A 57,671-nucleotide genomic window follows, 5' to 3' on the forward strand; every position below is an offset into this window, starting at 1 on the left:
TGCTTTTGTAATTCAGCTTGCTTTTGTAATTCAGCTTGCTTTTGTAATTCAGCTTGCTTTTGTAATTCAGCTTGCTTTTGTAATTCAGCTTGCTTTTGTAATTCAGCTTGCTTTTGTAATTCAGCTTGCTTTTGTAGTTCAGCTTGTTTAGAAGTATTAGATTCTTCTAAATCATCCTCTTTATTAATATTGTTTAAGAGGATTTCTTTCTTTAATTGGTTGATTTTTTGCATTACAACTACAGGTGAAGCTAATTGTTGTAAATTTTGTAGTTTATTAATTGCCAATTCTAATTCAAATCTAGGGTTAATTGAATATTTAATCTCTTTATATAAGTTAATAAATAGTTCAAACCCTGCTTCTATTTGCTCTGTAGTATAAGAATTAATAATAATTTCAGGAATATCTTTTACTTGGGCTCCTAAAATATTTGGATCATTTATTCCTTGTTTTAGTAATAAAATAGTTCTAAAGTAAGATGCAAAATCTTTAATACATTGTTCGACAGAAATTCCACTTAGAAGCATATTATTTAAAGAATATACAACTTTATCCATATTTTTAGTTAATAGATTAGTAATTATTATGTTTATTTGATCAAACCCAACTAAGCCTAATTTATCTTTTATTTTTTCAAGAGTAATATGTTCATCGCTAAAAGATACTATTTGATCAAATAATGTATATGCATCTCTCATAGAGCCTGTAGCTTCTTTAGCTATCCAAAAGATAGCATCATCTTCAGCTTTAATATTAAGGTCTTTTGTTGCATCTTTTAAGCAATTGCTAATAGTCTCTATATTTATTAGTTGAAAGTGGAATTGTTGACATCTACTTCTAATTGTTGCAGGTACTTTTTGTGTTTCTGTAGTTGCAAAAATAAAAATTGTATAACTTGGTGGTTCTTCAATAGTTTTTAATAAAGCGTTAAAAGCGCTTTTAGATAGCATGTGTACTTCGTCTATAATATATATCTTATAACGGCCTTTTTGAGGGTGAAAACGTACTTCTTCTTTGATATTTCTTATATCATCGACACTATTGTTGCTAGCACCATCAATTTCAATAACATCACTGCAGTTACCTTTTGTAATTTCTTTACAAAGTTCACAAACACCACAAGGTGTAGGAGTAGGTCCTTTTTCACAATTTAATGCTTTAGCTAATAATCTAGCTGAAGAAGTTTTTCCAACGCCTCTTGGTCCACAAAAGAGATAAGCGTGAGCGATTCTATTGGATTTTATTGAATTTTTAATTGTTGAAACAACAAATTCTTGACCGACTAAATTATCAAAAGTTTGAGGTCTTTTCCTTGTCGCAGTAACTTCATAAGCCATGATTGTTTTCTCCTATAAAAATAATTATAGCATAAATCTATTGAAATTAAATATGAATATAAATAAAAAACAGCTGGTAAATCACCCATATCTCATGAAAAAATCACTTACCGCTGCTACCTTCCGGTCCTGACGGGGTTGGGCAATCATTCATAGTATGGAATCTACCAGCTGAAAAACGGAGAGAGAGGGATTCGAACCCTCGGTGCCTTTCGGGCACATACGCCTTCCAAGCGTACACCTTCGACCACTCGGACATCTCTCCATAAATGGGTCTAAGCTATTTCTTACTGAAAAGTGTAAAAAAATATCGGAGAGAGAGGGATTCGAACCCTCGGTAACGTGATACGCTACAACGGATTTCGAGTCCGTCTCCTTCGACCTCTCGGACATCTCTCCAGTAATATAACTGAATGCTTAATGACGAGACCTAGAGGATTCGAACCTCCGACCCTCAGTTCCGCAAACTGATGCTCTATCCAGCTGAGCTAAGGTCTCAATAATAAAAAACAAAAGGATAATAAGTTCTTTTACTTCCTTTATTTACGAAAGTCGACTATAGTCTTTTTTCTAAAATATGTCAAGTGGTAAAAACTTTAGATATTTTTTACTAACCTACATAATCGTAATGATTTAGAGTAGTGTAAATGAATTTTTATTGAAGTCTAATATTCCATCTTGTTTTAATTTCATAAGTTCTTTACTTAGTGCACTTCTATTTACAACAAGGAAATCTGCTAATTCTTGTCTATTAAAAGGTATTTCAAAGGTTTTGCTGTTTTTTTGAACTGATATAGTCTTTAAATATGAAAGAATTTTATCTTCTATTGTTCTTTTTGATAAAATTCCAATTTTTTTATTCATTGAACTAGCTTTTGTTGCAAATATTTGAAGCAAATTAATAATTAATGTTGTATGAAAGGTGCAAGCATAATGGCAAGGGTGAATGATTTTATTAAAATTTAAAAATAAGATTTTACTTGATGATGCTGAAATTATAGAAATTTCTAAAGGTTTTTTTTCAAAAGCATAAATTTCTCCAAACATGTCATTTTTAGTTAATTTTCGAAGTATGGAATTATTCCCCCAGAAGTCTACTCTTTCAACTTTCAAAGTGCCTTCTAATATTATTCCAACTTTTTCTATAGAATCTCCTTGGTGTAATATAATTTGCTCTTTAGAATAATTTTTAATAGTTGCATTCAAGCAGGGAAGTAATGCTTTTAAATTTTCTTCACTAATATTTTGAAAAAGTTTATTTTTGTTTATATCATTTATGTATTTATCGACATCCATTTATTTTCCTCTTTATATTTTGGATTGTAAAGGATAATTATAATTCTATCAAACTTTTTTTAAAGACAAAAAAAGTTCTTGAAAAAATCAAGAACCTTATTTCGGAGAAGGGGGGATTCGAACCCCCGGACCCGTTACCAGGTCAACTCCTTAGCAGGGAGCCCGATTCGGCCACTCTCGCACCTCTCCAAATTGCTAACCTATATAATAATGTTAGTAGCGGAGAGAAAGGGATTCGAACCCTTGGTGAGTTTCCCCACGGTAGTTTTCAAGACTACTGCCTTCGACCACTCGGCCATCTCTCCATTTTTGTATTGACAACTAATGTGTCAACAGAAACATAATATATCGGTACGGTTGAATTTAGTCAAGATATTTTTTAATTTATTTCCACATCATTAATAAAAAAATGGCAATTTCTATTTAAACAAATTAAAAACATGATTACAATATAAATGATTCAAAGTAAAAAAACGGAGATTGTGATTTTGATTAAGCTAAATAATTTTTTTAAAAAAGAGAAAAAAATAAAAGAAACTAGTTTGACAAAGCCAGATTTACATACTCATAGGAAATCTCCCTTAGAAGCTTTTAAAGCTATAAAACTTGCTGATGATGCAATTTCAGAAACAGATGAAATGATAAAAGATTTTGGTCCACGGTGTACAGGAAGTGATTCTTGTATTAATTGTGGTTCCGCTATTGAGAATAAATTAAAACAATTTTGTGATTTTACTTCAACTCAAAGTTTTAATCACAAAGGTTTATCTCATGGTTTATGGATTAAATTATTACCGTATGTTTATTTAACAACACTTCTTTTATTATTATTTGGGTTTTCAATTATTCCTTTACTCGTAAATATTAGTTTTATTTATTATGTTTATAGTGTTTTTATCATATATAAACCAATTTTTGAAAAAAATATAAAAGATACAAAAGGAAAAAATATACATGGTGTAATTGAACCAGATGGGAATGTAACTCAAACAATTATTTTTTCTGCACACCATGATAGCGCACAATTAATGAACAAAAATAGAGGAGAAAAGGGTTATTTTACTAAAGTTGAATTGCCTTTACTTTTATACGCATGCTCAATTATTTTAAATTTAATCGAGATATTCGTTGAAATATTTACAGGTAGATTATTAAAAATAGGTTTCCCTCAATTAACATCTTTATTAATAATAATTTTATTAATATGTGTTTTTCCAATTGTAATAAAGCTAAAATATTATTATTCAGATAAAGCGTCTCCTGGTGCTGGGGATAATTTAATTAGTACTAATATCTTAATACAACTAGCCAAATATTATGATTGGGCTAAAAAAAATAATAAAGGACTAAAAAATACAAGAATAATATTTATAAGTTTTGATGCAGAAGAAGTTGGATTAAGAGGATCAAAAGTTTGGTTTGAAAAGCATGAAGCTTTATTGAAGAATCCACTTCAATTGAATTTTGATTGTATATATAATTCTGATGATTTAGTATTTATTGATAGTGATATAAATGGATTAGTTTCATTAGATAAAGATATGGCCAATAAATGTGTAAAATTAGCAAATGATATGGGATATAGAGCAACTAGTCATCCTTTACCTTTTTTAAGCGGTGCTACTGATGCAGCTAATGGTATGATTAATGGCGTGAAAGCTGTAACTTTAATGGCTGTAGATTTGGAAAAAGGCTTAAAAAATACATACTTTCATACAGAAGAAGATACCGTTGATAAAATAGAGAATAAAGCAGTTGAAAAAGCTATTTCAATAGCAATAAAGTTATCAAAAGTAATAGATAATAATGAGTTTGATGATGAAAATATCATACAGGAAAAAGAAGATGAACCTGAAGAAGATCTTCTAGAAAAAATTAAATTTAATAAAATATCAAGACGTTAAAAATCTAATTTTGAAAAAGTTATAATATCTTTTGCATTAGAAAGTTCTATTATTTCTTTTTGTAATAACTCTTCCATAGAGTATGGAAGCGTTCCTTTAATGGTAACATGCGTTTCAAAATTTTCATCTAAAATTGAAGTTGAAAAATCTTTTAAAACTAATTTAATTTTTTCATATCTATCATATGATGTTTTAATTATAAATTCACTTTTTTTTATCAATTCTTCGCTTGTTATTTCAAGTAAAGCATTTTTAGTGCTTTCACCATATGCTTTTACAAGACCTCCTGTTCCTAACAAAGTCCCTCCAAAATATCTAATAATAAGTACTGCAATATTAGTTAACCCACTGCCCTTTAAAACTTCAAAAGCTGGTTTACCTGCTGTATTTTTTGGTTCTTTGTCATCACTAAAGCTATAGATAGTGCCTTGATTCCCTAATATAGCAGCATGGACAACATGTCTTGCATTAGGATGGTCCTTTCGGGTTTTATTAATTAGGAGTTTTAATTCATCGTAATTATTGATTCTTGTTGCAATAGTTATAAATTTAGATTTTTTAATTATTAATTCTGTAGTTACTTGGTTTGTTGGGACTCTTAGACTCATAAATAATATATTAATCAAGTGAAAAATAGTAATCAAGAAGTTTCTTTCTTTTTTTAATAGTTTTATGGTTTAATTTATTTTACTTTTAAGTTATTTTAAGACATTTAGTAAGTAAATATTATCTGATAAAAGAAGTATTTAAAATTTTAAATTGGTATTATATCAATAAATATATTAGGAAGTGTTTTATGAAATTTGATGATGGTTCAAAAAAAATATTTTTAAATGAGTTAAACAAACATAATAATAAAGCTGTTTACTTTTTTATTAAGAAAACATGTAGTTCAAGTACTATTAATGTTGATTTAACAGATGAAGGTGAAATTGAAATAGTAGATGACGTACCTGTGGTTTATGGAGAAGGAGCTAAAGAAGCGTTAGAGAACGCAAAATTTGTTTTAGATGAAAATGGGTTATCTTTATTAGATTTGAAGCCAGTTGCAAGCGAATCTTGCTCATGTGGTTCTGAATCAGATGAAGGCTGCTTTTGTGGTGATGATTGTAGTTGTCATTAATATTTTAGGGATTGTTAATTAACAATCCCTAAATTTTATTCAAAAGTAATATCATGTGAGAGCATTTTCTCTCCATCAAAGATAAAGTTTCCAACAAACTTTTCACCGTTTAGAGCTCTTTCTAACCAAAGTTTATCATCTTCCCACATTTTATCTAATGGAAGCTCATTGATAGGACACCAGAATGGAGTTGCCTCTTCATTATCTTTGAGTTCTCCCTCGGCATCTTCTCCGATGTATACATATCCTCTCATTGAAAGACCATCTTTAAATTGGAAATTTAGAGTACCAACATATTCAAGATTTTCAGTTGTATAACCTGTTTCTTCAGTAAACTCTCTATAAGCTGCTTCAATAGCTGTTTCTTCAAGTTCTATATGTCCTCCAGGTCCATTTATTAAGCCTTTGCCTATTCCTTGTTTTTTGTTAATCAATAAAACCTTGTTATCTTTTTTTACATAAGCTAATACGCATCTTTCTTCAGGATCCCAAGCATCCCAATCAAGTTCTTCTACAGTGTCAGGACAAACAAATTTGTTTTCTTCTTCTTCTTGTAAAAGTTTTTCTTCTTCTTGCTTTCTCTTTTTTTCTGCTTCTTCAGGATGCGCTTCTAACCAACAATCGTTGCATAAATTTTCATCTCCACCAATAATGTGATTAAAATCTAGTTTTTTATTACATGATTTGCAATGAAGTCTAAAAGGCCAAACTTTATCTCTGAAAATATAACCGATTGCTATTGGAATAATTATTGCGACATAACCTAAGTATGTAGGCAATTCTTTAATAATAACTAAAACTACTAGTATATTATATAAAAGTAATAATGCAGCAATATATATTGTTGCAAAACGTTTTTTTTCTGAGTGGTCTAGTTTTCTTTGAGAAATGTTTATTAATAAAACAAACATTAAAAACCACATAAAATTATCTGCGAATATTTGTAACATGAAGTAAGAGTATCGAGTAAAGGCTTTATTAGTCAATATTACTACTCTTTATTCTAAAAAACTAAATAAATTAATTATGTTATAAATTAATTTCTATTAGTTGCTTTAGATTATAGTATCGAGTAAAATAACTTAAGTAAATTAATCTTTTTTTATGGAGGAAGTTAAGTTTCTGACTTAACAAAATTAACTATGAATATTGCATCATATATAGATCATACTGTTTTAGCTGCAGATACATCAAAAGAAAAAATAAATACATTGTGTAATGAAGCTATTGAATATCATTTTGCTTCTGTTTGTATAAACAGTTGCCGTGTAAAAGAATGTGCTAAGAAATTAAAGAATACTGATGTTTCTGTTTGTACTGTTGTTGGATTTCCATTAGGTGCTATGAGTACTAAAGCAAAAGCTTTTGAAGCTGAAGAAGCTGTTAGAGATGGTGCTGATGAAATTGATATGGTAATTAATATCGGTTGGTTAAAAGATTCTAAAGATGATTTAGTTTTAAAAGATATCCAAAGCGTTAAAGAAGCTTGTGGAGATAAATTATTAAAAGTAATTATTGAAACTTGTCTACTTACTGATGAAGAAAAAGTTAAAGCTTGTGCCCTTTCAAAAAAGGCTGGGGCTGATTATGTTAAAACTTCAACAGGATTTTCAAAGGGTGGTGCTAAAGTTGAAGATATTGCACTAATGAGAAAAACAGTTGGAAAAGAGTTAGGAGTAAAAGCTAGTGGAGGAATCCATAGTTATGAAGAAGCTAAAGCTATGATTGATGCTGGAGCAACTAGAATTGGTGCTAGTTGTGGAGTAGCTATTGTAACTGGAGCAACTTCAGATGCTGAATATTAAAGAAAAAAAAGGGGAAACTTCAGACTTTTTGACAAGTTTGGGTTTTCCTTCTCTTACTGTTTTAGATACTTTTACTCATTTTGATTTTACTCTTCCTGGGCGTAGAGTTTTACTAATTGGTCCAATGGGGTCTGGTAAAACTGAATTTGCAGCTAGAGTTTGGAGAGATGCTAATGTAGCTCAAAAGAAAAGTGATATTGTAAAAAAAGCAACAAGTTATAAAAATATTGATAGACGTAATGTCTTTTTTATTAGATCTGAAGTAGATGGCGATAGATTTAAAGATTATCCTGAAGATGCATTAGCTTTTAGATCAGGTTACGTTAGGTGTGGAAATAATATAGCAAAAATAAAAGACTCTTTTGGTCTTGAGAAAGTTATTGAAGATAATCCAACTGTTGGTACCTATATTATTGATGAAGCTTCATTTTTTGATGAAAGATTAGCTTACGTTGTTAGAAATAATAGCCTTGAAAAAGGAATAATGTTTATTTTTCCAACACTAGTTTTGAATTTTAGAAGAGATTTATTTAATTCTACAGCTAGGTTAATGCTAGATGTAGCAACAGATGTAATCCCATTAACAGCTTATTGCGAACATCCAGATTGTCTAGAACATGCTTTCTTTACTTATAGATATTATAAAGTTGATGGAAAAGAATGTCCTGCTTTATATTTTGATCCTCTAATTATAGTTGGAGGAGATAGAGAAAAATCTTCATCATTAGAACCTGATTATGAGGCTAGATGTGATAAGCATCACTTTTTACCTGGTAAAGAATATACTTATTACCATTTAAAACCATTAGGAGAACTATCAGCAAGAGGTGAATCAGCGCCATTAATCAAGGAATTGAAAAATATAAAAGAAAATATAGAAGAATCATATCTATATAAAAATATATATAGTAGATATAAGGATTATGAAAATTCTGAGGTTTATTATAATTCTTTATTACCTGATAATATAAGTGAAAAGGCTTTATTATATTTATATTGTGAACAGAATTTAGTTTCAGAACAATTACTAATTAAGATAGCTAATGAATTAAAACTTGATAAAAATTATTTGAAAAAAGTTGCTTTTGATAATAGACATCCAATCAATTTTTAATTGAAATATCTAAATCTAAACTATAACAAAGCTTTTCAACTTCTTTTAAAAGCTTTGTTATTTTTATGGTTCTATTTATTTTTAAAGCATTTACTGTTTTGAGAAGATTTATAATTGTTTCAAAACGATATGTATTGTAAATACCTTTTTCAGCAATTTTATTTTTTAAGGAATTTATTTCATGTATAGCCATAAAATTGATTATAGCTAAACCATAGGATAGTTGTTCATCAATAATTGGTTTTTTAGAATTTTCTTTTAAATAAATAATATCATCTTCTAAATTTTTAAATGTTAGTAAATCAAGAAAATAAGTGTCGTAGGTAAAGTTCTTATTCATTATATGCTCATAATACTTTAATAAATTGTTACATTCTTCAATATTAAAAAAATTTTCTAAGACTTCTATTTTTTGTGATAGAAAAAGAATGGCTTTTTTAATTTCTTGAGTTTTGTTTGGAAGTTTACCAATTTTGTATTTTAAGAAAGAAACATCATATAAAATAGTAAAATCAAATAACGAACAATTTTCTTTTATCTTCATTAGAATTAATGCATATATAATCTTCCAATGTTCTCCATAGTATGTTTCTAAACGATCTCTTAATTCATGAGTGTATTTATAAAGGAAAATTGATGCCCCAAATTCAAAACAATTAATTGAGTTAATACTTTCCCTATCTTTTTTTAAAATAAGTCCATTTTCAGTAATAGTTCCAATTAGTTTTCCACTTTTCTTTTTTGCTTTTCCTTTTGTTGAATCCCAAACAGAACTTCTTTCATATAGATACCAATGGCCATTAATATATTTAATTTCTGTTCCTGTTGGCTTTTTAAAATTAAGAATCCATTCAGGTCTATTATGTTTAATTTCCATTTGTTACCTCATATGTTAACTTTATTTTATTGCTTTAAAAGCTTTATAGTCTAGAAAAACTATTTGTTATAAAGTGTTAAAATATAATTATTTACAGCTTATTATATAATATATCTTAGGATAAAAAAAGTTTGTTAATTATTATTTTTAATTTATTTTAATTAGAAGAAAAAAGATAAAACATTGTCAATTTCGGCTTTTCTATTGTAAAATGGCAGAAAAGGAGAAGAAATGAATATACTATGTATTTCGGATGAAAAAGATATGTTAGTTTATTCTCAACATATAAAAAGTCATTTTAAAGATATTGATTTAGTAATTGCTGCAGGAGATTTATCCCTAAGGTATTATGAGTTTATTATTTCTTCATTAAATAAACCTTTGTATTTTGTTTTTGGAAATCATAATTTAGAAGACTTTAATAAGTATATGAGCTCTTCTCAAGACCAAGAACAACATGATTTACATTCTAATTTGAATCATGCATATAGTGGAGAATGTATTGAGGGAAAAGTTATTAGAGATAAAAAGACGGGATTAATAATTGCAGGATTAGGCGGTTCTTATAAATATAACAAAGGTCAAAGTCAATATACTGAGTTAGAAATGAGAGCTCGTATCTTTAAAATGATTCCAAAACTAGTAGTAAATAAAATTAAATACGGAAGATATTTAGATATCTTAGTTACACATGCTTCTCCTTTAGGATATAATGATGATAAGGATCTTTGCCATAGAGGTTTTGCTAGCTTTTTGACATTTATGGACTTATTTAAACCTAAATATGTTTTGCATGGTCATATCCATTTGATTGATTCAAATGCTAGAAGAAGAGTTGTTTATAGACAAACTAACATAATTAATGTATATAAGTCGTATGTTCTTAAAGATGATAGAATAGGAGATACTAAATAATATTAGTAGGAAAAAAAATGAATGACTATAACTTAAATAATCAAACTGAAGAAAATTTTGAGAGAGCAAAGAATAGAGCAAAAATTCAGGTTTTATTATCAAAATTAAAATGGGAAAATTCTGATTTATTATCTTTGTATGAAGTTACCGAGTTAATTAAACCACGTAGCCAATCTTATATAGGATTAAAGTCTATCCCTATAAAAGATATTATAGGAAGTGAAGGTCGTGCAAGAGATTTTTCAAAAGCTTTTTATCCAAAAAGAGAGCTTCTAAAAGAAAGATGGAAAAGTATCGATAAAGCTCATTTGCAATATATTGATTTACCTGCAATTAGTGTTTATAAACTTGGCCAGTGGTATTTTGTAAGAGATGGAAATCATAGAGTTTCTGTTGCAAAAAGCCAAGGTTCAGAATTTATTGATGCAGATATAGTTGAATTAGATTCTCAAATACCTTTAAAACAAGGTATGACAATGCGTGATTTAAGAAAAAAAGTTGTTGATTTTGAAAGACAAGAGTTTTTAAATCAATATCATTTTGAGGATATTCTGCCTATAAATGAAATTGTTTTTTCTGCCTCTGGAATGTATCCTGAAGTTTTGAATCATATAAATGTTCATAAATATTATTTAAATGAAGATTCTGAAAAAGAAATACCTTATGAAAAAGCTGTAAAAAGTTGGTATAATACCGTTTATGCTCCAATAATTAAGGAAGTAAGAAAATTAAATTTATTATCTTCTTTTCCTGGTAATACTGAAGGTGATTTATATATATGGATTGTTCGACATTGGGAAGAATTAAAAAATATAAGTAATTCTCAAAAAGTGTCTATTGAAAGCGCTACTTTAGATTATAAAGTAAGATATTCTAAAGGATTTTGGGAAAGATTAATAAAACGTATATTAAATTTCTTTTTTAAAAAATAAAAAAAGGTCAGTTTTGAAATAGTTTTCAAGTACTGACCCTTTTTATCTATAAATAAAAATATATTATTCTTGAATATATGCAGCTAATATATCAGCATATGCTTCCATTACATGACCTAATTTTTGACTAGGTCTAATTAAGTTTTCTTTACCGGCAAGATGAACTAATCCCGCAACAGGTTGATTATCAGATTCAAAATCTGTATGTACTCCAAAAGGAATATGAAGCATTCCCATATTTTGAGCCCATAGCAACATTGAATCTATAGCATGTGCACCTTCGCATGTTGAATGCATACAACTTGTAAAACAAGCAAAAAACTTTGATTCTAAATCTCTTGTTTCAGAAAGAGAAAAAGTTGAATCTAAAAAAGCTTTCATTTCAGCGCTTACATTTCCAAATAAAGTGGGACAACCTAAAATAACCATTTCGCTTTTGTTTAATGTTGAAGTGTTTGCTATAGGTAGAGCTAAAATGTCTTCTAAAAAGTCATTTGCAGTTTCAAATTTATTTGCCCAAATATGTAAATCTTCATCAGTAACTCTGTAGAGTCTAGCATCGCAACTTCTTTCGATTAGTAATTCTTGCAAATACTGTCCCATTATATAACAGTTTCCATTTACACTATGTATAATGATTGAACATCTTTTCATGTGCAAACCTCCTATAAATTTTTACATAATTATATCATAATAATTGTAAATTATGTTAAATTAATTCAAAATATAAAGGAATTAAGAATATAAGGGATGATTATGAGTTATTTTGAAACATTGATTATTGCATTTGGTTTAGCAATGGATGCTTTTGCAGCATCTATTAGTAAAGGAATTTGTATAAAACAAATTTCTAAAAAGCAAAGTTTAGTTATTGCTATCTTTTTTGGTGGTTTTCAATTTCTTATGCCCTTTATAGGATATTATTTAGGGCTTAGTATGATTGATATTATAAGTCGTTTTGATTACATAGTTTCTTTTTTACTTTTAAACTTTATTGGATTGAAAATGATATTAGAATCTTTAAACAATAGAGAATCAGAAATAGAATGCTGCAAAATAAATCAATTTTCTCTAAAGGATATTTTAGTTTTAGCAATTGTAACAAGTTTGGATGCTCTAGCTGTTGGAGTTACTTTTTCATTAACAGATAATAATTTGTTTTCCTCTACACTAACTATAGGTATTGTTACTTTTGTTTTATCATATATTGGTATATATATTGGAAGAAGCTTTGGAAACAAATATGAGAAAAAGGCAGAAGTTTTAGGAGGGGTTGTACTAATGTTAATTGGTTTCAAAATGTTGATATCACATTATATATAAAAAAATTGCAACTTTATTGTTGCAATTTTAATAGATTGTCACATGTTTATAATTTTAAATCGTCAAATTTATCAGAGATATTTGTTAAGTTAACCAGAGTTAAAGCAACAGCTAAATCAGTTTGACCATTCTCTAATGCATCAACTAAATATCGATATTCATTAACTTTCTTTTTTTTCTCAACTAAGTTTTCTTTTATTCTGTCTAAAGCAGCATATAGTTGTGGAGAAAGATTTTCATATATAGATGTTAAAATTATATTGTCGTTTGATTTAATTAATGTTGTATGAAACTCAAAATCATTTTGTTTAAAATTTCTTAATGCATCAGTATCTTTTGGATTTTCTTCTAAAATAGGAATAGCATTTTCCATTTTATTAACACATCTTCCTAAAGATCTAACAATTAACATTCTTGATGGACTTCTAGATAATTCTCTTGTAGCAGAAACTTCCATAGTTGTTCTTACTTGCATTAAGTCGGTTAATAATTTTTTATCAGGAACTTGTTTTGATAACATTGAAAGTGATAATGATTCAACAAATTGGTCTAGATTATTACTTTTAACAAGAGCTCTTTTACCTTGGCTAACTTGAATAAGGCCTTTTGCTTCTAAATTTTTAAAAGCTTCTCTAACAGATCTACTTGAGGCAGAGAATTGTTGAGCTAGTTCATGTTGGCTTGGTAGTGTTTCCCCTGCTTTATATTCTTTGTTTAAAATCATTTCTTCAAGTTTGTTTGCTATTGTAGTTGATTTGGTTTCGTTTGTAATTGGTGGTAATAACATATTTATTCCTTTTGTTATATATTCTTCTTATCTTTGATTAATTATAACATATAACATTTGACAAATGTAAGGGGGTAAACTGAAAAAAGTATAAATTTTATTAACATTTACAAACTTATAACATTAATCATTTTATTGGTAAATTGTCGAAAATAATATTGTATTTTGCATATAATTAATGATTTATTATTATTATTGATAATAATTATAATATATAAATATAAGACATAAGGCTAACAGTATTATAGTTAATATGCTATTGAATAATTATTTTATTGCAGTTTATTTTATTACTAGAGATTCTTTTTTTGTTATTTTTACTGAATCTAATTTATCATAAAAATAAATAGGTTAAGTATCATTATATATTTCTAATAAACTTGATGTAAATTATGTTAAAAAAATGTAAAAAATGTTTTACATAATTAAAAAGCTATGCAATAATAATATTTGTCGTTGTTCATACCTATTGCGATTGACCCAGCGCATAGGTATTAAGATTCTATTTATTAGAATCAAATAGGAGGTTGCCGCTTTTCCCTTTGGTTTAGCGGTATTTTTTTTGTATTTTTTCTTGCCGATGTTTATTTTTTTTTGTATTTTTTCTTATGGTATTTATTAAATAATGAAGAAGACTTTCTTCTGGAGGAAAAAAGTGGAACAAAAAAAATTTAAAACTGAAGTTTCTCAATTGTTACAATTAATCATTCATTCTCTTTATTCTCATAAAGAAATTTTTTTAAGAGAATTAGTTTCTAATTCATCTGATGCAATTGATAAACTAAAATATCTATCACTAACTGATGAAAAATTAAAAAATTATGATTTCGACCCAAGAATTGATATTGAATTTGTAGAGGGCGAAGATGCTACTATTATTTTAAAAGATAATGGATTAGGTATGAGTCATGATGATTTAAATGATAACCTTGGAACTATTGCATCAAGTGGTACTAAAAAATTTTTAGCTGCTTTAAATGATGATTTAAAGAAAGATAACAATTTAATTGGACAATTTGGTGTTGGTTTTTATAGTGCCTTTATGGTAGCTAAAAGCGTTGATGTCATTACTAAGAAAGCTGGTGAAGATCAAGCCTATAAATGGAGTAGTACTGGGGAAGGTAGTTATTCAATAGAAGAAGCAACTAGAGATGAACAAGGAACTACTTTAGTTATTCATTTAAATGAAGAAGGTTTGATGTATGCTAATCGTTGGGAAATTCAGAATTTAATTAAGAAATATAGTGATCATATTGCATATCCTATATATTTATCTTATGACCAAGAAGAAGCTGATCCTGATGGAAAAAAAGATGATGAAGGCAATCCTATAAAAACTGTTGAACATAAAGTAGAACAAATTAATAGTTGTACTGCATTATGGAGAAAAAGTAAAAGTTCTTTAAAAGAAGAAGACTATAACGAATTCTATAAAAATAATTATAGTGATGGTGATGATCCTTTATTTTATACACATGTAAAAGCAGAAGGTGTTACAGAATATACCACATTGTTCTATGTTCCTAAAAAAGCTCCTTTTGATATGAAATATGCTGATTATAAACCTGGTGTGAAACTATATGTAAAAAGAGTATATATTACAGATGATGATAAAGAATTATTACCAACATATTTAAGATTTGTTAGAGGTATTATTGATAGTGAAGATTTACCACTAAATGTTTCAAGAGAAATTTTGCAACAAAATAGAGTTATGAGCACAATTAGAAATGCAAGTGTAAAAAAACTATTAGGTGAATTTAAGAAAATTTCTGAAAATAATCCTGAATTATATAGTCAATTTATTGAAGAATATAATAGTCCTTTAAAAGAAGGATTGTACAGTGATTATGCTAATCGTGATTCTTTATTAGAACTTGTTAGATTTAAGTCTTCACAAGAAGAAGGATATGTTTCTTTTGCTCAATATAAAGAAAGAATGAGTGAAGATCAAAAAAGTATTTACTATTTAACAGGTGGTAAAGAACAAACCTTAAAATCAAGTCCTTTATTAGAAGCTTATAAGAAAAAAGGATATGAAGTGTTGATTATGCCAGAAGAAATTGATGACTTTATCATTGGTTCTGTAGCTAATTACAAAGATATTCCTCTTAAAGCAATTAATAAGAGTGGTGCTGTTGATGACTTAAAAGATGATTCAGAAGATAAAAAAGAAACAAAAGAAGAAAAAGATATAATTAAAAAAATCAAAAAAGCTTTAGGTGAAAAAGTAAGTAATGTAGTTTCTTCTTCTCGTTTAGTTGACTCTCCTGCAATTGTTGTTGTTGATGAAAATGATCCTAGTGTTCAAATGCAACAAATTTTAAGACAAATGGGTCAATCTGATATTCCAGACGCTAAACCAATATTAGAAATAAATTGTGAACATGAAATTGTAAAAAAACTTGTTGATAGTTCAGATGATGAATTTAATACAACCTTAAGTGAAGTGTTATTAGGACAAGCTATGTTAGCACAAGGTGTTATGCCTAAAGATCCTGTTGAATTTACTAAAAAACTAAATCAATTATTAGCAAAATAGTTTAAATCAAATAAAAAAAATAGATTGTTGAGTTATAGAAATATAATTCAACAATTTTTTTTCTTGTTATTTTATACATTTATCAATTAAGATAAAAGTGTACCAATTAGAAAAGGAGTTAATATGAAATCGTTAATAATACTTGAATCAGTATCAAATGATTATTCTTTGCTAAGTGTTTTAAAATTTTGGGAATCACAAGGTTTTAAAGATTTTAGTTTGAATTTAATTTCTGGAATATTTATTTTAATCTTTTCTTGGATAGTTTTAAAAATAATAATTAAATCAATTAGTCCTCTTTTGAATAAGTCAAAAAAAACAAGCGAATTAATGGCGTCTTACATATTAAAAATTGTTTCAGTAGTTGGTTGGATAATTATTATATTAACTTTTTTACAACATATAGGAATTAATATGGGTCCTTTAATTGCTGGTCTTGGAATTACTGGTATTGTTTTAGGATTGGCTTTTCAAGATTCTTTATCTAATTTCTTTGCTGGAGCTATGCTAGTAATAAATGAACCTTTTAGAAAAGGTGATTATATTGAAATTGGATCTTTAGCAGGTTCTGTTGTATCTATGGACTTAATGTGTATTACATTAAATACTTTTGATGGTAAACGTATTACAATGTCAAACAAACTGGTTTGGGGAGAGGCAATAACTAATTTCTCATATACTAAATTACGTGGGGTTTCGATGAATGTTGGAGTTCCCTATGATGCAGATTTAAAAATATGCAAAGAAGTATTTAAAGAAATGATTTCCTCCTATCCTGAAGTAGTTCTAGATCCTGCCCCTATTATAGAGGTTCACAAATTATCGGAATCTTCTGTTGATTTCTTAATTAGACCTTGGGTTGAACCACAAGACTATTGGACAATTTATTGGAGGTTTAATTCTGAGGTTATTACTAAGTTAAAAGAAAAGGGAATAGAAATACCTTTCCCTCAATTAGATGTTCATTTTGATAAATAGTAATATCTTATTTTTTATCTAGACCAATTAAAAATATTTCAAAAGAATCTGTTCTACATGCTTTAGGCTTTGCTGTTTTTGCTTTTTTGAAGACTTTACGCATTTGCATTAAAATTTCTTGTTGGCCTCCTCCTTGGAAAATTTTGATAACTAAATTTCCATGAGGTTTTAAATGTTCCATAGCTAAATAAAGAACTTGTTCTGCTAAGTTTTCACTTCTTGCTGTATCAACACTACGGTTTCCCATTGTCATTGGTGCAGCATCACTTATTATTGCATCATAAGGTCCATGTTCTACAAGTCTTTCTCTGATTTCTTTACTAAAGGCATCTCCTTGAAAGAAAGTAACAGTAGGAGGAACAGGATTTAAATTTAATGGGTTTAAATCTACAGCAACAATTGAACCTGTTTTTTTAAGTAATTTGTTATGTGTGTATAAGGTCCAAGATCCAGGAGATGCTCCAACATCTAATACTCTGTCACCCGGTTTTATTATCTTATTAGAAGCTTGTATTTCTTCTAATTTATAAACTGATCTTGCTGGATAGCCTTCTTTATGTGCTTTTTTTGTAAAAAAGTCTGCTTTGTCTCTTCTTGTCTTTGCCATGGTTGAATTGTATCAAATAAGTATTATAAAAGCGAGAGAATGAGGACAAAAAAAGACGCCGAATAAAAGGAGAGAATCGGCGTCCAAAAAGGAGGTTGAAAAAAACTGTTGCTCTGTTTTTTTATATAAATATATATGCAATAAGTGTGCCAAAAATAAAATAATATAAAAAAGATTAATTTTAGCCTTATTTTTATATTATTAATATTTTTTTTTCAAAAAATAATGTGTAAATATTTCACTTCACTTTTTTGTGTGTAAATTTTGCACACCCTATATACAAAAATATAGATGCTAACAAAGGGGGTGGGAGAGGTTTTGCTAGCATCTATAAATCACACTTAAAAAAGGAGGTTGAAAAAATCTACTCTGTTTATAAATAAGTATGCAATAAGTGTGCCAAAAAATAAGGGGGTATTTTCTTATAAATTCGTCTTTTTTTAATAAAAAAAATAACAAGTACTGTATATTTTTTTCAAATTTATAAAAATTGTGCAAAAATTTCACACTTTTAAAGTTAAATAATAAAGCAATAAAATATAAATAAAAATATTTTATTGCTTATTGAAGTTTTAATATGAAAAAAATTATTAATAATATATAAGCAATAACTGTACCAAAAAATATTAAATATATATGAAGAAAAATGTTGTTGATTATGTAAATAATTTGCATTTTTTTAATTAGTGTATTGACGATTCTACAATTGTCTAGATATCTTCTATATATGAAAACTAATTTATTAAATAAAAAATTTAAATATACTTATTCAAATGCAACTTTATATTTGATTGGAATAAACGTGTTAGTATATTTTATTATAAACTCAATTTGGCAAAATGGTGTATATTATTTATCTATGATACCTGGGTTTGTTTTAAATGGATATATTTATCAAGTATTTTCTTATATGTTTGTTCATAGTAGCTTTTCTCATTTACTTTTTAATATGTTGTCTTTATTTATATTTGGACAAGCTTTAGAAAAACGGATAGGATCTCGGGAATTTGTATTATATTATTTATTGGTAGGAACTCTATCAGGAATATTTAGTTTCTTAAGTTATTTAATTGCAGGGCAAAATGCTATTTTATTAGGAGCTTCAGGAGCTGTATATGGTATTCTTTTACTATTTGCTGTGTTTTTCCCTTTTGCAAAAGTATATATTTTTGGGATATTACCAATTAGAGCACCTCTTTTAATAATATTGTTTTTTATAATAGAACTATTTAGCCAATTTTCTGGAGTAAATACAGGTGTTGCTCATTTAACTCATTTAGCTGGATTGTTGTTTGGTTATCTATATTGTGTTTTTAGAATGAAAATTAATCCATTTGATGTATGGAAAAGAACCTTATAAGTTAGGCACTTTACAATTTTTTTGTAATTAATAATAATATGGGTAATAAGTTAATTTCTATGATAACAGGAGATTACAATGACAAAAAGTAAAGACGCATTAAATAAGGAATTATTAGATGCAGCAGTTAATGCAAAAAAGGCAAAAGAAATTAAGGATTTAATTGCGAAGGGAGCTGAAGTAAATTGTGTAAACGAATGGGGGATTACACCTCTTTTACTTGCTGCTCAAAACAATTCTGCAGTTGCTGTTTTAAATGCTTTAATAAAAGAAGGAGCTGATTTAAGTGTGGTTGATCCAGAATTTAAATCAAGTGCTTTACATTTAGCAGCAAATAACAATACTAATCCAAAAATCCTTTCAACTCTAGTGAACAACGACTGTGAATTAGAAAAGAAAAATTATTTGGGAGAGACTCCTTTATTGATGGCAGTAAAAAGTAATAAAGAAACAAAGATTTTTACAGCATTAATAAAAGAAGGTGCTGATCCATATGCAAAAGATTATCAAGGTACAAGTGTATTAGATTATGCAAAAGCAAATAAAAGAACTTATATTATTAATTCATTAAGTAAATTAGGAATTGAATAATATTAGACAAAAATAATCTAGGAATTAACTTACTAAATTTAAGCGAAATAGCTTAAAAACAAAAAAAAGCAATATTAATTATTGCTTTTTTTTGTTGTGCTTATTTGTGTTGTCAATAAAAGTAATTAGAGACGTGTAAATAAAAAATAAACTATTTCTTACTTACATTCATTATATTATGTTATATGTTTGAATAAGTCAAGAAAAAGTTATAAGTTTTTTTCAAAAAATTGTTTAAATTATATTAATTTACTAATTTAGCTATAAAATATCTATAAAAATGGAGTGTTATAAGTATGTTCTATGTTATAAGTTAAAATCCCCTTAATAAATATTAACTTATTAAAGGGATTTTTTATTATCTATAATTCAATAGTTTGTTCAATTATATTATTTTGAATTTCTTTTTTGAGTTGTTTTATAGAATTTAAAATGTCATCGTTTAGAGTTTCTAAATTAAATAAATAGCTTTCATTTAAATCTTTTCTAAATTTAATTTCTGCTTTACCTTCTTTAACACTTCTGTTTCCTAAAGTAATTCTAATTGGAATACCAATCAAATCAGCATCATTAAATTTTACACCAGGACTTTCTTTTCTATCATCAAAGAGAACATCTATACCTAAAGCTGATAGTTCGTTATATATTTTTTCACTTAAGGTTTTATCCTTAATTAAATTTATTAAATGAACTTGGTAAGGGGCAACAGTTATTGGTAATTTAAGGCCTTTTTCATCATTATATTCTTCAGCTAAACAACCTAAGAAACGACCAACACCAATACCATATGATCCCATAATTACAGGTTTTTTCTTTCCATCTACATCTGTAAAATAACAATTCATAGATTCACTGTATCTTGTTCCCAATTGGAAAATATTTCCAACTTCAATACCTCTATTTTCAGTTAATGTATGGCCACATAAACATTGGTAACCATCTTTTGCACTTGCAATATCAGCAACCTTTCCAGAATAATCTCTTCCATAATTTGTGTTTAATAAGTGATAGCCTTCTTCATTAGCGCCAGCTACTAAGTTGTTACTCTTTTTAACAGAGTCATCGACAATAATTACTGTTTTTGGATCACAGTTAATTGCAGATCCATAACCTGGAACCATCTTGTTTTGAAGGATTTCTTCAGTATGCGCAGGTCTTAGTGCATTTGCTTTTGCAACTTTTTGAAGTTTGCTTTCTTCAACATCTAAATCTCCACGAATAATAGCAACAATTAATTTTTCAGTTTCATCACCTGTTTTATCATCTACATAAGTTCCAACCATAAAGACTGCTTTAGCAGTTTGTCTTTTCTCAATGTTTAGGAAGGTGCATAATTCTTCAATAGTTTTACATTCTGGAGTTAGAACTTTTTCTAATTCTTTTTCTTCTTCTTTGTAGTATTGTTTTTTGAAAACAGCAACTTGTCTATTAGCAGTATATCCACATTTATCACAAGTCATTATAGTATCTTCACCTATTGGAGATAGGTACATATATTCATGTGAAATTTTACCACCCATCATACCTGAATCTGCTCCAACTACAATAACAGGTAATCCAGCTCGAGAGAAAATTCTAAAATATGAGTTGTAGTGCTTTTTATATTGTTCATTTAGTCCAGCTACATCTTTATCAAAACTGTAACTATCTTTCATTGTAAATTCACGAACTCTAATTAAGCCAGCTCTTGGTCTTGCATCATCTCTCCATTTTGTTTGGATTTGATAAATTAATTGAGGAAGTTGCTTATAAGATCCTATTTCATGACGTGCAATAGCAGTAGCATCTTCTTCATGAGTCATTGCTAAAACCATATCTCTATCAGCTCTATCATTGAATCGACTCATTTCTTTATCAATACTGTAATATCTTCCTGTTTCTTTCCAAATATCAGCAGGATTAACTACGGGCATTAATATTTCTTGGCCATCAATTTGATTCATTTCTTCTCTAATAATTGTTTCAATTTTAGAATTTGTAGTGTAGCCCAAAGGTAGTAGGGAAAAAATCCCTGCACCCATTTGACGAACAAACCCTGCTCTTAAAAGTAATTCATAACCTTTACTTTCTGCTGCGCTTGGTGCTTCCCTTAATGTTTTGGAAAACATTTTGCTCATTCTCATAGTATTTCTCCTGATATTGATTTTTTCAATGATGGTATTGTATCAAAATTGCTTATTCACTACAAGATTTTTACATTAATTATGAATCTAAATTTGTATATTAAAATAGAAAGAATATCTTTCTTGTTTATTTTCACTAATTTTTTTTTGTGCTATAATTTAGCAATATAAAAAATGGATATTAAAAAAACTTGTTTGTATTAAAAATTAGGAAAAATAAGCAAGTTTATTGTCTGCTAAGCTATTACTTTTTTAGTGAAAGTAATATATTATTAGGTGAAAATAAATAATAAAAAATTAGGAGAAAACCATGGACGTCAAAAGCCTAAAGCAAAAAGCTTTACAAATAAGAGAAATGACAATTAAAGAAATTGGTCATTTTGGTGCTGGTCATATTGGTGGTAGTATGTCAATCGTAGAATTATTGACATATTTATATTATCAAGAAATGAGAATAGATCCAAAAGATCCAAAAAAAGAAGACAGAGATAGATTTGTATGTTCTAAAGGGCATGCAGGACCTGCTGTATATGCAACTTTAGCAAGTAAAGGTTACTTTCCTGAAGATTGGTTATTAACTTTAAACCAAGGTGGTACAAAGTTACCAAGTCACTGTGATATGACAAAAACTCCTGGTGTTGATTTTACTGGTGGTTCTTTAGGACAAGGTTTCTCAGCTGCTGTTGGTATTGCATTAGGACAAAAAATTAAAAATATTGATGCAAAAACTTATGTAGTTATTGGGGACGGTGAAAGCCAAGAAGGTCAAATTTGGGAAGGTGCTGAAACAGCTGCTCAATGGAATCTTGGTAATTTAATAGCTTTTACTGACTTAAATAAATTACAATTAGATGGCTATACTGATGATGTTATGTCAATGGCTAATATTGATACTCGTTGGGTAGGCTTTAATTGGCATGTACAAAGAATTAATGGTCATAATTTTAATGAATTAGCACAAGCTATTGAAAGAGCAAAAGCTGCAACAGATAGACCATCAATGATTATTCTTGATACTGTTAAATCTTATGGTTTTATTCCTGGTGAAGGAATTACAGCAAACCATAGTATTGCTTATGATGAAACTGTAGCTGAAAAAGCTGTAGCTGAGCTTCGTGAAAGAGAAGGAGTAAACTAATGAGAGATACAAGTGATTTAAATAATATGCGTGATGCTGTTATGACAGCAATTAATGATTTAGCTGCTGAACATGAAGATATTGTAATGTTAGATGCAGACTTAGCTAGTTGTATTGGTTCTAAAAGTTTCCAAGATAAATTTCCAAATAGATTCTATAACTGTGGTATTGCTGAAGCAAATATGGTAGGTGTTGGAGCAGGACTTTCATCAATGGGTTTAACTCCTTTTGCACATACTTTCGGTTGTTTTGCTAGTAGAAGAACATTTGACCAATTTTTCTTATCAGTTGGTTATGCTAATCAAGTAATACATTTAGTAGGTTCAGATCCTGGTATTACAGCTCAATTAAATGGTGGAACTCATATGCCATTTGAAGATATTGCATTAATGAGACAAGTTCCAGGTGTTGTAATTATCGATCCATCTGATTCTCAAAGTATGTATGAATTAATAAGACAAGTATATGAAAACAATAAACCTTCTTATATCAGATCAGCAAGAAAAGGTATCACTCACAGATATCCTGTTGGAACTAAGATTGAATTAGGTAAAGGTATTGAATTAAGTAAAGGTGAGGATGTTGCTATTATTGCAACAGGACAAACTATGGTTGATGCAGCAAGTGGTGCATTAGATTTACTTAAAGCAAAAGGAATTGATGCAACTCTTGTTGATTTACATACAATTAGACCATTAGATACAGATTTAATTGATGAAGTAGCTTCAAGATGTAAAAAAGTTCTAGTATGTGAAAATGGTAGATACAGTGGTGGAGTTGGCGAAATGATTGCTGCTCACTTAGCAAAAACAAATCCTGTAAAAATGGATTTTGTTAATGTTGGTGAAAGATTTGGTGAAGTTGGAAAACTTGATTATTTAGCAAAAGCATTTGGCTTTACTGCTGAAAATATAGCTGCTAAAGCAGAAGCTTTAGTAAAATAAATAATTCTAGGGAGTTGAAACTTCAACTCCCTTGCTTTCTAAGGATGGTACCCCCCACATGAAGACTTATGCTCATAGAGGGTTTTCTGGATTGTATCCTGAAAATACAATGATTGCTTTTAAAAAAGCAGTTGAAGAATGTAAATGTGATGGAATAGAATTAGATGTTCATCTCTCAAAAGATGATGAATTAGTAATTATTCATGATGAGAAAGTTGATAGAACAACATCTGGAAAAGGATATGTAAAAGATAAGACTCTTGAAGAATTAAAAGAATTAAATGCTAATTATATGTTTAACAATTTAGCAGAAATTCAAAGGGTACCAACTTTTGATGAATATTGTGAATATATACAAGATAAAAATATAATAACCAATATCGAAATAAAGACTAATTTGATATATTATAAAGATATCGAAGAAAAAGTTATTAATAAATTAAAGAGATATAATCTATCAGATAGAGTTATTCTCTCTTCTTTTAATCATGGTTCTGCCGTTATTTCTAAAAAAATAAAAAAAGATATAAAGTGTGGTTTATTAGTAGAATCACCTGGAATAATTAATTCAGGATATTTTACAAAAATGTTAGGAATGGAATGTTATCATCCTGATATTAATTGCTTATCTGAAGAAATAGTTAATGAATGTAAAAAATATGAAATAGAAGTAAATACATGGACTGTTAATACAATGAAAAACTTAATTAATTGCATTAATTGGGGTGTTGATGGTTTAATTACAAATTATCCTAATGTTGTTAAGTCTTGTATTAATGGATAAATAAATGGGAAAAATAAAGTATAAGTTAGAAACGATTCCAGTTTGGGATGCTTTAGAAAAAAATGATGAATGTTTTTTATGTTCATTAATGAAAGAAGCTGAAAAACATAGTGTTGATTTTTATTTAGGTTCTTCTGTAATGAATCCAGAAACTAGAGTTATGGTTAATGAACACGGATTTTGTCACCATCATTTTCAAATGTTGAGTGATGCTAATAAAGCTCAAGGATTAGCATTGATTTGTGATACTTATTTATCTCAAAGTTTAGTTAAGTTTAAAAAATCATTTGATTTATTATTAAATGCAAAACCTGGAAGAAAAGCTAATAATGCTGTTAAACAATTTAGTAATGATTTAGAAAAAAGAGAAAGTGGTTGTTTAATTTGTTCCCAAATGCAAAAACGTTTAGATAGATATATCTATACGATAATATATATGGCTCATAATGAAAAAGATTTTAGAAAAGCTTTAGCTGAAGGCAAAGGATTTTGTTTACATCATTTTAATGAATTAATAAATAAATCAAATGATGTTCTAGGAGCTAAAGATGGAGCTGACTTTATAAAATATATTACAGAAATAGAATTAAATAATTTAGATAGAATTTCTAAAGATGTTCTTTGGTTAACTCAAAAATATAAAAGTGAAAATAAAGATAAACCTTTTAATGGGTGTGAAGACGCACATAAAAGAACAGTAAGTAAAATGGTTGGAGATTATAGAATAAAAGACCCAATAAAAAAACACTAAAGTAAAACTTTGATATTGTATCTGTTCTCTTCAGTGCTTTTTAATTAGTTAAATTTATTTTTATTCAAGTTTGTCTAAAATAGATTTACCAATAGTTTCTTTTGGCATTTTTACATTAAAATTGTCTGCAATTGTACAACCAATAACAGCAAATGTATCATAAACTTCTATTTGTTTTCCCTCTGTTATTGATGGAGAGTAAGCTAAGAAAGGTACATATTCTCTTGTATGATCACTTCCAGAATATGTTGGATCATTACCATGGTCTGCTGTTATTATGATTAAATCATCATCATTTATTTCTTCTAATAATTCACCTAGTTTAACATCAAATCTTTCGATTTCTTGAGCATAGCCTTCAGGGTTTCTTCTATGACCCCATAAAGCATCAAAATCAACTAAGTTAGTAAAACATAATCCAGTAAAATCTCTTTTTGCTATTTCTATGGTTTGTTCCATTCCATGAACTGAACTTTTTGATTTATTTGATTCTGTTAGTCCTTCGCCATCGAAAATATCATATATTTTACCAACTGATATAACATCATAATTATTTTCTTTTAAAGCATTTAAAGCTGTTGGTCCATTTGGTTTTAGTGCATAGTCATGTCTGTTTGCAGTTCTTTTAAATTCGCCTTTCTTTTTCCCTAAATAAGGTCTTGCAATGACTCTTCCTACTTTCCACTCATCTCTAAGAGTTAATTCTCTTGCTATTTCACAACAACGATATAATTCTTTTAAATCAAAAGTTTCTTCATTACCACATATTTGAAGTACTGAATCAGCTGATGTATATACAATCATATTACCTGTAGCAATTTCTTCTTCAGCAAGTTCATCTAGAATAATAGTTCCACTTGAGCTTTTATTACCAATTACTTTGTGGCCAGTTCTTTTTTCTAATTCTTCAATTAATTCTTTAGGAAAACCTGTTTCTGTAAAGGTTTGAAAAGGTTTTGTAATATGTAAGCCCATCATTTCCCAGTGTCCGGTCATTGTGTCTTTTCCAACACTTCTTTCAGCAAGTTTTGTATAAATAGCAGTAGGATTTTCAACGCTTTTTACTTGTTTAAGAGGACATAGATTTGCTAATCCTAATTTTTGTAAATTAGGAATATTGAAGGATTCAACGCTTTGAGAAATGTGTCCTAATGTATTTACATTTACATCTCCATATTTATTTGAATCGGGCATAGCACCAACACCCATAGAGTCTATAACAATTGTGAAGATTCTTTTATATTTCATTTTTTTCTCCTTCCATGTAATTTTATGAATTAATTGATTATCTAGAACAATGAATATTTACATTTTATTATATTTATATGTTAATAATACTTATATTTTGCAATACTAGCAAATAAAAAATTAATCATATAGGACATTTGTCACAATGCATAGTAAAAACAATGAAATTAGATTAGAACAACCAAATCTTATATTTGCAAAAGCTTTATTAGATTACCATAAAAGAAATAAAACCTTTTTAGAGCCTTTTGTTCCGAGTCGTGCTATTGATTTCTTTAGTTTAGATTTTCAAGAAAAAGTTCTTGAACAAAATATTCAGAATTGGAGTTTAAATACCGGTTATTGTTTTTATATTTTTGATAATATAGAAAATAAAATAATTGGAATGGTTAATATTTCTAATATTATTAGAGGAGTATTTCAATCTTGTTTTTTAGGTTACTCCTTAGATAAAGATTATTTAAATAAAGGATATATGTCTTTTGCTGTAAGTAAGGTTGTTGATTTTGCTTTTAATGAGTTAAAATTACATCGTATAGAAGCAAATGTTATGCCTAAAAATATTGCTTCGCTCTCAGTCTTAAAAAGGAATAATTTTATAGAGGAAGGCTATGCAAAGGAGTATTTGTTAATAAACGGTAAATGGGAAGATCATGTGCATATGGTCTTAATAAATAAAAATTATAATTAATTCTCTTTATATGGATTCACATGAACCATGCAATGTTTTACATTAGGTATTTTGTTTTCGATATTATGATGAACTTTTGCAGCAATTTTATGAGCATCTTCTAATCGTAAATTTCCATCTACAGAGATTTCAACATCTACATAGCTTTTATTTCCAAATTGACGAGTTTTTAATAAATCAATATCTTTTACACCATTAACTTCCATAACTTCTTTTCGAATATTATCTAATATTTTTGATGGAAGAGCTGTATCGACCATTTTATTTATTCCATCAATAAATATATCGTATGCGGCTTTTAATATAAAAATACAAATAACTAATGTAGCGATTGGATCTAAAATAGGAAAACCATTAATCGCTCCAATTATTCCAATTAATGACCCTACAGAGGAGAGAGCATCTGATCTATGGTGCCAAGCATCTGCCATTAGAGCTCCACTATTGATTTTTTTTGCACCAAACCTTGTATACCAATACATAGATTCTTTTGTAATTATTGAAGTTAATGCAGCAATTAATGCAATAGTTGTAGGTAGTTGAGCATTTAAATAACTTTTTTCAAGGATTTTTGTTAATCCACTATATCCAATTCCTAACCCAGTTATTGCTAATATTATAGATAATAGTACAGCAGTAACGCTTTCAAATCTTTCATGACCATATTGATGGTGATTGTCAGCAGCTTTGCTAGATACTTTGATTCCTATAATGACAATTATAGTAGAAAAAACATCAGATAAAGAATGTATAGAGTCACTAACTAAAGCTTCACTATGTCCAAAAATACCTGCTAAAAATTTAAAAATAGATAAAAGTAGATTTGCTATAATACTTGTTGTGCTAATGTGTTTAACTGTTTTCTCTTCAATTGTTTTTGCCATTTTTGATACGCTTTTTATAAAAGGGGTATCAAAATGATACCCCTAATTTTATTATTTATCTTTTTTTTCAGGATATACAACTTTTAAATGTAAATCATTTAATTGATTTTCATCTACATAAGATGGAGAATCATCCATTGGAGATGTAGCTGCAGTATTTTTAGGGAAAGCAATTACTTCTTTTATAGATGTTTCTTCAGCCATGATCATTACCATTCTATCTATTCCAGGAGCTATTCCACCATGAGGAGGAGCACCATATTTGAAAGCTTCTAATAAGAATCCAAATTTTTGTTGTGCTTCTTCTTCGCTGAAATTACAAATTTTAAATATTTGTTTTTGTAATTCAACATCATGAATACGAATAGATCCAGAAGCTACTTCATAACCATTTAATACTAAATCGTATAAATCACCTTTAACTTCACCAGGGTTTTCTTCTAGAGAATCAAGATATTCTGCTTGTGGCATACTGAACATATGGTGAGCAGCTTCCCAGTGATTTTCATCTTCATTAAATTCAAATAATGGGAAATCTACAATCCAGCAGAATTTAAATCCAGGTTGAATTAAATTTAAATCTTTACCTAATTTGGATCTTACAGCTCCTAAGCTTGTACAACATTTTGTCCAAGTTTTATGAGCAACCATTAATATTAAGTCTCCTTCATTTGCACCAAAAGTAGAAATTACTTCCTCTTCCATTCCAACAAAGAATTTTGATACACCACCAGAAAGAGCATTATTAGCACCAACTTTCATCCAAGCTAAACCTGATGCACCATATGTTCTTGCTGTATCTTGTAAAGCATCAATATATTTTCTAGTAAAATTAACACCTTCTGTCTTTGGTGCACAAAGACCTTTTATAGATCCACCATCATTTATGATGTCTTTAAAAGTTGCAAAAGAAGAATTGCTTGCTAATTTATTTGCATCTTGTAATTTAAGTTCAAAACGTAAATCGGGTTTATCATTACCATATGTATTCATACTATCTTGATAAGAAAGTCTAATAAATTCTTTTGGTAAATCAATATTCATTACTTGTTTAAATACATAGTTAAATAAATCTTCCATCAAAAGTAATACATCATCTCTTTTTACAAAGCTCATTTCTAAGTCAAGTTGAGTGAATTCTAATTGTCTATCACCTCTAGCATCTTCGTCTCTATAACAACGGGCAATTTGGAAATATTTGTCAAATCCTCCAACCATTAATATTTGTTTAAAGAGTTGAGGGCTTTGTGGGAGAGCAAAGAATTTACCAGGGTAAAATCTTGAAGGGACTAAGAAGTCTCTTGCACCTTCTGGTGTACTTTTAATTAGAGTAGGTGTTTCTATTTCATAGAAATCTGTTTTATATAGATATTCTCTAATAGCTTTTACAAATTCATGTCTTAATTTTATTCTTTTTTGCATTCCTGAAGATCTTAAATCTAAATATCTATATTTTAATCTTAAATCTTCATTAGCTTCAGTTTCTTCATCAATCATAAATGGAAGAGGTAAACATTTATTTAGAATTTCAATTTTATCAGCTTTTACTTCGATTTCACCTGTTACCATATTGGTATTAATCATATTATCTGGGCGTTCTCTTACTAATCCAACAACTGAAATACAAAATTCCATTCTTAATTTTGCTGCTGTTTCTTGAAGTTCTTTACTAGCGTCATCATCAACAACAACTTGAGTTATTCCATATCTATCTCTTAAGTTAATAAAGTGAAGGGCTCCATGATTTCTATCTCTATGTACCCAACCATTTAAAACAACAGTTTTTCCTGCATCTGCTTTGGTTAAACTACCACAATTTGTAGTCCTTTGTGCGAAAGCTTCTTCTGACATATTTTTTCCTTTACTTAAGTAATTAAATTCATTTGATATTATCATTAAATATGATAAAAAACAACTTATATAATACTATAACATATTATTGAGAATGGAAATAAAAAAAGTTGTATACTTAGATATTTTATAATTTTAAGTTATAAAATAAATGTATACAACTAATCTTAGAATAAGTATTTTATTTAGTATTTATATCTACTTCACCAGAAATTGTATCAATATTAACTATAATTCCATTTTGTGTTGAAAAGTCACCTTCATATTCATTTTCATTAATTGAAATAGTTCCAGTTACGGTTTCTGCAGAATATTTATATTCTTGTTCTTTTAATATTAAATCAAGATCACCTGAAACTGTACCTAAATTAATTTCATTATTAATATCTAGATAATCAAGTTCAACATCTGAAGAAGTTACATTTAAATCTAATTTGTCTGCTATAATTGAATCAACATAGATTTCTCCACTTATACTTGCAAATTCTACATCCTCAGCAGTTATGTTATATATTTCGAGGTTTCCACTTGTTGAATTTATTTCAATATTTTTTGCATTTATTTCTTCAATGTTTATTTTTCCTGATAATGTATTAATTAATAAAGAATCATCTATTTTAAGATTTAATAAACTAATATCACCACTTGTAGAATTAATATTAATATTAGGTAAAGACAAATCATTAAAAGAATCTATATTACCACTTACGCTTTCAATATTAATATCTTCATAATAATTGATTGGTAGATAAATCGAAATAGTAGGTTTTTCATTCTCAAAAGCAAAATTTATAAAAGAATTACTTTTTTTTTCTTTAATAGTTACACTATCTTTTGAATTATCATTTATCTCTAAGGTTCCTTTCTCTTTTGTGCTATATATTATATTTACTTTATCTATATTATCATCAACCCAGATATTAATATTTGCTGTTATCGCTTCAATTGTTATTTCTTTGTTTATGTCAATGCTAACTTCTTTTACTTCTCTTTTAGAAAACTTAGCTGTAGAAAAAGCTATCATTAAGAAAACTAAAATAATTAGCATCATTATTTTATTGGCTTTTGTATCTTTTATTTTCATTTGTCTTCGTGAAACCTTTGATCCCAATCTTTTTCTTTGTCAAACATATCATTTTCCATTGTTTCTACTTTCTTTTTTAAATCTTCATATTCTTTTCTCAATTCATCAGTTGTTTTGTCAAAGTAAGGATCATCTTTATCTTCATTATCTTTATAATAATAATTTGTTGATTCATTTTCTGCAGGGATTATTATTGCTAAAATTAAGTAAATAACAGCTCCTGGGAAAAAGCCAGTAAAAAGAACTATCAAGAATGTTAATGTTTGAAAGGTCTTAATATCTAATTCGGCCCATCTAGCTATTCCTGCACATACTCCAAAAATACGAGCATATCTATTTGATCTTCTAATTAATCTTATATCTTTCATTCTTTCTCTTTTCCTTTATTATTTTCATTCTCGGATTCCATAATAACTTCTAAATTATTAATTCGAGTCATTAAATCATCAATACCTTCTTTTAAATCGGCTCTTTCTTTGTTTCTCTCTTCTTTTATATTTGTGTTAAAAATTGGATCGTAATCATCTTTATAATCATGTTTTCTTCTTTTTTTATCACTATGTTTAGATTTGAAATTACTATAAGTTCCAGGTTTGTATCCTTTTCTCATTTCTTCCATTCGAAGAGCGGCATTTATTTTATCTCTTTCTTTTTTTCTGTTGTAATCAAGATAAGATGAAAAAGCTACAAAGGAAAAAACAATTGCTACTATTAATACTGCCATATTACTTCTCCATTTTACTTCTTAATTCAGCTAATTCTTTTTCGATATCGTCCATGCCTTCTAGATCTTTGAACTTTTTATCTAAATCATCATAATTATTATCTAGGTCATTCATAGCTTCCATTCTGTTTATTTTATCTTCCATAAAATCAAAATTTGTATTTCTGCTTTTATTTAATAAATCTTTAGCTCGTTGTTCTTCTTCAGCTTTTCTTGTTCTTTCTTTCATTAGTTTATATTTGTTTTTTACACTAACTAATTTATCTTCTAATTTAGAAATCTTATCTTTAGAATCGGTAACTAGTTTTTGATAATTTACTAAAGCTTCTTTTTCTTTTTCTAATGTTGAAGATATTTTTTTCTTTTCTAATAAAGCTTCTTTTGCTAAATCTTCTCTGTTTTTTTCTATAGCTAGCATTGCTCTACTTTGCCAACGGCTAATTGTAGATTGGATATCTGCTATTTTCTTTTCAGTTCTTTTTTCATCGGCCATTGTGGCTGCACAGGATGTTTTTAATTCAATTAAAGTGTCTTCCATTTCACTAATCATTAATTTGATCATTTTTTCTGGATCTTCTGCTTTATCTAGTATTGAATTAATATTTGCATTTACTATATCAACAAATCTTGAAAATACACTCATATTATTTCTCCTATTATTTTTAAGGGTTATTTATTCTGAAAATAATATTGCAATTATTGTGCCAAAAAAAACATTTTTTTTTTATTTGTATATAATTGCTTGTACTATAAGAATTTATATAATATATATCTTGTAAGTGAAGTTTAAATTAAGGCAGTGTTAAAATTTTTATTTACAAGAGAATTGTATAAATACTAAAATATGGTAAAATTCACCATGAAGGAGAGATTTATGTATTCTGATTATCAACTGGAAAAACCTCTTGGTGAGAGTGATATTTTTCTTAAATTTCAAAGGCAATTGAGCAAAGCTGCAAAAGTAAATAGAAGTGTTTTGGTTATTGGAGAAAGAGGAAGTGGTAAAGAGTTAGCAGCTCAAAGATTACACTATTTATCTCCTAGATGGGAAAATTCTCTAATCACTGTAAATTGTGCAGCACTTCCTCCATCATTAATTGAAACTGAATTATTTGGACATGAAAGTGGAGCCTTTACTGGAGCTCAAAAAGCAAGAAAAGGTAGGTTTGAAGAAGCAGAAGGTGGAACTTTGTTTTTGGATGAAATAGGGTTGATACCTTTAGAAGTACAAGAAAAAATCTTAAGAGTAGTTGAATATGGTACTTTTGAAAGAGTAGGTTCTTCAAAGTCTCATAAAGTTGATGTAAGAATTATTGGTGCTACAAATTCTGATTTAAAAAAACTTTGTAAGGAAGGTAAATTTAAAGAAGATTTATTAGATCGTTTATCTTTTGAAGTTTTATTTCTTCCACCTTTAAGAACTCGTAAAACAGATATCATTTTATTAGCTAATTATTTTGCAAATAAAATGAGTTTAGAATGTGATTTTAATAAAATGCCTGAATTTAGCGAGGAAGTAATAGAAAAGTTATTAAGATATAATTGGCCAGGTAATGTTAGAGAATTGAAAAATGTAGTAGAAAGAGCTGTTTATAGATCAAATTCAGATTTAATAAATGATATTGTTTTAGATCCTTTTAAAAATCCTTTTCAAGTTGATGATGAAAAAGATGAAAGTGAAGAATTTAAAGAAGAAAAACAAGAATCTATTGAAAATAATAATTTAGAAGAAAATAATCTTGTTTTGAAGGACTATATGATAAATAAACAAAACTTTGATCTTCAATATTTAAAGCAAGCATTAATTGAAGCTAATAATAATCAAAGGCAAGCAGCTGATTTGTTAGGACTATCTTATGATCAACTCAGAGGTCTTTATAGAAAATTTAAACATTTATTATAAAAAAAGAGAGCCGAAGCTCTCTTTTAAAATTAATAACTTGTTGGTAAAAATACAGCCATTAATAAATATATGATTCCTATTGGAGCAAATCCTGAACAGATAAAAGTTAAAATAGTTAAAAATCTTATAAGACCAACACTGATACCTGTGTAATTAGCTAATCCTTCGCAAACTCCAAAAATTAATCCATTTTTACTTCTGTATAATTTTCGGCGTTGCCTTTTTCTATAATAATGATGTTCTTCATCGTAATACATGATTATTTATCTTCCTTTTTTGTTTTCTTCTTTAAATTAGTTTTTAACTTTTCTAATTCTGCATCAATTTCATTGTCAATTTCCATCTTTTCAAATTCATCAAATGAAGAATTGTGACTTAAATTCACTTCGTTTTCCATTTGTTCAATCTTTGCTTCAAGTTCATTAAATTTATCACCTATTTCAAAACTTTCTGAAACTTTTAGTGTTGTTTCAACTCTTTTTTTATCTTTTGCTGCTTGAGCTCTTCTAATTAAAGATGATTGTTTATCTTTTATTTCTTTTAGTTTAGTAGATAATTGAGCTACAGATTCATCGTCACTCATTAATAAACTATCGTAGCTTTTTAATTCATCAACTATTTGGTTTATTCTTTCTTCGCATTGTCTTTTTTCATTTAATGCTTCTCTTGCTAAATCATCTTTTCCTTTTTCAACTGCTAATTGAGCTCTGCTTTCCCATCTCAAAATACGTTCTTTTAAATCTTTTACATCTTTTTCTAGAATGAGCTTTTCTCTTTGGTGGGATGTTTTTGTTCTCTTTACATTAGCTAAAGTTTCTTCTAAATCATTTATCATTAGTTTTATCATTTTTTCAGGATTTTCTAGTGAATCTAATGCGCTGTTTACATTTGAACTTACAATGTTTTTAAATCTTTTTAAGGTTTTCATAATTCCCTTCCTTTATTATATATTTTTATATTGTTTTTAATTTGTAAAAATACTAATGCATTTACTGTGCCAAAATTTATAATTATCTAATATTTTCTAAAAAACGCTTAATAAAGCTTATTAAATGTTAAGTGTATTTAAATAAAATATATGGTAAATGGTATTTTTTACCAAATTAAATATTTTGATAGGAAAAATACAAAATTGTAAATTTAAATTATAAGGGTTTGTTTATTGTTTTCTTTATTTAACTATTGTAAAGTGTAATTGAATATTATTTTGGAGAATTTATGGCAACATTATACATAGTAGCAACCCCAATCGGTAATTTAGAAGATATAACTTTAAGAGCATTAAATATATTAAAAAGTGTAGATATTATAGCTTGTGAAGATACTAGACATACACAAAAATTATTAAATAAATATGAAATACGTAAAAGATTAATTGCGACTCATGCTCATAATGAAAAAGAATCAGCTAATGGTATAGTAAGTTTGTTAGATCAAGGAAATGATATAGCATTTGTAAGTGATGCTGGTACTCCTGCTATTAGTGATCCTGGTGCTAGGTTAGTTTCTAAAGTAAGGCAAGAAGGATACGATGTAGTAGCAATCCCTGGCGCTAGTGCGATTATTACATTAATTAGTATTTCAGGTTATGTTGGAAAAACTTTCACTTTTGAAGGATTTTTGCCAATAAAAAAAGGAAAAAGAAATACTAGGTTAACACAATTAATTGAAAGAGATGAGGCTTTTGTAATTTATGAATCTCCTTATAGAGTTTTAAAGACATTAAAAGAAATTGCAAGTATTGATGAAACTAGAGTAGTAGTTGTAGCTAGAGAATTAACAAAAGCACATGAAGAAGTGTTAAGAAATAATATTGTTGAAATAATTAATGATTTTGAAAGTCGAGCTGCTATAAAAGGTGAATTTGCAATATGTGTTTGTCCTTCAAAAGCAAGTGAGGAATTTTTAGAAAAAAATGATTAGTATTAAAAAATTATATTCTTTAAAAGAAAGAACTCAAGTTAGAAAGTGTTCAGCTATTTTTCATCAAGCTATAACTACTGATTTTACCAAAGATTATTTAATTGATGTTTTTAATGTTTTGTATAGTGAAAAAAGTAAAAAAGTATTATCTTCAGAGCATTATATAAAATTAGATAAATTGAAGAATAAATTACTAAATAATGATAATGATAATGATTATGTCCTTTATGAAGATATTTCACAATTATTACTAAGTGCTTTAGGGAGTGAACCTTCTGATTGGGATTTTTATACTGATAAAGGTGATTTAGACCAAGAAAAAAGGATTGTTTATAATCATAATTTAATTATTGATAGGATAAGAGCCCCATTTAATATTGGATCAATTTTTAGAAGCGCAGACTCATTTGGTATAAATAGTATTACTATGGTTGAAGGTAGTGCTGATATTAATCATCCGCGTTGCTTAAGAAGTGCAAGGGGAACTGTAAGTACTGTAAATAATATTGAAATGGATGAAGATAAATTAATATCTAAGTTAATTAAGGAAAATGCTAAAGTTTTTGCTCTAGAACTTGGGGGTACAGAAATTGAGAATTTTGAATTCCCTGAAAATGGTTATGCCGTTATTGGTAGTGAAGAATTTGGGGTAAGTCCAAAGTTATTAAAATATTGCGATTCTTCTTTAGGTAGAGTATCAATACCCTTAGTGGGAACTAAGGGTTCGATAAATGTAAGTGTTGCAACTGGAATTATGTTACAATATTGGTTATCAAGTTCTAGAAGAACTAATCATCTTAAATAGTTCTTTTAAAGAATCATCAATTTCTCTATTTAATGTATCAATAGGGAAGTTGCCTTTTTGATTTCTTTCTCCAATTGCTCTATTTGTTAATATTTGCATACCTTCATCAATGTTTTTAACTGAATAAATATGGAATTTCTTATTTTTTATTGCTTCTTCAACTTCATATGATAAAATTAGATTTTTAACATTTTGAACAGGGATAATTACACCTTGTCTACCTGTTAATCCAAGTTTTTTACATGCATTGTAAAAACCTTCTATTTTTTCATTTATACCGCCAACTGGTTGAATTATACCCATTTGATTTACACTACCGGTAACAGCAATATCTTGTCGTATTGGAATTTCAGAGATAGCAGAAAGAAGCGCATATAACTCAGAAGAAGATGCACTATCACCATCAATCTCAGCATATGATTGTTCAAAGCATATTCCAGCATATATAGATAAAGGAAAAGTCCTAGCATAGTGTTTTCTCAAATATCCTTCTAAAATTAATAAACCCTTGTCATGAATTTCTCCAGAGAGCCCTGCTTCATGTTCAATGTTTACAATGCCTTCACTTCCTGGTGCTACAGTAGCTGTAATTACAGTTGGAAGACCAAACGAAGCTGATCCCCTATCAATTACTGCTAAACCGTTAACTATACCAACTTTTGATCCAGTTAAAGAAATAATCATCTCGCCACGTTCTATCTCTTGATTAATTTTGCTTTCAATTAATGAAACAGTGTAATCTCTTTCTTCTAATGCTTTTCTTATTGCTTGTTCATCAATAATAGTTTTGTTTTGTTTTTGAGCCCACCAATTCGCTTCAACTAATAAATCTGTTAATTGAGAGAATTGAGTAGTTAATTCATTTCTATGTTCACAAAACCATGCACTATATCTAATAATTGCTTTTTTCCCAAATTCATCGAGAGGTAAAGTTTTATTATTTTTAATAAACTTTTCTAAATAAGATAAAGTAAATGATATATTAGTTTCATTTAGATCCATTGCATAATCGAATTGTGCAGAAACTTTGAAGTGTTTTAAAAATTGTTCATCAAGTTCGCTTAATTTATTATATAAATCTTCATTACCTATTAATACTACTTTTAATGGTACTTTTGGTACTTCAGCTCTAATATTTTTAGCTTTTAAAATACCTTTTTGAGAATAGTTTTCATTTTTTAATCTAAGTTTATTTGAGTCTAAATACTTTTTAAGAGCATCCCAGAGCCCCTCAACTTGTAATAATTCTTGTGCATATAAAACTAATATACCACCACATGATTCTAAAATAGATCCAGCTTTTATTCTTTGATAAGGTAGTAAATCTTCTTTAGTGTCATCAATTGCTCCAAAAAGTGTTATAAAGGAGGGGTGATTTTCAATTACAAAGGGTCTAGTTTTTTTAAATTGACTATCAATAACTAAATTAATATTATAGCGTTTTGTTATATCTTTATTAGTTTCTATTGTAATAGATTTTAAATCTTTTTTAATTAATGATAAATGTTCTAAAATTCTAATATCTTCAAAGTTCTTTTCTATATTGTTTATATCATTAATTGCAATTTGAATAGCATTATCTCTATTATTACTTAAATTTTCTTTTAAGTTTTTATTAAATATTTCAAGTTCATTTTTATATTTATTACCTAAGCCTCTTTCTAATACTAGCGCTTTAGGATTATCACTGTTAACAAAGTTATGAATATATGCAATATCCTTTATTTTTGAGATATCATTTTCTTGTGTAGATGCTACAGCTTGAACTGCTGATAATCTACCTGTTCCACTATCCCCTGAAATGAATACATTATAACCCCATCTATCAACATTTAATCCCATTTCAAGAGCTTTTATAGCTCTTGGTTGTCCAATAATTTCATCTTCATTTAATTTTATTGAATCCATAGGTAGTTCTTTAATAGAGAAACTTGCTTCATCAAAAGATAATTCTTTAATTTTTATTTTATGTTCTGCCATGAGAAAAATATAAAATGGTGGTAAAACACTGTCAACTCTATTATAATGATTTTTATGAAACGAGATGAAATTATTTTAAAATTAGATCAATATTTAGATATAGCAAGTTATAAATCTATAGATCCGTCCTTAAATGGGTTACAAGTAGGTGGTGAAAATAGAGATATAACTATTATTGGATTCGCAGTTGATGCTTGTTTAGAAACAATTGAGAAAGCTGTTGAAGATAAAATTGATATTCTTATTGTACATCATGGACTTTATTGGGGCTCTCCTATAGCTATTACTGATAATTTTTATAAAAAAATTAAACTTTTAATTAATAATAATATTGATTTATATGCAGCTCATTTACCTTTAGATGCTCATATGAAAGTTGGAAATAATAAAGCAATAGCTGCTGCTTTGAATTTAACTAATATTGATAATTCAATTGAATATAAAGGGTATAAACTTGGTGTTATAGGTGAACTTAAAGAAAGTTTAACTATTGATGAAATTTCTTCAATTTTGGAGTTTTCAAACCCTATAAAATTAGACTTTAGTAAAAAAAGTATAAAGAAAGTTGCTATTGTCAGTGGTGAAGGGGCACATGATGTTCATCAAGCAAAAGAATTAGGTTGTGATTTATTAATTACAGGTGAACCTAGGCATAGTGAATATCATTATTGTAAAGAAGAAAATATTTCTATGCTTTGTGGTGGCCATTATGAAACAGAAACTTTTGGAATTAAAGCATTAGCCGTAGAATTGAGTAAGAAATTTAAGCTTTTGATTAAGTATATAGATGCTCCAACAGGATTATAAGGTATAACAAGATGAAAAGATATAGGCATATGATATTATCCGTTATAATTATTTTTATAGATCAACTTACAAAAAATTTTGTTGTTGCTAATATTGAAATAAATACTATTGGTTATTCAATATTTAATGATTTTTTGAGAATAATTCATGTTAGAAATAATGCAGTAGCATTTTCTTTAGGTCATAATTTGGACTTTCCGATTAGGTTAGTTCTCTTTATTATAGTTCCAATATTAGTGATATTTTACATTTTTTATTTAATGTATTATGAAAAAGAAATAAAAATCACAAATTTCCAAAGGTGGCTTTTTGCAGGTTTTATTGGTGGCGGTTTAGGTAATTTATATGATAGAATTTTTAGAGGTTTTCAAGTTGTTGACTTCATGAGCAATAAAGTTTATGGCTTATTTGGGTTAGATAGATGGCCTACTTGGAATATAGCTGATGCAAGCGTTGTGATTTGTGGCGTTTTGATGATTTTAAGTATAATTTATGGCTATTTTAAAAATAAAGATCAATTAGATTGAAAATAATATATTAATTTTATAAATTTATAGTAGAGGAAGTTATGAGCAAACAGTCAAATACAATTATATTTATGTTAGTTGCAACATTAGTTAATATTATATTAATGATAGCAATATTTATTATTATTTTTATTTTAGCAAATTTACTTTTTGATTTAAATGGAAATCTTGGTATTGTTGTTTTAGGAGTCGCTTTTGTAGCAGCTATAGGTGGAAGTATATTCATTTATTCAAAATTAATTAATTGGGCTGTTGAAAAGTTCAAATTAGAAGATAAATTAGTTCCTATGTTTAGTAAGAAAGGTAGAAGGAAAAAATAAAACAATGATTCTTCAATCTTTAAAAAATTTTAATAATTTAAGTTGGTACCCTTTTACTGAAGATCCTATATTAGAGGCTAATATTAGAACTCCAAGGTTATGTGATCCAACTTTTATATTACCAAAAGAATCACCTGATAATAGGTGGCATCTTTTTGCGCATAATTGGATTGGAATTCAACATTATGTAAGTAATAATGGTCTAGATTGGGAATCAAAAAAAATGATTGAATTAAGAGGCCATTCTCCATTTATTTTTTATAATAAAGGATTGTGGTATCTAATTTATGAAAAACATGATTCAACTCCAGATACCTTAGATTGGCATGAATTTAATTCGAAGAATAGACTTTCAAGAAGTAGAATAGAAATATGTCATACTGAAGATATGGAAAATTTTAGTAAGTCACAATTATTGTTTGACAGTCTTAATGTTCCTTTTGCAAATGATTTACTTAAGAAGCCACGGCTTTCAAGACCTCAATTGTTTTATGATGAACAAGAAGGTTATAAATTATTCTTTGGTGCATCTCATATTTTAATGAAGGATACAAGACAAAAAGCTACTCTCTATTTCTCAATGGCTAAATCAAAATCATTATTAGGCCCTTATGAAGTTGTAAACAATAATGCTCCATTAATAATGCCTGAAGCTGATGATAAGGATAGAAATTTAGCAGTAGGTAGTATAAGAGTAATTCCAATAAAAGACGGTGGTTATATAGCTCTAGAGTGTGCTTTTGGTTGGGATGAAAAAAATTGTAAAAGTATAAGTAAATTAATTCAATTAGAAAGTGAAGACGGTCATACTTGGATAACTTCTAAGCGTTCTCCTTTGTTAACTTTACCCAATGCAGGATGGGCTTCACGTTATATTACGAGTTGTGATATTAGATATACAGATGAAGAATATTGTTTTTATTGTTATTTTTCAGCTAATGCTAAAAGAAAATTGGGACCTTTTTCTTATATACAAGAATCATTAGGCTTGTTATTAGGAAAAGATCCAAATCCAAGAAAAGTTTTTAACTAATTACTGTAACTGTTCCCTTTTTCTTCTTTCGTGCATTTTTTCTTTCTTCATTAATTTCTTTTTTCATTGTTTTTTCAGTCATTAATTTTATTTTAGAAAGTTTTTTACCGGAGACAAATTGTAGTACTGCACATTCTGCTTCTTCATTACCTTTTGCAATTGGGTAATTTATAAAGCTATGGTAAGCTTTTTTTATTTCAAGGTATTTTACTGGAGAATCCGCAGATGCAAGAGCATCAGCATATAACATAGCATCATCTCTTAATGGGTCTATTTCTGCACTAATAATTAATGTTTGAGGAAGACGTGAATGATCTTTAGCTAAAAGAGGTGAAAAGTTTGGGTTTAATATATCTTTTGCTTCGTTTTTGTATTGATCAATAAAAAAACTAATTTCTGATTTACTAATTGTTGGAGTAGTAGCATATTTTTCATAACTATTTGTTCTCATTCTTGCATCTGTTAAGGGATAAAGTAATATTTGTCCTGCTATTTTAGGACCTTTTCTATCTCTTGCTAATCTTGAAACTCCTGCACAAAGATTTCCACCCTCAGAATCACCCATTATAAAGATTCTATCAGGGTCGACTCTCCAATATCTAGCTCCTGCGTAGGCCCATTTTAATGTGCTATAACAATCTTCAAGAGCTGTTGGGAACTTAAATCTAGGTGCTAATCTATAATCAACAGAAAGAATTCTTGATTTTGTAACTTCCGCTATTCTTGAACAATAGTAAGAATATAGTTCCATATTCCCCCAAATCCAGCCACCACCATGGAAAAATATAATTAATGGTGTTAATCCACCTTTGTTAGCACTATTTTCTTTTTCAAATAAGAACCTGTAACAGCTCCTCCCTCAACAGGGATAATAAATGTTTTTTTAGAAACATTTTTGGTATGTTTTTTTAAAGATCTTTTTAGCCAACAATTTTTCGGTAAACTGTCATCATTTAATTGATCTATCTTTTGTTGTGTTAACGAATTTAAATCATTAATATTAATGTTTTTCTTTATTATATTAATTAATTTCATTAACTTTTTATCATTATTATCACTCATAATGAATATATTACTTCAACTAGTATGGTAAGGCAAGTATAGAATATTAAATAAAAATTTGATAATTATGTTTTTTATGTATATCTAAAGTCTTTTTAGTTTATTACTATAGCATTTTGTATAAATTTTTAAGCAGATATTGCAATTATTAAAAAAACAATTATACTTTTAAAATATGAACAAGGTGAAATTAATTAAGAATAAAGAATTGGGTGAATGTTTTGTAGATCAAAAATTTATTGAAGAAGGAAATGACGAATTTTACTATAGAAATAAAAAAGTCATTCAAAAACCTTGGAGAAATTTAACTGAATCTGAGATAATTTTATTAAAAGGTAATAGTAATCTTTCTTCTAATTGGGAAAAAGTCTTAGTTTGTGATCCTTTTTATCCTGATTTAGTTCACCGTTCTAGTTTTTACGGATTAGTAAGAATTGGTAAAATGGAAAAAGGAATATTACAATTCCACGATTTTGTTTTAAATCAAGGTATTTATGATAGTATTATTATTTCTAGTGATATTGGAGATAATTGTGCAATAAATAAATGTCATTATATAAGTCATTACATTATAAGAGATAGAGTAATGCTTCATCAAATAGATGAACTTCAAACAACTAATCATGCAAAGTTTGGTGTTGGTATTGTTAAAGAAGGTGAAGATGAAAGTGTTAGGGTCTCTATAGATATAATGAATGAAGCAGGAGGTAGAAGGGTCTATCCTTTTAAAAAAATGACTTGTGCTGATGCTTATTTATGGGGTAGTTATAGAGCTGATTTAGAATTAATGGCAAAGTTCGATCAATTTACAAAAAATACTATTAGTAATAAACGTGGATGGTATGGAATTATTGAATCTGATTGCGTTTTAAAAAGTTGTAGAATAATAAAAGATGTATATTTTGGTAATAGTGCTTATGTAAAAGGTGCAAATAAATTAAAGAATTTAACAATTCAATCTAGTGATATTATGCCATCCCAAATCGGAGAAGGTGTTGAATTAGTAAATGGTATTGTTGGAGAAGATTGTCATATTTTCTATGGTTGTAAAGCTGTAAGATTTATTATGATGGATCATTCATTCTTAAAATATGGTGCTAGATTAATTAATTCAATCTTAGGAGAAAATTCAACTATAAGTTGTTGTGAAGTATTAAATAATTTAGTTTTTCCAGCTCATGAACAACATCATAACAATTCTTTTTTAATAGCTTCTAATATTCAAGGTTTATCTAATATGGCAGCTGGTGCTACTATTGGATCAAATCATAATAGTCGTGGAGCTGATGGTGAAATAGTTGCAAAAAGAGGGTTTTGGCCAGCTCTTTCTAGTACTTTAAAACATAATTGTATGTTTGCTGAATACACATTAATTGCTAAAGGTAATTATCCAAGTGAATTAAATTTATCTTTTCCTTTTTCTTTGCTTAGTAGTGAAAATAATGTAAGACAAGTTATGCCTGCTTATTGGTGGATGTATAATTTATATGCTTTAGAAAGAAATAGTTATAAAGTAAAAAATAGGGATAAGAGAAAGAAAATTAAACAAATAATTGAGAGTAATTATTTGGCACCTGATACAGCATTAGCAATAAAAAAGGCAAGACAAGAATTAAGACTTTTAGTTGGTAAAGCTTATGATAATACAGAACAAGATGAAAAAAAATTGATTAAAATAGGTTCAAAATTATTGAATTCGGACAAATCAATTGTAAATTCTTTAAATGTAGTTAGTACAACAATTGAGCATTCAAATATACCTGTTAAAATATTAAAACCTTATGAAGCTTACCATTCATACAAAGAAATGCTAATTTATTATGGTGCAAAAGAAGTTTCTGCTTGGTGTTTTGATAACAAGAAAACTTTAACTGAATTACAAAAAGAAATAGAGAGTAATTTAGATCCTTGGACAAATATAGGTGGTCAAATTGTTAGAGAAGATAGCGTTGATAAGTTGAGAGCTGATATTAGAAAAGGAAAAATTAATAGTTGGGAAGAAATTCATGAAATCTATAAAGAGTGGAATATTTCTTATGCTGATGAGAAAGTTGCTAATGCTATAGGTATCTTAAAATATAGTATGAAAGTAGATTATATAGATGATATAACTTGGAATAAAATAGCAAAACAAGCTAAAGCTACTAGAGAGTATATTGAAAATCAAGTTTATATAACTAGAGTGAAAGATTATAATAACGAATTTAGATCTATAACATATAGAAATAATGAGGAAAGAGATATTGTTTTAGGTGCAGTTGAAGAAAATTCATTTATAAATGAAAGTAAAAATATAACTAAAGATTTATTTACTAAATTAGATTATGTTAAAAAATAGGAATTTAGTAACTTACTATTTATAAATTTAAAACCTCATAAGATATTTACTTACGAGGTTTTATTTTACAAAACAATATTATCTTTTTTCTTATTCTTGTTTTTTACATAGACAATTTGTGCGCCATTTCTTCCTTTATCAACTCTTCTTGTTTCAACCGTATTTATGGATTCTAAGAAAGCGGTCATTTTAGAAAAACCATAGTTTCTAACATCAAATTCAGGAAATCTTTTTACTAGAATTGAACCTAAAGTCCCAACGTTTAACCAGCCACTTTCATCACTAGCTTCATTTACAATTGTTTTTATGGCTTTAATTAATGGTTGAATTTCAGAAATATGGTTTAGTTGTTGAGTTTTAATTAACTCTTGATTATCTCCTGGGCAATTATCTTCGTTTTGAGCAGCACACAATAGTTTATCTAAGAATTTAAATTTATCACATGCAGAAATAAAAGCTTTTGGCGTTTTACTTTCTCCCATTCCAATAATGGTTTTTCCCGCTTCTCTTAATCTTGAAGCAAGTCTAGTAAAATCACTATCAGATGAAATTAGGCAAAACCCATCTACTCCTGAAGTGTAAAGAATATCCATTGCGTCGATAATCATAGAGCTGTCAGTAGCATTCTTTCCTTTCGTATAACTAAATTGTTGAATAGGGTTTATAGAATATTCTAATAATACTTTTTTCCATTTTGAATCGCCTTTTGTCCAATCTCCATAAATTCTTTTATATGTAGCAATCCCTTCTTTAGAAATCTCATCAAATATTATATTTATATATTTAGAGCTAATATTATCTGAGTCTATTAAAACAGCAAATTTTTTTTCTAATTCCATAATTATCCCTTTTTTTGTTTGTTTAATTATAATAATAAACTATAAATCTAAATATTTCTATTTAAAAACAAAAAAGGTTTAACACTTTTGTGTTAAACCTATAATAGCAAAAAATTGATTAATTAGCTTTTTGAAGAACTTTTAATAAAGGTTCTGACCAAGATTTTTGCTCTTTACTTGCGCCAATACTTCTAATTTTCTTTAATCTATATCTTACTAAACTTTTTGGATTTTTTTTGGTAAGTGAAGATAAATCTTTAATTATTGTTTTTTTAATTTCATTCGCACTAAAACTTGGATCTTTGTGAGCGCCTTCTTTATCTTCTTTTATAACACCATTAATAATTCCCATTTCTAATAAATCATAAGCAGTCATTTTCATGATGTTTGCAGCTTCTTCTGCTTTTGTAGGGTCTTTCATTAAAATAGAAGCGAAACCTTCTGGTGTTATAACAGAATATACTGCATTTTCTAATAGATATAATTTATCTCCAACACCAATTCCTAATGCTCCACCACTACCACCTTCACCGATTATAAAACTTATGATAGGAACGCTTAATGTTGCAAATTCCTTTAAATTTTTTGCAATTGCTTCACCAATTCCCCTTTCTTCTGAGCCTAAACCTGGATAAGCTCCAGGGGTATCTATAAAACTTATGATTGGACGATTAAACCTTTCTGCTTGTTTTGCTAGTCTTAAGGCTTTTCTATATCCTTCAGGATGGCTCATTCCATAATTAACATCGATATTTTCTTTTAAATTAGATCCTTTTCTGTTGCCTATAATAGTAACAGGGATGTTGTTAATAGTACCTATTCCACCTAACATGGCTTTATCATCACCAAAGACTCTATCACCAGCTAAAGGCATAAAATCATCACAAATCAATTTTATATAATCTTCAACACCAGGTCTATTAATATTTCTTGATAGTTTTACACATTCCCAAGGAGTTCTTTTTGTTGAAGCATATTTATCAACTCTTGAAAGACGTTCTTTCATTTCTTTTAATTCAATATTACTCATTTTAATTAACCTTATGTGTTTTAATTAAGAAAGAAAGAGTTTCTTTTATTTTTTTTCTTTCTACAATCGAATCTACAAAACCATGTTCTTTCTGGAACTCGGCTGTTTGGAAACCTTTTGGAAGTTTTTCTCCAATAGTTCCTTGTATAACTCTTGGACCAGCAAATCCTATTAATGCTCCAGGTTCACTTAAAATTACATCACCAAGCATTGCAAAAGAAGCACTAACTCCTCCTGTGGTTGGATGAGTTAATACAACAAATAATGGAACTTGACACTTATTCATTAATGCTACAGCAGCGCTAGTCTTTGCCATTTGCATTAATGAAAAAATACCTTCTTGCATTCTAGCTCCACCACTAGCACTGAATATAATAACTGGAGTATTGTTTAAAGCACCTTCTATCATTATTTTAGTTATTTTTTCTCCAACAAGAGCTCCCATTGAGCCACCCATAAAGTCAAAACACATCAAACAAAGATAAGCTTCTTCATTATTTATTTTCGCTTTTCCTGTTACAACTGCATCATTTAAATTTGATTTAGATTTGTGAGATTTTAGTTTTTCTTCATATCCTTCTATTTCTAAAGGGTTACTTGAAATTAAATCACCATCAATTTCTTCAAATGTATTTTCATCACAAATAAGTTTTATTCTATCTGCACATTTCATTCTAAAATGATAATTGCAAGAAGGACATACTGATAAATTTTCACTTATTGTTTTATCTTTATATTCTTCGTGACAATTTGGACATTGTATTAAATTTCCCATTATAGTTCCTTTTCTATTTCTTGATATAATGATGTATCAAATTTTCCACTAACAAATTTTTTGTTTTTTAATATTTTAACAATGACATCTTTGTTTGTTTTGATACCTTCTATTTCAAGTTCACTTAAACATGCGAGCATTGTTTTAATGCTTTCTTGTCTGTTTTGAGTATATACAATTATCTTAGCTAATAATGAATCATAAAAAGGAGAGACTGTAAAACCACTATAGATATGAGTATCGACTCTTACACTTGGACCAAGCGGTGGATTAAATTTATTTATTTTACCACAAGATAAAGCATTAATTCTTACTTCCATAGAATGATTGTTTAATGAAGGGGAAGATAACATGTTATTTGATGTTTTTCCTGAACTTATTAATATCATTTCTTTAATTATATCTATTGAAGAAACAAATTCACTTACAGGATGTTCAACTTGTACTCTAGCATTTACCTCCATAAAATAGCATTTATTCTTTTCTAATAAAAATTCAATTGTTCCTGCACCTTTATATTCAATCATTTTAAATAATTTAATAGATGCTTCTTTTAATTGTTCTCTTAATTCCTCTGTAACAACATTTGATGGACTTTCTTCAATAAGTTTTTGATGGTTTTTTTGTACAGAGCAATCTCTTTCACCTAAAAACACTACATTTTTTCCATCAGATAGTAACTGAATTTCTATATGTCTAGGAGCAGTTAAAAATTTTTCAACATGTATAGCAGGATTTGCAAAGAATTTATTTGCTTCTTCTTTTGCAATGGTAAAATTTTTCTCTAAGTCATTTTCATTGTAAATAACTCTCATACCTTTTCCACCTCCACCAAGAGATGCTTTCAAGATAATTGGATATCCTATATCTTCTGCTATAGCTTTTAATTCTTCTACACTGTCAATTTCTTTAAAACTACCAGGAGTTACATCAAGGCCTGCTTTTTTTGCTAAAATTCTTGCTTCAACCTTATTCCCTAAGAGATTAATTGTGTCTTTATTTGGACCAATAAAGATTAACCCACTGTTTTCAACAGCTTCTGCAAACAAAGAACTTTCGCTTAAAAAGCCAACACCAGGATGAATTGCGTCACAGTGAGTATATAATGCAGCACTTATTAAATTATTTATATTTAAGTAGCTTTCATTAGCTTTTGCACTTCCAATACATATTTTTTCATCAGCTAACTGAGTCCAAAGACCATCTTTGTCTGCTAAAGAATAAACACTTACACTTTTGATAGACATGGCTTTTAATGCTCTGATAATTCTAACAGCAATTTCACCTCTATTCGCAATTAAAACTTTTTTTATCATAAAACCTCAACTTTAAATAAAGGTTGATCAAATTCAACTAAATCACCACTATTTACTAAAATTTCAACAATCTTACATTCAGTTTCACTTTCAAGCTCATTCATCATTTTCATTGCTTCTAAAATACATAGGGTTTGACCTTTTTTAGCAGTTTCTCCTTCTTCTATAAATACTTTAGCATCAGGAGATGGGGCTCGATAAAAAGTCCCAACAATTGGAGATTTAATTATTTTTATAGATCCTTCAACTTTAGTTTCTGTAGAAGCCTTATTTTCAGCTATGTTTTCTGTAGGTATGTTATCTATTGCATCTTTCTGAGTGGGGGAATGAATTGTTGTGTTAGTTTTTCGACATTTGATTTGAAAATCTCTATAGCTTATTTCAAGCTCTTCTAAATTACTGCTTTCAAAGCATTTAATGATTTTCTCATATTCTAAATTATCCATATTTTTTCCTCATTTAATTCTATTTATGTTTACTCTTATATTTACATTAAATTATAATAGTGTCAATATTGACATTTTTTAAAATAATGTAATAATAGATATTAAAGTGTTTGGAGGCTTTATGAAAGACCAAAAAAGCATAAAAATAAGTGCTTTAGGATCATATTTACCTGAGAATGTGGTAACTAATGATGATTTAGCAAAAATTGTTGAAACTAGTGATGAGTGGATAGTCTCTCATACTGGGATTAAACAAAGAAGATATGCAAAAGAAGAAGACAAAGCTAGTGATTTAGCTATAAAAGCAATAAATAATATGGATGTTGATATAAATGAAGTAGATGCAATAATAGTTGCAACAGCTACTCCTGATTATTATGGTTTTCCATCAACAGCATGTATTATAAGTGAAAAAATGCAATTACAAAATGTAAATGTTGCATTTGATATTGTAGCTGGTTGTACAGGTTTTATATATGCTCTTGAAAATGCAAGAGCATTAATTATAGCTGGAACAGCAAGTAAAGTACTTGTTGTTGGCGTTGAAATATTATCAAAAGTTGTAGATTTTTCAGATAGAAATACATGTGTATTATTTGCAGATGGTGCTGGATGTGCAATAGTTGAAAGTTCAGATAACACATTTAATTCAATTCTTGGTGTAGAAAAAGCTGGATCTACAAAATTATACATTGATAGTAAATCTCATATAAAGATGGATGGTAGAGCCGTTTATAATTTTGCTGTTAAAAGGATTGTCGAAACAATTTTAAATTTAGTTGAAAAGAATAATTTAAATTTAGAAGATATCGATTATATAGTTTCTCACCAAGCTAATAATAGAATATTGCAAGCTGCAGCAAAAAGATTAAAAATTGATGAGACAAAGTTTTTTTCAAATGTTGATGAAGTTGCAAATACTAGTGCAGCTTCAATCCCAATAGCCCTAAAATCGTTGGATAAAAATAATCAATTAAATACTGGAGATAAAGTTATTCTAGTAGGTTTTGGAGCAGGCTTAACTTATGGAGGAGCATTTTTAGAATGGAAAAAGTAGTAATGTGTTTTCCAGGTCAAGGATCACAAAAACCAAATATGGCAATTGATTTATTTCAATATAGTTCGAAAGTAAAAGAACTTTTTCAACTTGCTAGTGATATTAGTAAATTAGATTTATTCAAAATATTAACAGAAGGAGATGTTTCTAAATTAAAAGAAACAGAAGTCTCTCAAAACGCAATTATTTTAGCTAGTTTATCTTCTTATTATTTAATTAAAGATAAAGGTTTTACTCCTATTGCATGTGCAGGATTTTCTTTAGGAGAATTAATGGCTATTAGAGCTTGTGAGATGATAGATAATGAAACATTATTTAAATTAGTACATAAAAGAAGTAGTTTAATGGCTAAATATAGTAATAAAGCTATTGAAAAGCATGGTGAAATGGCAATGGCGGCTATTATTAATATGAACAAAGCTAGTGTTGAAAATGTTATAAAGTCCACTGATTTATCAAATGTTTTTGTAGCTAATAATAATAGTGAAAAACAAGTTGTAATATCAGGGTTGAAAAAAGAGATATCAGAAGTTACTCCATTATTAAAAGAAAATGGTGCAAGACGTGTTATTCCCTTAAAAGTTTCTGGACCTTTTCATACTCCTTTATTAAACATGGCTGAAAAAGAATTTAGTGAATATTTAAATAAAATTGAATTCAAAAATAGTGAAATAAAGATATATAGCAATGTAACTGGAACTCCAGTTGATAATATAAAAGATTATGTTCCAAAGCAAATAACTAATAAAGTTTTATGGTTAGAAATCATGAAAGATATAAAAACAAATTATAGCGAAGATAAAATTATTGAGGTTGGAGTTTCAACAACTTTATCCAATTTTTTTAAATCAGAAGATATCAAATGTATTCCTTGTGGAACATTAGAACAAATAAAAGGATTATAACGTGAAATTAAAAAAAGCAATAGTTACTGGTGGTTCAAGAGGTATTGGATTAGCAATAATAAAAAAATTATTAAAAGATAATTATGAAATTTGGTATATTAGTAGAACTCAAATACAAGAAGAATTATCAAATACACATTTTGTTTGTTGTGATATTGCTGATCATGAAAAGCTTGAATCAAGTTTAAAAGAAATTGTTAAAGAAGCAGGTAGTATTGATTTATTAATAAATAATGCAGGAATAACAAAAGATAATTTAATTATGAGAATGAAACAAGAAGCTTGGGATGATGTCATAAATATTAATCTTACTTCTGCTTTTATCACATCAAAAGTACTTTCTAGAACATTTTTAAAGCAAAGAAAAGGTTCTATTATTAATATTTCTTCAGTAGTTGGTGTTGCAGGTAATGCAGGGCAAGCAAATTATAGTGCTTCTAAAGCTGGGTTAATTGGATTAACAAAAACACTCGCAAAAGAGTTTGCTTCAAGAAATGTTAGAGTAAATTGTATAGCTCCTGGATTTATTGAAACAAGTATGAGTGGAAAATTAAATGATGAACAAAAAGCTCAGATTGTAGAAAATATTCCATTAAATAGAATGGGACAAGTTGAAGATGTTGCTAATTTAGTTTCTTTTTTAGCATCTGATAATTCAAATTATATCACCGGACAAGTTATTTGTGTTGATGGTGGTATGGTAATTTAGGAGATAAGAAATGAAAAAAGTAGTAATAACAGGAATGGGTAGTATTAACCCTTTAGCAGATAATGTAGATGATTTTTATCAAGCAATAAAAAAAGGTGAATGTGGAATAGACACAATTTCTCTTTTTGATGTTAGTGAATACCCAGTAAAGATTGCTGGTGAAGTAAAAAATTTTGATGTTACAAAAAGAGTTGATAAAAAGAAAGCAAGAGCTATGGCTAGATTTTCACAATTTGCAACTTATGCAGCAAAAGAGGCTATTGATATGGCTAATCTTACTCCTGAAGAAGATAATAATATTGGAACTTATATAGGTAATGGTATTGGTGGGTTTGAAATTGCTGAAATGAACTTAGAGAAGTTATTTCAAAGAGGGCCTAGAGCAATTTCTCCATTAACTATTCCTTTATTAATAGGTAATGAAGCTGCAGGAAATATAGCATTAATTCATAATTTAAAAGGGCCATGTCATACTGTTCAAACAGCTTGTGCTTCAGGAACAGATGCTATTGGTACAGCTTTTTTAGCAATAAGATCTGGTTTGATAGATAAAGCCGTTGCAGGTGGCTGTGAAGCAGCAATTACTAAATTATCAGTTGCAGGTTTTTCTAGACTTCATGCATTAAGTGCTTCTCATAATGATGATCCTAAATCTGCAAGTTGCCCTTTTGATAAAAATAGAGATGGTTTTACCATTGGTGAAGGTGCTGGTATTTTAGTTTTAGAAAGTGAAGAAAGTGCTAAAAAAAGAAATGCAAAAATATATGGTGAAATCTTAGGTTATGGTGCTTCTTGTGATGCTTTCCATATTACAGCACCTAATCCAAACGGAGAAGGCGCTGCGACAGCTATGAAAAGAGCATTAGAAATGAGTGGTTTAAAGCCAACCGATATTGATTATATAAATGCACATGGTACAAGTACCGCAGCAAATGATGTAATGGAAACAAATGCAATTAAATTAGTATTTGGTGATTATGCAAAAGATGTTAAAATATCATCTACAAAGTCAATGACAAGTCACTTAGTAGGTGCTGCAGGTGCTGTTGAAGCTATTGTTTGTGTAAAATCTATTGAAGAAGGGTTCTATCCTGCTACAATAAATTATAACACTCAAGATGAACAATGTGATTTGAATTATATTCCAAATGAAGGAATTGAAGGAAATATTGATTATGCTTTAAGTGAATCTTTAGGCTTTGGCGGTCACAATGGTGTATTGATTTTTGGAAAATATAAAGGATAATAAACATGGAAATAAAAGACGTATTATTACATAGAAAACCATTCTTATTTGTTGATGAAATAATTGAAGCAACAAAAGAAAAGACTATAGGTAAATATACTTATAAAGAAGATGAGTTTTTCTTTAAAGGACATTTCCCAAATCATCCAGTTGTACCTGGAGTTCTTCAAATAGAATTAATGGCACAAGTAGGTGGAGCAGGTTTAGCTTTTGCTAAAATATTAGAACCAGGACAATTATTTGTTTTAGGTTCAGTAGAAAAAGCTAAATTTAGAAAAGAAGTTAAACCAAATGATACTTGTATTGTAGAGGTTGAAAACTTAAGAGTGTCAAAAATAGGAATAAAACAAAAAGGGATAGTAAGAGTTAATGGGGATGTAGTTTCTCAAGCAACTTGGCTTTGTCTTTTGGTTAAGGAATAAAAAATGGTAGTTAAAGAGAAAATAATCAAAAATGTTTGTCTTACATCCCATCCTTTAGGTTGTAGAGAATATGTGGAAAATGAAGTTAATTTTGTTAAATCTGCAATGGATGGAAAAAAAGGGGACTTATACAAACCAATAAGTGGAGATCCTAAAAATGTTTTAGTTTTAGGTTGTTCAACAGGTTATGGCTTATCCTCAAGAATAGTAAATGCTTTTGCTTTGAAGAGTAATACTATTGGAGTTTCTTATGAAAGAGCTCCAAGTGAAAAAAAATGTGCAACACCTGGTTGGTATAATAATAAAGTTTTTGATGAATTAGCTACAAAAGAAAACCTATATACAAAAACAATTAATGGTGATGCTTTTTCTTTAGAGATTAAAGAAAGCGTTGTAAAAACGATTAAAGAAGATTTAGGAAAGATTGATTTAGTAATATATAGTGTCGCTTCTCCAATGAGAATTGACCCTTTTACTAAAGAATCATATAAGTCAGTTTTAAAAACTATTGAAGAAAAATATTCTAATTTCAATGTAGATTTGAAGTCAGGCCTTATTAATAAAGTTAGTTTGGATAAGGCTACTGAAAAACAAATCGAAGATACTATTAAAGTAATGGGTAGTGAAGATTGGAAATTATGGATTGATTACTTAATTGATAATGATTGTTTAAATGAAAATTGTAAAACAGTAGCCTATTCTTATATTGGTCCTAAGTTAACTTATCCAATATATAGAGAAGGTACCATTGGACAAGCAAAAAAAGATTTAGAAAATGGTGTTTCAATAATAAACAATAAATTAAAAGATATAAATGGAAAAGCATATGTTTCAGTAAATAAGGCTTTAGTTACTAGAGCAAGTGCAGTGATTCCTATTGTACCTTTATACATTGCTTTACTATATGAAGTGATGAAAAATAAAAATGTTCATGAAAATTGTATTGAACAAATTTATAGACTCTTCTCTTCAAAATTACCTTTAGAAGAAATTGACGATGAAGGTAGAATACGTCTTGATGATTATGAAATGCGTGAAGATGTACAAAATGAAGTTGAAGAGCTTTGGAAGACTCTGAAAGAGGGTGAGATATTGAGTATTGGGGACTTAGATTCTTTTAAGACTGATTATTCTCATCTTCATGGCTTTGGCTATAAAAATATCGACTACTCAAAAGATGTTAATTTGATAATTCCTTAATTTAATTATATTGAGGTGAGTTGACGCTTGTATTATTAAATTATATTTAAGTGAGTACATAGGAATAGTATATGCATATACTATTCCTATTGTTGTTTATTCATTAATAGTCTTACAATATTAAAATTGTGTTGTAAAAAAAATAATACAGTATTATAATTTAATAAAAAAGAATAAGAATATTCTCTTTTATTAGATAGGAAAATCTTGGTGAGTGAAAAGTTAACTAATTTAATCGATATAGCAATAAATGAATTTAATTATATTTTAGATTTTAATTTGACAACAAAACAAATTGAGCAGGTATTTTCTCATATACCTCAGATTGCTAATAATATTACATATGATTTTTTTGTATCAGCGTTTGGTAGTAATGTACCTTTTGTTGATAAAGAAAAAGCTTTTTCTTTTATTAACCATGTTACTTCTGCAAGTGAAACTAAAGATTATACAACACAAGTTGTTGAATTAAGATTTGAGAATTATGAAAATAAAACCAAATTTGATTGGTCTTCAATAAAATGTATTTATGAAATGAAAGATAATGAACTTCATGCTTATATTATTTCTCGTGATATTACAGTAGAAAAAGAAAATGAGATAAAAGTTATTAGAAGTTCGCAAAGAGATCCTTTATCTGGTTTAGTTAACCGTTTTGGGTATTCACTTTTAGCAAATCAAGCTATTTTGAAAGCAACTTACAATAAAACAAAACTAGCTGTTTTTTTTATAGATATAGATAATTTTAAAAATGTTAATGACACTTATGGTCATAATGTTGGTGATAAAATTTTATTATGTGTTTCTAATATTTTAATAACATCTTTTTCAAAGGAAGATATTGTTTGTAGATATGGAGGAGATGAATTTGTGGTTGTAAATACTTCTTTTAAAAATGCAAAAGAAATAAAAGAAATCGCAAATACGATCTGTGAGTCTATAGCTAAAATAGAATTACCAACTGATGAAGTACATATTTCTTGTTCTATTGGTATTTCTTTTTTCCCAGATCATTCAAGAGATTTAACAGAATTAGTAAAATTATCTGATATTGCATTATATTATGCGAAGAGTATAGGGAAAAATAGATTTGTTATTTTTGATGAAAAGAATAAGGATATGAAAATATCTAATACAGCAGCAAAACAAAAAACTGAGTTATTGAATCAAAATAAATTTTTTGAATTAATATTAAATGAAGCTACAAAAGGAATATTAATAACTGATGCTGAATCATATACAATTCTATATGTAAATAATATTTTTAAAAATTTATTTAATATACCATTAAATACAATTATTACCGGTAAAAAATGTTTTGAAGCTGTTTATAATTATTCAGGGCCCTGTCCTATTTGTAGTTTTAAAGGTCAACATTTAGATTATAGGACTGTTTATTATAAGAATAAAAAATTTTATAATAAAACTAGAATGATAGAATGGAATAATAAAATAGCTTATATAAATTTTTTCAGTGAAGAAAAAACTTTGGAAGAATTTTAAAAACTAAAATAATAAAGATCTTATAAAGGGTGTTTCTATGGAATTAAAACAAGAAGTTAGTTTCTTGGGTGTTTTTTCGCTTGCTACAGGTTCAATGATAAGTTCAGGTATTTTTATTTTACCCGCATTAGCTTTTGCTAATTGTGGCCCAGCTTCATCAATTGCTTACCTTCTAGCAGGTATATTAGCATTAATAGGCGTTCAATCTATAATTGAATTATCAACTGCAATGCCAAAAGCAGGAGGAGATTATTATTTTATAAATAGATCTTTAGGCCCTTTAATTGGAACTGTTTCTGGATTGTTAGGTTGGATTGCTATTTCACTAAAGAGTGCTTTTGCTGTTTTTGGTATTTCTGAAGTTATATTTATGTTTACTGGAATTCCTGTTTTAATAAGTGGCGCATTAATTACTCTCTTTTTTGTTATATTAAACATTGTAGGAGTAAAAGAAGCTACGAGATTACAAATTGTTTTGGTATTCTTTTTATTAATTTTAATGATCTTTTTTGTAATAATTGGGATTCCTAAAATTGATGTTTCACATTTTAAACCTTTTGCACCAAAAGGATATGAGAAAATATTATATACAGCAGGATTTGTTTTTGTTTCATTTGGTGGTTTGTTAAAAGTTGCAAATATAGCAGAAGAAGTTAAAGATCCTAAAAAAAATATTCCACTAGGAATGATAGCCTCAGTTATTGTTGTATCTATATTATACACCCTCTCAGTTACAATAACTACTGGTATTTTAACTGGTGATGAATTTGTAAATTCTTTATCACCTATTGCGGATGCAGCAAGGAAAAGTGCTGGTAATGCTGGTTTTATTGCAATTACTATTGCTGCTTCATTAGCTTTTATTACTACTGCAAATGCTGGATTATTAGCTGCAAGTAGATATCCTTTATCCCTTGCACGTGATGGATTATTACCAGAAGTTTTTAAAAAAACAAATAAAAAGGGTGATGTACCTATTGTTGCAATTATATTTACCGGATTAATAATTTATTTCTCTTTATTTATTAGTTTAGATAATTTAGTTAAAGCAGCATCTACTGTTATTTTAACAAGTTATGTATTAACTAATGTTTCTGTTATTGTTTTAAGAGAGAGTAATCTAGCAAATTATAAACCTAGTTATAAGAGTCCTTTCTATCCTTTTGTACAACTTGTTTCAATCGTTGTATTTTCATATTTTATTATTGATTTAGGTTCTAATTCTACAAGTTTATCCCTAATTTTTATATTCTTCTGTTTTCTTATGTACTATTTTTATGGTAGAAAGCATTTTTCAGGAGATTATGCAATTCTTCATGTAATCAAGCGAATGATGGATCAAAGAATAATTGATGATTTCTTAGAAGATGAATTAAGAGAAATTGTAATAAATAGAGACAATATAGAACAAGATGATTTTGATGAATTAGTAAAACAAGCTGTTGTTATTGATGTAGATCATAAAATTGATTTTAACTCTCTTCTATCAATAACAGTTAGTGATATTGCTAAACAAATTAATTTAAGTGAATCTGAAATATATAAAAGATTTACTGAGAGACAAGATGAATTAAATACTGCATTGACACCTTTTATTGCTGTACCTCATATAATAACAGATGACAATTCTAAAATGTTTTTAGTACTTGTACGTTGTAAAGAAGGTATAAAGTTTAGTGAAGACGAAGACAGTGTGAAGGCTGCATTTTTGTTTGGTGGACCTTATGAGATGCGTACTTTCCATCTTAAAATCTTATCATCTATTGCTGAAATAGCTAGTGAAGAGAATTTCCCAGATATGTGGATGGCTGC

At 28.1% G+C, this 57,671-nt stretch carries 58 protein-coding genes, 5 tRNA genes and 1 other RNA gene (1 of these 64 running past the window's edge); 32 read left to right on the forward strand and 32 right to left on the reverse strand.

Annotated features, from left to right (window positions below; translation table 11 throughout):
* The 8 genes from dnaX to ACPKM0_RS11475 all read right to left on the reverse strand — a co-directional run.
* Nucleotides 1–1,337 (reverse strand): DNA polymerase III subunit gamma/tau (dnaX, locus tag ACPKM0_RS11440; protein ID WP_472476089.1); only part of this gene is annotated, 1,337 nt, incomplete at its 3' end.
* 71 nt (nucleotides 1,338–1,408) lie between these two features.
* An RNA gene (gene ffs / locus ACPKM0_RS11445) (signal recognition particle sRNA small type) lies at nucleotides 1,409–1,507 on the reverse strand.
* 9 nt (nucleotides 1,508–1,516) lie between these two features.
* A tRNA-Ser gene (locus tag ACPKM0_RS11450) sits at nucleotides 1,517–1,602 on the reverse strand.
* 46 nt (nucleotides 1,603–1,648) lie between these two features.
* Nucleotides 1,649–1,736 (reverse strand) — tRNA-Ser (locus ACPKM0_RS11455).
* 25 nt (nucleotides 1,737–1,761) lie between these two features.
* Nucleotides 1,762–1,835, reverse strand: a tRNA-Arg gene (locus ACPKM0_RS11460).
* A 135-nt stretch (nucleotides 1,836–1,970) separates the two neighbouring features.
* Entirely contained in the window at nucleotides 1,971–2,633 is a 663-nt protein-coding gene (locus ACPKM0_RS11465; protein WP_472476091.1) for a Crp/Fnr family transcriptional regulator, read from the reverse strand.
* A gap of 102 nt (nucleotides 2,634–2,735) precedes the next feature.
* Nucleotides 2,736–2,822, reverse strand: a tRNA-Ser gene (locus ACPKM0_RS11470).
* A 31-nt stretch (nucleotides 2,823–2,853) separates the two neighbouring features.
* Nucleotides 2,854–2,938: transfer RNA gene (locus ACPKM0_RS11475), tRNA-Ser, on the reverse strand.
* A 183-nt stretch (nucleotides 2,939–3,121) separates the two neighbouring features.
* Here ACPKM0_RS11475 and ACPKM0_RS11480 point away from each other — a divergent pair.
* On the forward strand, nucleotides 3,122–4,537 hold the full coding sequence (locus ACPKM0_RS11480; protein WP_472476093.1) for a M28 family metallopeptidase: 1,416 nt from the start codon (nucleotides 3,122–3,124) through the stop codon (nucleotides 4,535–4,537).
* Here ACPKM0_RS11480 and ACPKM0_RS11485 read toward each other — a convergent pair.
* Nucleotides 4,534–5,145, reverse strand: a complete 612-nt coding sequence (locus tag ACPKM0_RS11485) for a YigZ family protein (protein ID WP_472476095.1) — start codon at nucleotides 5,143–5,145, stop codon at nucleotides 4,534–4,536. The two genes, ACPKM0_RS11480 and ACPKM0_RS11485, sit on opposite strands and share 4 nt — an antisense overlap.
* A 188-nt stretch (nucleotides 5,146–5,333) precedes the next feature.
* On the opposite strand from ACPKM0_RS11485, the gene ACPKM0_RS11490 reads away from it, so the two are divergent.
* Nucleotides 5,334–5,660, forward strand: coding sequence for a hypothetical protein (locus ACPKM0_RS11490; protein WP_472476097.1), 327 nt, complete (start codon nucleotides 5,334–5,336; stop codon nucleotides 5,658–5,660).
* A 35-nt stretch (nucleotides 5,661–5,695) separates the two neighbouring features.
* On the opposite strand, the gene ACPKM0_RS11495 is transcribed toward ACPKM0_RS11490, so the two are convergent.
* Nucleotides 5,696–6,610 (reverse strand): 8-oxo-dGTP diphosphatase, encoded by a 915-nt coding sequence (locus tag ACPKM0_RS11495; RefSeq protein WP_472476099.1) that lies wholly within the window; start codon nucleotides 6,608–6,610, stop codon nucleotides 5,696–5,698.
* Nucleotides 6,611–6,802: 192 nt separating this feature from the next.
* Between ACPKM0_RS11495 and deoC the strand changes: the two genes are divergently transcribed.
* On the forward strand, nucleotides 6,803–7,465 hold the full coding sequence (deoC, locus tag ACPKM0_RS11500; RefSeq protein WP_472476101.1) for a deoxyribose-phosphate aldolase: 663 nt from the start codon (nucleotides 6,803–6,805) through the stop codon (nucleotides 7,463–7,465).
* Nucleotides 7,452–8,579: a thymidine kinase gene (locus ACPKM0_RS11505; RefSeq protein WP_472476103.1), complete on the forward strand. Its 1,128-nt coding sequence runs from the start codon at nucleotides 7,452–7,454 to the stop codon at nucleotides 8,577–8,579. Before deoC ends, ACPKM0_RS11505 begins: the two co-directional genes overlap by 14 nt.
* On the opposite strand, the gene ACPKM0_RS11510 is transcribed toward ACPKM0_RS11505, so the two are convergent.
* Nucleotides 8,569–9,456, reverse strand: coding sequence for a hypothetical protein (locus ACPKM0_RS11510; RefSeq protein ID WP_472476105.1), 888 nt, complete (start codon nucleotides 9,454–9,456; stop codon nucleotides 8,569–8,571). The two genes, ACPKM0_RS11505 and ACPKM0_RS11510, sit on opposite strands and share 11 nt — an antisense overlap.
* A gap of 231 nt (nucleotides 9,457–9,687) precedes the next feature.
* On the opposite strand from ACPKM0_RS11510, the gene ACPKM0_RS11515 reads away from it, so the two are divergent.
* Complete coding sequence (locus tag ACPKM0_RS11515) at nucleotides 9,688–10,371, forward strand: metallophosphoesterase family protein (protein ID WP_472476107.1); 684 nt, start codon at nucleotides 9,688–9,690, stop codon at nucleotides 10,369–10,371.
* A gap of 17 nt (nucleotides 10,372–10,388) precedes the next feature.
* Nucleotides 10,389–11,303, forward strand: a complete 915-nt coding sequence (locus ACPKM0_RS11520; protein WP_472476109.1) for a transcriptional regulator — start codon at nucleotides 10,389–10,391, stop codon at nucleotides 11,301–11,303.
* Between the two features lie 63 nt (nucleotides 11,304–11,366).
* Here the strand turns inward: ACPKM0_RS11520 and ACPKM0_RS11525 are convergent, their stop codons facing one another.
* Complete coding sequence (locus ACPKM0_RS11525; RefSeq protein ID WP_472476111.1) at nucleotides 11,367–11,957, reverse strand: flavodoxin family protein; 591 nt, start codon at nucleotides 11,955–11,957, stop codon at nucleotides 11,367–11,369.
* Between the two features lie 102 nt (nucleotides 11,958–12,059).
* On the opposite strand from ACPKM0_RS11525, the gene ACPKM0_RS11530 reads away from it, so the two are divergent.
* Complete coding sequence (locus tag ACPKM0_RS11530; RefSeq protein WP_472476113.1) at nucleotides 12,060–12,626, forward strand: manganese efflux pump MntP; 567 nt, start codon at nucleotides 12,060–12,062, stop codon at nucleotides 12,624–12,626.
* Nucleotides 12,627–12,672: 46 nt separating this feature from the next.
* On the opposite strand, the gene ACPKM0_RS11535 is transcribed toward ACPKM0_RS11530, so the two are convergent.
* On the reverse strand, nucleotides 12,673–13,413 hold the full coding sequence (locus ACPKM0_RS11535) for a FadR/GntR family transcriptional regulator (protein ID WP_472476115.1): 741 nt from the start codon (nucleotides 13,411–13,413) through the stop codon (nucleotides 12,673–12,675).
* Nucleotides 13,414–14,068: 655 nt separating this feature from the next.
* On the opposite strand from ACPKM0_RS11535, the gene htpG reads away from it, so the two are divergent.
* Both htpG and ACPKM0_RS11545 read left to right on the forward strand, forming a co-directional pair.
* Complete coding sequence (htpG, locus tag ACPKM0_RS11540; RefSeq protein WP_472476117.1) at nucleotides 14,069–15,955, forward strand: molecular chaperone HtpG; 1,887 nt, start codon at nucleotides 14,069–14,071, stop codon at nucleotides 15,953–15,955.
* Nucleotides 15,956–16,078: 123 nt separating this feature from the next.
* Nucleotides 16,079–16,933: a mechanosensitive ion channel family protein gene (locus ACPKM0_RS11545; RefSeq protein WP_472476119.1), complete on the forward strand. Its 855-nt coding sequence runs from the start codon at nucleotides 16,079–16,081 to the stop codon at nucleotides 16,931–16,933.
* A 7-nt stretch (nucleotides 16,934–16,940) separates the two neighbouring features.
* Here ACPKM0_RS11545 and ACPKM0_RS11550 read toward each other — a convergent pair whose 3' ends face one another.
* The gene (locus ACPKM0_RS11550) at nucleotides 16,941–17,540 is read right to left on the reverse strand and encodes an SAM-dependent methyltransferase (RefSeq protein WP_472476121.1); all 600 of its coding nucleotides are present in this window, start codon (nucleotides 17,538–17,540) and stop codon (nucleotides 16,941–16,943) included.
* Between the two features lie 727 nt (nucleotides 17,541–18,267).
* Between ACPKM0_RS11550 and ACPKM0_RS11555 the strand changes: the two genes are divergently transcribed.
* Complete coding sequence (locus tag ACPKM0_RS11555; RefSeq protein WP_472476123.1) at nucleotides 18,268–18,900, forward strand: rhomboid family intramembrane serine protease; 633 nt, start codon at nucleotides 18,268–18,270, stop codon at nucleotides 18,898–18,900.
* 78 nt (nucleotides 18,901–18,978) lie between these two features.
* Nucleotides 18,979–19,491 (forward strand): ankyrin repeat domain-containing protein, encoded by a 513-nt coding sequence (locus ACPKM0_RS11560; RefSeq protein WP_472476124.1) that lies wholly within the window; start codon nucleotides 18,979–18,981, stop codon nucleotides 19,489–19,491.
* A gap of 362 nt (nucleotides 19,492–19,853) precedes the next feature.
* Here the strand turns inward: ACPKM0_RS11560 and ACPKM0_RS11565 are convergent, their stop codons facing one another.
* A complete protein-coding gene (locus ACPKM0_RS11565; RefSeq protein ID WP_472476125.1) occupies nucleotides 19,854–21,614 on the reverse strand; it encodes a proline--tRNA ligase in 1,761 nt (586 codons plus the stop codon).
* 310 nt (nucleotides 21,615–21,924) lie between these two features.
* Between ACPKM0_RS11565 and ACPKM0_RS11570 the strand changes: the two genes are divergently transcribed.
* The 4 genes from ACPKM0_RS11570 to ACPKM0_RS11585 are packed head-to-tail and all read left to right on the forward strand — an operon-like array spanning nucleotide 21,925 to nucleotide 25,231.
* The gene (locus ACPKM0_RS11570) at nucleotides 21,925–22,752 is read left to right on the forward strand and encodes a transketolase (RefSeq protein WP_472476126.1); all 828 of its coding nucleotides are present in this window, start codon (nucleotides 21,925–21,927) and stop codon (nucleotides 22,750–22,752) included.
* Nucleotides 22,752–23,696 carry a transketolase family protein gene (locus ACPKM0_RS11575; RefSeq protein ID WP_472476128.1) on the forward strand — a complete coding sequence of 315 codons (945 nt, stop codon included), beginning with the start codon at nucleotides 22,752–22,754 and terminating at the stop codon, nucleotides 23,694–23,696. Before ACPKM0_RS11570 ends, ACPKM0_RS11575 begins: the two co-directional genes overlap by 1 nt.
* Nucleotides 23,697–23,754: 58 nt before the next feature.
* Nucleotides 23,755–24,480 carry a glycerophosphodiester phosphodiesterase gene (locus ACPKM0_RS11580; RefSeq protein ID WP_472476130.1) on the forward strand — a complete coding sequence of 242 codons (726 nt, stop codon included), beginning with the start codon at nucleotides 23,755–23,757 and terminating at the stop codon, nucleotides 24,478–24,480.
* Between the two features lie 4 nt (nucleotides 24,481–24,484).
* The gene (locus ACPKM0_RS11585) at nucleotides 24,485–25,231 is read left to right on the forward strand and encodes a DUF6062 family protein (protein ID WP_472476132.1); all 747 of its coding nucleotides are present in this window, start codon (nucleotides 24,485–24,487) and stop codon (nucleotides 25,229–25,231) included.
* Nucleotides 25,232–25,291: 60 nt separating this feature from the next.
* On the opposite strand, the gene ACPKM0_RS11590 is transcribed toward ACPKM0_RS11585, so the two are convergent.
* Nucleotides 25,292–26,479, reverse strand: coding sequence for a phosphopentomutase (locus ACPKM0_RS11590; RefSeq protein ID WP_472476133.1), 1,188 nt, complete (start codon nucleotides 26,477–26,479; stop codon nucleotides 25,292–25,294).
* Nucleotides 26,480–26,624: 145 nt separating this feature from the next.
* On the opposite strand from ACPKM0_RS11590, the gene ACPKM0_RS11595 reads away from it, so the two are divergent.
* Nucleotides 26,625–27,170, forward strand: a complete 546-nt coding sequence (locus tag ACPKM0_RS11595) for a GNAT family N-acetyltransferase (RefSeq protein ID WP_472476135.1) — start codon at nucleotides 26,625–26,627, stop codon at nucleotides 27,168–27,170.
* Here ACPKM0_RS11595 and ACPKM0_RS11600 read toward each other — a convergent pair.
* From ACPKM0_RS11600 to ACPKM0_RS11625, 6 genes are all read right to left on the reverse strand, one after another.
* Nucleotides 27,167–28,054, reverse strand: coding sequence for a cation diffusion facilitator family transporter (locus ACPKM0_RS11600; RefSeq protein ID WP_472476137.1), 888 nt, complete (start codon nucleotides 28,052–28,054; stop codon nucleotides 27,167–27,169). The two genes, ACPKM0_RS11595 and ACPKM0_RS11600, sit on opposite strands and share 4 nt — an antisense overlap.
* A 51-nt stretch (nucleotides 28,055–28,105) precedes the next feature.
* Nucleotides 28,106–29,905: an aspartate--tRNA ligase gene (gene aspS, locus ACPKM0_RS11605; RefSeq protein WP_472476138.1), complete on the reverse strand. Its 1,800-nt coding sequence runs from the start codon at nucleotides 29,903–29,905 to the stop codon at nucleotides 28,106–28,108.
* A gap of 181 nt (nucleotides 29,906–30,086) precedes the next feature.
* Nucleotides 30,087–30,989, reverse strand: a complete 903-nt coding sequence (locus tag ACPKM0_RS11610; RefSeq protein WP_472476140.1) for a DUF4097 family beta strand repeat-containing protein — start codon at nucleotides 30,987–30,989, stop codon at nucleotides 30,087–30,089.
* Nucleotides 30,986–31,357, reverse strand: a complete 372-nt coding sequence (locus ACPKM0_RS11615) for a PspC domain-containing protein (RefSeq protein WP_472476142.1) — start codon at nucleotides 31,355–31,357, stop codon at nucleotides 30,986–30,988. The genes ACPKM0_RS11610 and ACPKM0_RS11615 overlap by 4 nt, the downstream gene beginning before the upstream one ends.
* Nucleotides 31,354–31,713: a hypothetical protein gene (locus tag ACPKM0_RS11620; protein WP_472476144.1), complete on the reverse strand. Its 360-nt coding sequence runs from the start codon at nucleotides 31,711–31,713 to the stop codon at nucleotides 31,354–31,356. Before ACPKM0_RS11620 ends, ACPKM0_RS11615 begins: the two co-directional genes overlap by 4 nt.
* A gap of 1 nt (nucleotide 31,714) precedes the next feature.
* Nucleotides 31,715–32,356 carry a PspA/IM30 family protein gene (locus tag ACPKM0_RS11625; RefSeq protein ID WP_472476146.1) on the reverse strand — a complete coding sequence of 214 codons (642 nt, stop codon included), beginning with the start codon at nucleotides 32,354–32,356 and terminating at the stop codon, nucleotides 31,715–31,717.
* Nucleotides 32,357–32,587: 231 nt separating this feature from the next.
* Here ACPKM0_RS11625 and pspF point away from each other — a divergent pair, with 231 nt between their 5' ends.
* Nucleotides 32,588–33,616 carry a phage shock protein operon transcriptional activator gene (gene pspF / locus ACPKM0_RS11630; protein ID WP_472476147.1) on the forward strand — a complete coding sequence of 343 codons (1,029 nt, stop codon included), beginning with the start codon at nucleotides 32,588–32,590 and terminating at the stop codon, nucleotides 33,614–33,616.
* A gap of 29 nt (nucleotides 33,617–33,645) precedes the next feature.
* Here pspF and ACPKM0_RS11635 read toward each other — a convergent pair whose 3' ends face one another.
* Complete coding sequence (locus ACPKM0_RS11635) at nucleotides 33,646–33,873, reverse strand: PspC domain-containing protein (RefSeq protein WP_472476148.1); 228 nt, start codon at nucleotides 33,871–33,873, stop codon at nucleotides 33,646–33,648.
* Nucleotides 33,874–33,875: 2 nt separating this feature from the next.
* A complete protein-coding gene (locus ACPKM0_RS11640; protein WP_472476150.1) occupies nucleotides 33,876–34,544 on the reverse strand; it encodes a PspA/IM30 family protein in 669 nt (222 codons plus the stop codon).
* 290 nt (nucleotides 34,545–34,834) lie between these two features.
* Here ACPKM0_RS11640 and rsmI point away from each other — a divergent pair, with 290 nt between their 5' ends.
* Nucleotides 34,835–35,539 carry a 16S rRNA (cytidine(1402)-2'-O)-methyltransferase gene (gene rsmI, locus ACPKM0_RS11645; RefSeq protein ID WP_472476152.1) on the forward strand — a complete coding sequence of 235 codons (705 nt, stop codon included), beginning with the start codon at nucleotides 34,835–34,837 and terminating at the stop codon, nucleotides 35,537–35,539.
* Nucleotides 35,532–36,344, forward strand: a complete 813-nt coding sequence (locus ACPKM0_RS11650) for a TrmH family RNA methyltransferase (RefSeq protein ID WP_472476154.1) — start codon at nucleotides 35,532–35,534, stop codon at nucleotides 36,342–36,344. Before rsmI ends, ACPKM0_RS11650 begins: the two co-directional genes overlap by 8 nt.
* On the opposite strand, the gene ACPKM0_RS11655 is transcribed toward ACPKM0_RS11650, so the two are convergent.
* Nucleotides 36,312–38,324 carry a Lon protease family protein gene (locus ACPKM0_RS11655; protein WP_472476156.1) on the reverse strand — a complete coding sequence of 671 codons (2,013 nt, stop codon included), beginning with the start codon at nucleotides 38,322–38,324 and terminating at the stop codon, nucleotides 36,312–36,314. The two genes, ACPKM0_RS11650 and ACPKM0_RS11655, sit on opposite strands and share 33 nt — an antisense overlap.
* A gap of 54 nt (nucleotides 38,325–38,378) precedes the next feature.
* Between ACPKM0_RS11655 and ACPKM0_RS11660 the strand changes: the two genes are divergently transcribed.
* Genes ACPKM0_RS11660 through ACPKM0_RS11675 form a run of 4 tightly spaced genes read left to right on the forward strand, consistent with a single transcriptional unit; the run spans nucleotide 38,379 to nucleotide 41,011 of the window.
* Nucleotides 38,379–39,131, forward strand: coding sequence for a Nif3-like dinuclear metal center hexameric protein (locus tag ACPKM0_RS11660; RefSeq protein ID WP_472476158.1), 753 nt, complete (start codon nucleotides 38,379–38,381; stop codon nucleotides 39,129–39,131).
* Nucleotides 39,132–39,142: 11 nt separating this feature from the next.
* Nucleotides 39,143–39,658 carry a signal peptidase II gene (lspA, locus tag ACPKM0_RS11665; RefSeq protein ID WP_472476160.1) on the forward strand — a complete coding sequence of 172 codons (516 nt, stop codon included), beginning with the start codon at nucleotides 39,143–39,145 and terminating at the stop codon, nucleotides 39,656–39,658.
* Between the two features lie 41 nt (nucleotides 39,659–39,699).
* Nucleotides 39,700–39,978 (forward strand): leader peptide processing enzyme, encoded by a 279-nt coding sequence (locus ACPKM0_RS11670; RefSeq protein ID WP_472476162.1) that lies wholly within the window; start codon nucleotides 39,700–39,702, stop codon nucleotides 39,976–39,978.
* Between the two features lie 4 nt (nucleotides 39,979–39,982).
* Nucleotides 39,983–41,011, forward strand: coding sequence for a hypothetical protein (locus tag ACPKM0_RS11675; protein WP_472476163.1), 1,029 nt, complete (start codon nucleotides 39,983–39,985; stop codon nucleotides 41,009–41,011).
* Here ACPKM0_RS11675 and ACPKM0_RS11680 read toward each other — a convergent pair.
* Entirely contained in the window at nucleotides 41,004–41,801 is a 798-nt protein-coding gene (locus ACPKM0_RS11680; RefSeq protein ID WP_472476193.1) for an alpha/beta hydrolase, read from the reverse strand. The genes ACPKM0_RS11675 and ACPKM0_RS11680 overlap by 8 nt on opposite strands.
* An 8-nt stretch (nucleotides 41,802–41,809) precedes the next feature.
* Complete coding sequence (locus ACPKM0_RS11685; RefSeq protein WP_472476165.1) at nucleotides 41,810–42,073, reverse strand: hypothetical protein; 264 nt, start codon at nucleotides 42,071–42,073, stop codon at nucleotides 41,810–41,812.
* A gap of 175 nt (nucleotides 42,074–42,248) precedes the next feature.
* Here ACPKM0_RS11685 and ACPKM0_RS11690 point away from each other — a divergent pair, with 175 nt between their 5' ends.
* Nucleotides 42,249–44,411 carry a DUF4954 family protein gene (locus ACPKM0_RS11690; RefSeq protein ID WP_472476167.1) on the forward strand — a complete coding sequence of 721 codons (2,163 nt, stop codon included), beginning with the start codon at nucleotides 42,249–42,251 and terminating at the stop codon, nucleotides 44,409–44,411.
* Between the two features lie 65 nt (nucleotides 44,412–44,476).
* Here the strand turns inward: ACPKM0_RS11690 and ACPKM0_RS11695 are convergent, their stop codons facing one another.
* The 5 genes from ACPKM0_RS11695 to accB all read right to left on the reverse strand — a co-directional run bounded on the left by ACPKM0_RS11695 (nucleotide 44,477) and on the right by accB (nucleotide 48,817).
* A complete protein-coding gene (locus ACPKM0_RS11695) occupies nucleotides 44,477–45,250 on the reverse strand; it encodes an NYN domain-containing protein (RefSeq protein WP_472476168.1) in 774 nt (257 codons plus the stop codon).
* A 118-nt stretch (nucleotides 45,251–45,368) separates the two neighbouring features.
* Nucleotides 45,369–46,280, reverse strand: coding sequence for an acetyl-CoA carboxylase carboxyltransferase subunit alpha (locus ACPKM0_RS11700; RefSeq protein WP_472476169.1), 912 nt, complete (start codon nucleotides 46,278–46,280; stop codon nucleotides 45,369–45,371).
* 1 nt (nucleotide 46,281) lies between these two features.
* Complete coding sequence (gene accD / locus ACPKM0_RS11705; protein ID WP_472476195.1) at nucleotides 46,282–47,043, reverse strand: acetyl-CoA carboxylase, carboxyltransferase subunit beta; 762 nt, start codon at nucleotides 47,041–47,043, stop codon at nucleotides 46,282–46,284.
* Nucleotides 47,044–47,054: 11 nt separating this feature from the next.
* Nucleotides 47,055–48,371 (reverse strand): acetyl-CoA carboxylase biotin carboxylase subunit, encoded by a 1,317-nt coding sequence (locus ACPKM0_RS11710; RefSeq protein ID WP_472476170.1) that lies wholly within the window; start codon nucleotides 48,369–48,371, stop codon nucleotides 47,055–47,057.
* Nucleotides 48,368–48,817, reverse strand: a complete 450-nt coding sequence (gene accB, locus ACPKM0_RS11715; RefSeq protein ID WP_472476172.1) for an acetyl-CoA carboxylase biotin carboxyl carrier protein — start codon at nucleotides 48,815–48,817, stop codon at nucleotides 48,368–48,370. Before accB ends, ACPKM0_RS11710 begins: the two co-directional genes overlap by 4 nt.
* Before the next feature lie 121 nt (nucleotides 48,818–48,938).
* On the opposite strand from accB, the gene ACPKM0_RS11720 reads away from it, so the two are divergent.
* The 8 genes from ACPKM0_RS11720 to ACPKM0_RS11755 all read left to right on the forward strand — a co-directional run.
* Nucleotides 48,939–49,874 (forward strand): beta-ketoacyl-ACP synthase III, encoded by a 936-nt coding sequence (locus ACPKM0_RS11720; RefSeq protein ID WP_472476173.1) that lies wholly within the window; start codon nucleotides 48,939–48,941, stop codon nucleotides 49,872–49,874.
* A complete protein-coding gene (locus ACPKM0_RS11725; RefSeq protein ID WP_472476175.1) occupies nucleotides 49,862–50,779 on the forward strand; it encodes an ACP S-malonyltransferase in 918 nt (305 codons plus the stop codon). The genes ACPKM0_RS11720 and ACPKM0_RS11725 overlap by 13 nt, the downstream gene beginning before the upstream one ends.
* Before the next feature lies 1 nt (nucleotide 50,780).
* A complete protein-coding gene (fabG, locus tag ACPKM0_RS11730) occupies nucleotides 50,781–51,488 on the forward strand; it encodes a 3-oxoacyl-[acyl-carrier-protein] reductase (RefSeq protein WP_472476176.1) in 708 nt (235 codons plus the stop codon).
* A 10-nt stretch (nucleotides 51,489–51,498) separates the two neighbouring features.
* Nucleotides 51,499–52,734: a beta-ketoacyl-ACP synthase II gene (gene fabF, locus ACPKM0_RS11735; RefSeq protein ID WP_472476177.1), complete on the forward strand. Its 1,236-nt coding sequence runs from the start codon at nucleotides 51,499–51,501 to the stop codon at nucleotides 52,732–52,734.
* A gap of 5 nt (nucleotides 52,735–52,739) precedes the next feature.
* A complete protein-coding gene (locus tag ACPKM0_RS11740) occupies nucleotides 52,740–53,156 on the forward strand; it encodes a 3-hydroxyacyl-ACP dehydratase FabZ family protein (RefSeq protein ID WP_472476178.1) in 417 nt (138 codons plus the stop codon).
* Between the two features lie 3 nt (nucleotides 53,157–53,159).
* A complete protein-coding gene (gene fabV / locus ACPKM0_RS11745) occupies nucleotides 53,160–54,356 on the forward strand; it encodes an enoyl-ACP reductase FabV (RefSeq protein WP_472476179.1) in 1,197 nt (398 codons plus the stop codon).
* Between the two features lie 210 nt (nucleotides 54,357–54,566).
* Entirely contained in the window at nucleotides 54,567–55,859 is a 1,293-nt protein-coding gene (locus ACPKM0_RS11750) for a GGDEF domain-containing protein (protein ID WP_472476180.1), read from the forward strand.
* Between the two features lie 37 nt (nucleotides 55,860–55,896).
* Nucleotides 55,897–57,671, forward strand: the 5' portion of a protein-coding gene (locus tag ACPKM0_RS11755) for an amino acid permease (protein WP_472476181.1). The gene runs 55 nt beyond the window's last position; only the first 1,775 of its 1,830 coding nucleotides appear in the window; the start codon lies at nucleotides 55,897–55,899; its stop codon lies off the right edge, out of view.

The sequence above is a fragment of the Pleomorphochaeta sp. genome (assembly GCF_050031695.1).
Classification (GTDB): Bacteria; Spirochaetota; Spirochaetia; order Sphaerochaetales; family Sphaerochaetaceae; genus Pleomorphochaeta.

Coding starts and splice junctions, on each gene's coding strand:
- ACPKM0_RS11465 (WP_472476091.1), bottom strand. CDS start 2,633: ATGGATGTCGATAAATACATAAATGATATAAACAAAAATAAACTTTTT.
- ACPKM0_RS11485 (WP_472476095.1), bottom strand. CDS start 5,145: ATGAGTCTAAGAGTCCCAACAAACCAAGTAACTACAGAATTAATAATT.
- ACPKM0_RS11490 (WP_472476097.1), top strand. CDS start 5,334: ATGAAATTTGATGATGGTTCAAAAAAAATATTTTTAAATGAGTTAAAC.
- ACPKM0_RS11495 (WP_472476099.1), bottom strand. CDS start 6,610: ATGTTACAAATATTCGCAGATAATTTTATGTGGTTTTTAATGTTTGTT.
- deoC (WP_472476101.1), top strand. CDS start 6,803: ATGAATATTGCATCATATATAGATCATACTGTTTTAGCTGCAGATACA.
- ACPKM0_RS11505 (WP_472476103.1), top strand. CDS start 7,452: ATGCTGAATATTAAAGAAAAAAAAGGGGAAACTTCAGACTTTTTGACA.
- ACPKM0_RS11510 (WP_472476105.1), bottom strand. CDS start 9,456: ATGGAAATTAAACATAATAGACCTGAATGGATTCTTAATTTTAAAAAG.
- ACPKM0_RS11515 (WP_472476107.1), top strand. CDS start 9,688: ATGAATATACTATGTATTTCGGATGAAAAAGATATGTTAGTTTATTCT.
- ACPKM0_RS11520 (WP_472476109.1), top strand. CDS start 10,389: ATGAATGACTATAACTTAAATAATCAAACTGAAGAAAATTTTGAGAGA.
- ACPKM0_RS11525 (WP_472476111.1), bottom strand. CDS start 11,957: ATGAAAAGATGTTCAATCATTATACATAGTGTAAATGGAAACTGTTAT.
- ACPKM0_RS11530 (WP_472476113.1), top strand. CDS start 12,060: ATGAGTTATTTTGAAACATTGATTATTGCATTTGGTTTAGCAATGGAT.
- ACPKM0_RS11535 (WP_472476115.1), bottom strand. CDS start 13,413: ATGTTATTACCACCAATTACAAACGAAACCAAATCAACTACAATAGCA.
- ACPKM0_RS11545 (WP_472476119.1), top strand. CDS start 16,079: ATGAAATCGTTAATAATACTTGAATCAGTATCAAATGATTATTCTTTG.
- ACPKM0_RS11550 (WP_472476121.1), bottom strand. CDS start 17,540: ATGGCAAAGACAAGAAGAGACAAAGCAGACTTTTTTACAAAAAAAGCA.
- ACPKM0_RS11555 (WP_472476123.1), top strand. CDS start 18,268: ATGAAAACTAATTTATTAAATAAAAAATTTAAATATACTTATTCAAAT.
- ACPKM0_RS11560 (WP_472476124.1), top strand. CDS start 18,979: ATGACAAAAAGTAAAGACGCATTAAATAAGGAATTATTAGATGCAGCA.
- ACPKM0_RS11565 (WP_472476125.1), bottom strand. CDS start 21,614: ATGAGAATGAGCAAAATGTTTTCCAAAACATTAAGGGAAGCACCAAGC.
- ACPKM0_RS11570 (WP_472476126.1), top strand. CDS start 21,925: ATGGACGTCAAAAGCCTAAAGCAAAAAGCTTTACAAATAAGAGAAATG.
- ACPKM0_RS11575 (WP_472476128.1), top strand. CDS start 22,752: ATGAGAGATACAAGTGATTTAAATAATATGCGTGATGCTGTTATGACA.
- ACPKM0_RS11580 (WP_472476130.1), top strand. CDS start 23,755: ATGAAGACTTATGCTCATAGAGGGTTTTCTGGATTGTATCCTGAAAAT.
- ACPKM0_RS11585 (WP_472476132.1), top strand. CDS start 24,485: ATGGGAAAAATAAAGTATAAGTTAGAAACGATTCCAGTTTGGGATGCT.
- ACPKM0_RS11590 (WP_472476133.1), bottom strand. CDS start 26,479: ATGAAATATAAAAGAATCTTCACAATTGTTATAGACTCTATGGGTGTT.
- ACPKM0_RS11595 (WP_472476135.1), top strand. CDS start 26,625: ATGCATAGTAAAAACAATGAAATTAGATTAGAACAACCAAATCTTATA.
- ACPKM0_RS11600 (WP_472476137.1), bottom strand. CDS start 28,054: ATGGCAAAAACAATTGAAGAGAAAACAGTTAAACACATTAGCACAACA.
- aspS (WP_472476138.1), bottom strand. CDS start 29,905: ATGTCAGAAGAAGCTTTCGCACAAAGGACTACAAATTGTGGTAGTTTA.
- ACPKM0_RS11610 (WP_472476140.1), bottom strand. CDS start 30,989: ATGAAAATAAAAGATACAAAAGCCAATAAAATAATGATGCTAATTATT.
- ACPKM0_RS11615 (WP_472476142.1), bottom strand. CDS start 31,357: ATGAAAGATATAAGATTAATTAGAAGATCAAATAGATATGCTCGTATT.
- ACPKM0_RS11620 (WP_472476144.1), bottom strand. CDS start 31,713: ATGGCAGTATTAATAGTAGCAATTGTTTTTTCCTTTGTAGCTTTTTCA.
- ACPKM0_RS11625 (WP_472476146.1), bottom strand. CDS start 32,356: ATGAGTGTATTTTCAAGATTTGTTGATATAGTAAATGCAAATATTAAT.
- pspF (WP_472476147.1), top strand. CDS start 32,588: ATGTATTCTGATTATCAACTGGAAAAACCTCTTGGTGAGAGTGATATT.
- ACPKM0_RS11635 (WP_472476148.1), bottom strand. CDS start 33,873: ATGTATTACGATGAAGAACATCATTATTATAGAAAAAGGCAACGCCGA.
- ACPKM0_RS11640 (WP_472476150.1), bottom strand. CDS start 34,544: ATGAAAACCTTAAAAAGATTTAAAAACATTGTAAGTTCAAATGTAAAC.
- rsmI (WP_472476152.1), top strand. CDS start 34,835: ATGGCAACATTATACATAGTAGCAACCCCAATCGGTAATTTAGAAGAT.
- ACPKM0_RS11650 (WP_472476154.1), top strand. CDS start 35,532: ATGATTAGTATTAAAAAATTATATTCTTTAAAAGAAAGAACTCAAGTT.
- ACPKM0_RS11655 (WP_472476156.1), bottom strand. CDS start 38,324: ATGGCAGAACATAAAATAAAAATTAAAGAATTATCTTTTGATGAAGCA.
- ACPKM0_RS11660 (WP_472476158.1), top strand. CDS start 38,379: ATGAAACGAGATGAAATTATTTTAAAATTAGATCAATATTTAGATATA.
- lspA (WP_472476160.1), top strand. CDS start 39,143: ATGAAAAGATATAGGCATATGATATTATCCGTTATAATTATTTTTATA.
- ACPKM0_RS11670 (WP_472476162.1), top strand. CDS start 39,700: ATGAGCAAACAGTCAAATACAATTATATTTATGTTAGTTGCAACATTA.
- ACPKM0_RS11675 (WP_472476163.1), top strand. CDS start 39,983: ATGATTCTTCAATCTTTAAAAAATTTTAATAATTTAAGTTGGTACCCT.
- ACPKM0_RS11685 (WP_472476165.1), bottom strand. CDS start 42,073: ATGAGTGATAATAATGATAAAAAGTTAATGAAATTAATTAATATAATA.
- ACPKM0_RS11690 (WP_472476167.1), top strand. CDS start 42,249: ATGAACAAGGTGAAATTAATTAAGAATAAAGAATTGGGTGAATGTTTT.
- ACPKM0_RS11695 (WP_472476168.1), bottom strand. CDS start 45,250: ATGGAATTAGAAAAAAAATTTGCTGTTTTAATAGACTCAGATAATATT.
- ACPKM0_RS11700 (WP_472476169.1), bottom strand. CDS start 46,280: ATGAGTAATATTGAATTAAAAGAAATGAAAGAACGTCTTTCAAGAGTT.
- ACPKM0_RS11710 (WP_472476170.1), bottom strand. CDS start 48,371: ATGATAAAAAAAGTTTTAATTGCGAATAGAGGTGAAATTGCTGTTAGA.
- accB (WP_472476172.1), bottom strand. CDS start 48,817: ATGGATAATTTAGAATATGAGAAAATCATTAAATGCTTTGAAAGCAGT.
- ACPKM0_RS11720 (WP_472476173.1), top strand. CDS start 48,939: ATGAAAGACCAAAAAAGCATAAAAATAAGTGCTTTAGGATCATATTTA.
- ACPKM0_RS11725 (WP_472476175.1), top strand. CDS start 49,862: ATGGAAAAAGTAGTAATGTGTTTTCCAGGTCAAGGATCACAAAAACCA.
- fabF (WP_472476177.1), top strand. CDS start 51,499: ATGAAAAAAGTAGTAATAACAGGAATGGGTAGTATTAACCCTTTAGCA.
- ACPKM0_RS11740 (WP_472476178.1), top strand. CDS start 52,740: ATGGAAATAAAAGACGTATTATTACATAGAAAACCATTCTTATTTGTT.
- fabV (WP_472476179.1), top strand. CDS start 53,160: ATGGTAGTTAAAGAGAAAATAATCAAAAATGTTTGTCTTACATCCCAT.